Raw genomic sequence first — 48,964 nt, forward strand, 5'->3', positions numbered from 1 at the left:
GGCGTCGAGGTTCGAGAGCGGCTCGTCGAGCAGAAGCACCTTCGGCTCCATGACCATCGAACGCGCAAGCGCCACGCGCTGCTGCTGGCCGCCGGAAAGCTCCGCCGGCTTGCGGTTGGCGAAGCTCGACAGGCCGACGGACTTCAGGCCGGCTTGGACCTTGGCGTCGAGTTCGGCACCGCGCATGCCCTTGAGCTTCAGCCCGAAGGCGACGTTCTCGTAGACGGAAAGATGAGGGAACAGCGCGTAGGACTGGAAGACGAGGCCTACGGCGCGCTTGTTGGCCGGAACCCGTGTCATGTCGGCGCCGTCGAGACGGACACGCCCGCTTTTCACCGGCAGCAGCCCGGCGATCGCGCGCATGGTCGTCGTCTTGCCGCACCCCGATGGACCGAGAAGCGCGATCAGTTCGCCCTTCCTGATGTCGAGATCGAGATCGGCGACGGCGACCGTATCGCCATAGGCGAGCGTCAGCTTTTCGAGCGAGAGATAGGACGCATCAGACATAGCGGGAAAATCCGAGGAAACGTTCGGCAGCAAAGACGATGCCGATGGAAAGGAAGGCGAGCAGTGAGGAAAGTGCGGCAACCGACGGATCGAAGACGATCTCCATATAGGCGATCATGTCGACCGGCAGCGTGCGCACGCCAGGCCCGGAGAGGAAGAGCGACACCGGCACCTGGTTGAAGCTGGTGACGAAGCCGAGGATGAAGGCCGACATGATGCCGCCGCGGATGTTCGGCATCACCACCCGGAAGAAGGCGCCGAGCCGCGACGAGCCGAGCAGCACCGCCGCTTCCTCGATATCGGAGCGCAGGTTGTCGAGGCTGGCAGAGACGACCCGCACCGCATAGGGCAGCACCAAAGCGGTGTGGGCGACGAACAGTGCCAGCGTTATGCCGACCTGGAACGGCACGACGATATAGCGCAGGAGCGCCAGGCCCACGATGATCCCCGGCACGATGATCGGCGCGGAAACGACGGTACGGACGATTTCCGCCCCCGGCAGCTTGTAGCGCGACAAGGCATAGGAGGCCGGAATGCCGAGCACCAGCGCCGCCGCGGTGCCGCCGATCGCCAGGAACAGGGACATGGCGAAACTTGCCTGGAAACTTTCCACCGTGAAGACCTTGGCGATCCAGCGAAGCGAAAAGCCCTGCGGCGGGAAAGCGAGCGTCTCGCCCGCCGAAAACGATGCGGCAACGATGATCAGGAACGGGCCGATCAGGAACGCGATCACCAGAAACAGCGTCGCGGGGATGAAGAGGCTGCGGGCATTCATGGCTGGCTCCTCATCTTGTTCCTCGCGGTCGCGACGCGCTTCAGGAGAATGTTGGCGGCAAAGCTCATGACGATCAGGATGAAGGCGATGACGCTCGCCGAGACGAAATTGTTGGAGACCGAAACCTGCTGGTAGAGCAGCGTTTCCAGCATCAGCACCTTGGAGCCGCCGAGGATGGCGGGGGTAATGTAGGCGGTCAGGCAGCCGGTGAAGACGAGCGTGCCACCGATGACAAGACCTTCCTTGGTCAGCGGCAGCACCACTTTCCAGAACACCTGGAACCAGTTGGCGCCGAGCACCCGGGCAGCCGGAATGGCGTCCCTCGGCATGTTTTCGAGCGCCGAGATCAGCGAGATGATCATCAGTGGCAGGAAGAGCTGCAGGAGGCCGATGAAGATCGCCGTCTCGGAAAACAGGATGCGCAGCGGCGCTTCGGTCAGTCCCAAGGCCTGGAACGCCTGATTGACGATGCCGGTGCGGCCGAGGATGACGATCCAGGCATAGGTGCGCGCGACCGGCGAGATCATCAGTGGCAGCACGACGAGCCCGGTCATCCGGCCCTTGGCGCCGGGTTCCAGGTTGACGATCGCGAATGCTGCCGCATAACCGATCACCGCCGAAACCACCGTCACCAGCGCCCCGAGCTTCAGCGTGCGCAGGAAGACGGTCTGGTTCAGCGTATTGGAAAAGAAATCCGTATAGGCGGAGATCGTCCAGCCGCCGACCGGAGACCGGAACCCGTCGGAAAGCAGGATCACCACCGGCACGAGGAAGACCGCCGCGGCGAAGAGCGCGGCGGGCAGCGCAAGTGCAAGCGCTTCGGCCCTGTTTTGAAACATCTGAAGTGACCCTGTTCCGCAGAAAGTAGGGATGCGGACAGGCATTCGCGCGCTGCCCGCATCCCTCAGCCTTGGGAGGCTATCTCGTAATTACTTTATGGATTGCTTATTGACCGACCGCCTCGTTCCAGGTCTTGACCCAGCCGGCCCGGTTGTCGAGCGCCACGGCGGACGGAATGAGCTTCAAGCTTTTTGCCGTTTCCTCGCCATAGGTAAGGTTGTTGGCAGCGGCTTCGGAGAGTTTGACCTCCTTGTTGGCCGGGCTGTCGATCACCTTTTCGCCGATCTTCGTCTGGATGTCGGCCGACAGCCAGAAATCCATGAACTGCAGCGCCAGATCGCGGTTCTTGGAGCCCTTGGTGACGACCATGACGTTCATGCCGCCGGTCTGGCCTTCCTTCGGGGTGGCCCAGGCGATCGGCATGCCGAGCTTGGTGAAGGGAGCCCAGGTAAAGCGGCCGATCGGCGCGGCCCAGATTTCTTCCTGCTGCATCAGCTGCACAAGCTGCGAGGACTTTTCGTAGAAGGTGACGATCTCGTCCTTCTTTTCGCCGACCGCTGCGATGGCGGCCTTCAGGTCCGGCGTGTCCTTGCCGAGCGCCTGGCCGAGCATGTAAAGCGCCGGCGGCCCCTGGTTGGTGGTGACGTTCGGCCAGGCGATATGGCTTGCATATTCCGGCTTCAGGAGATCGGCCCAGGACTCGATCTTCATCTTGTCGGAACGGTAGGCGATCGAGGTGGCGTAGAAGGTGTAGCCAACGCTCATGCCGTCCTTGTTCGGATCCTTGGCGATGTCGTAGAGCTTTTCGAAATTGGAGAGCTTGAACGTATCCACCTTGTCGATCAGTCCGGCGCGGGAAGCGGCCAGCGCATCAGCCATGGAGACGACGGCCATGTCGACGACGGGATTGGCCTTGTTGGCTTCCATCTTGGCAATGCGCTCGACGCTGTTGCCGGTCTCCACGACCAGCTTGCAGCCGCAGATCTTCTCGAAGGGATCGTAGATGATCTGCTTGTACTCGTCCTGCGCCAGCGCATAGACGGAGATCGTCAGCGTCTTTTCCTGGGCCTGAGCCGCCCCTGTGGCGAGCATCAGGACAGCGCCCGATGCAAAAATGACCTTCTTCATCGCGTAAGTTCTCCTGCTGTCGGTTTTATCGTTGAGGTTTGGGCATGCGAATTCGGAACGCCGCTGGATTGGCGGACGACAAGCTGCATGGGCACGCGGTCGCGGCCTGACGCGACCTTTCCCGCCATCCCCGGTTCAATGCCGCCGGCAGCTTCGATGGCACCGGTAAGTGCTGCGACCGCAAGATCGGCAATTTTTGCCATATCCATGCGCATGGTGGTGAGAGCCGGAGTAACCACAGGCGACCAGACGAGATCATCGAAGCCTGTGACGCTGACCTTTTCCGGCACGCGGATGCCCGCGCGCTGCAACTCGGTAAGAGCCCGGAGCGCCGAAAGGTCGGAAACCGCAGCAAACGCCGTAAATCCCGCCTTCGCCTTGGCCGCCAGACCGAGGGGACAGCCCTTGCCTGAAAGAGCCTCCACCTTTTCGATCCACAGGGTTTCGCATTCGACATCGGCGCCGAGACCCGCCTTCAACCCGCCGATGCGGTCGTTCTGCACATTGGACGAACTGCCCGTTCCGATCAGCAGGACCTTGCGGTGTCCGAGGGCGGCAAGATGCCGGCCCATCTGCGCGCCGCCGTCCCAATGGTCGGCCGAAACGGTGTTGCCCGGCGTCGACGGCGTATCGATGACTGCGACGGGACAACCGACATCGGCGATCCGCGTGCCGCGCCGGGGCACGATGACCATGCCGTCGACGCCGCGTTCGAGGAGCCGGTTGATCGCCTCCGTCTGCTGTCCGATATCGCCGCGGGAGTCGGCGATCAGCACGCCGAAGCCGGCATTCGCGGCGGCATTCTCGATCGCCTGGGCGATCTGCGGAAAAAGCGGATTGGCGATGTCAGGCAGCACGAGGCCGAGCACGCCGGTGCGGCCGGTCCGGAGCGCCCGCGCCGTCAGACTCGGCACATATCCGAGCTCGGCCGCCTTGGCGCGAACCTTCTCGACGAGCTCCGGAGATACCCTGCCCTTGCCGGAAAGCGCATTCGACACGGTCGCCGCCGACACACCCAGTGCGGCCGCAATCGCGCTCATGTTCGACCCGGTTCGGACAGTCTTCATCAGGGACCCTGCTTAAACGTTTAATCAGGATAGAGGGGTCGGATTGCTTTGTCGAGTCGTTTACATGCCCTCCCACAACTTGTCCCGGGCTCCTTGACTTTTGCAGCTTCCCGGAAGGAAATCCACGCTGCCATGGGAGACGGACATGCAGGACGAGGAAATTACCGGACTTTCCGCCACCGAACTTTCGGACGCGATCCATGATGGCCGGGCATCCTGCACCGATGTGATGAAAGCCTATCTCGCGCGGATCGGGAGGTTGAACCCGTCAATCAATGCCATCATCAGCCTTCGCGATACCGACGCCCTGCTCGCCGAAGCGGCTGCCCGCGACGCGGACCTGGCCGGGGGAACCTCACGCGGCTGGATGCACGGGATGCCGATCGCCATCAAGGACCTCTGCGAGGTAAAGGGCATCCGCTGCACCTATGGCTCACCGCTGTTTGCCGATTTCGCGCCTGATAAGGACGAGGTGATGGTGGAGCGTATCCGTGCGGCGGGCGCGATCATCATCGGCAAGACCAATACGCCCGAGCAGGGGTTCGGCTCGCAGAGCTACAACCCGGTGCACGGCACGACGAAAAATCCCTACGACCTCACAAAGACCGCCGGCGGATCGAGCGGCGGCGCCGCAGCCGCCCTTGCAGCGCATCTGCTGCCCATCGCCGACGGCAGCGATATGATGGGATCGCTCCGAAACCCCGCCGCCTTCAACAACGTCGTCGGCTTTCGCCCGAGCTACGGCCGCATCCCCTCCTCGCTGAAACTCGAACTCTTCATGGGCCAGCTCTCCGTGATGGGGCCGATGGGCCGCACCGTGCGCGATGCCGCAGCACTGCTCTCCACCCAGGCAGGCTACGATCAGCGCGATCCGCATTCGCTGGCGACCGAAGACCTGACGCCGGACGAAAACCGCGACTTTGCCGGCGCCCGCATCGCCTGGCTGGGCGACCTCGGCGGCTACCTGCCTTTCGAGCCCGGCGTTCTGGAACTCTGCCGCGCCACCCTGCCCGTTTTCGAGCGGATAGGCTGCAAGGTCGATGATGTCGTGCCGGATTTCGACATGGCGGATGTCTGGCAGTCCTGGACGACGCTCCGGAGCTGGCTTGCCGCCGCCAAGATGCGGGATACCTATGACGATCCGGCAAAGCGGGCGAAGGTAAAGCCCGAGATCATCTGGGAGATCGAGCACGGCCTCGACATGACCGGACGCGAGGTGCATTTCGCCTCGAAACGCCGGAGCGCCTGGTATCAGTATCTTCTGATGCACTTCGAGCGCTACGACTACCTGATCCTGCCCTCCGCGCAGGTCTTCCCTTTCGACGCGACGACGCATTGGCCGAAGGAGGTCGGCGGACGGACGATGGATACCTATCACCGCTGGATGGAAGTGGTGATCGGCCCCTCCATGGCCGGCCTGCCGGTCGCAGCCATGCCGGCCGGCTTCGGTGCGAATGGCCTTCCGACCGGCATCCAGATCATCGGCCGCCCGCGAGCGGATAAGGCGGTGTTCGAACTGGCGCTGGCATATGAGGCCGCGACCGACTGGCTGGACCGGAGGCCGAGGCTTTAGCCATTCAGCACAAGTCCAACGCAGTTATGAGGCGGCACGGCAGTCCTAACCCTCCCCCTTGTGGGGAGGGTGGCAGGCAGGCGGGAGGGGCTTTTCATGCGGAGCGAAGTCCCCTCCCCACCCCTAGCCACAAGGGGGGGGCGCAAAGCCAGCCGCCGCCCTTACCACCCCACCACCTCTTCCTTTTCGCGATACCGCCCAACCTCCTCCAGCAGCCAGGCCCGGAAGGCCGCGACCGGCCGGAAATCCGCCTTACTCATCGGCGCTACCGCATAGTAGGCACTCGGGCTCCTGACCTGATGGGGAAACGCTTCGACGAGCTGCCCGCTCGCCAGTTCCGAGTCGATCAGAAAAAGCGGCATCAGCGCCACACCTAGCCCGGCAATACAGGCCTGCGCCACGTTGCCGAACTGTTCGAAGCGCATGCCCTGCGACGGCGTGCCGGCGATGCCGAGGCTCTCGAACCAGTGGCTCCACGCACCCGGTCGCGAGGCCATGTGCAGCAACGGCAGGCGCAGAAGGTCTTCACCCTTGTTGACGGGATGGGATTTGAGAAAGGCAGGCGATGAAACCGGCGCCACCATTTCTTCCATCAGGAAGGTGCATTCGGCACCAGGCCAGTCCGGTTGACCTATGTGGATCGCCATGTCGATGCCGTCGCGGTCAAAGTCGAAGACGCCGATGCGGGTGGCGAAATTCAGCGTGATCTCCGGATGACGGGCGACGAACTGCGGAATACGCGGCATCAGCCAGCGGGTGCCGAAGGTCGGCAGGATCGCGAGGTTCAACTGGTCGCTATGCCGTTTGGTCATGGCGGCTAGCGAGGCTGAACGGATCTGCGCAAGCGCGCTCGCCACCGCTTTGGCGTAATCCGCGCCGGCGGCGGTCAGCACCACACCGCGGCTGGTACGATCGAAAAGCAGTATCCCCAGCTGCTCCTCAAGGCCGGAAACCTGGCGGCTGATCGCTCCTTGGGTCAGTGACAGTTCCTCCGCCGCGCCGGAGAAGCTGCCCAGTCGCGCAACGGAATCGAAGGCCGCGAGCGCCGATGTGGAAGGAAGGAGTTTTCTCGAAAGGTTCACCATGGCGGTATTACTATAGATCATGGCGGGATGAGTAAACGGTGCTTGCTCTCAGGGGCGGCGCGACGATAATTCCTTCAACCTTGAAATTGGAGGCAGGCACCCATGGCATTTTCCTGGAACGATCCCTTTCTCATCGAAGATCAGCTGACCGACGAGGAGCGGATGATCCGCGATGCGGCCGCCGCCTTCGCCAAATCCGAACTCCTGCCGCGCGTTCAGGAGGCCTATATGGGCGAGACGACCGAGCCCGAGCTTTTCAAGCTGATGGGCCAGACCGGTCTGCTCGGGGTCACGCTGCCGGAAGAATATGGCGCTGCCAACGCATCCTACGTGGCCTACGGCCTCGTCGCCCGCGAGATCGAGCGTATCGATAGCGGCTATCGCTCGATGATGAGCGTCCAGTCCTCGCTGGTCATCTACCCGATCTATGCCTACGGCTCCGACGAGCAGAAAAAGAAATACCTGCCGGGCCTCGTCTCCGGCGACCTGATCGGCTGTTTCGGCCTGACCGAACCGGATGCCGGCTCCGATCCGGGCGGCATGAAGACCCGCGCCGAGAAGATCGAAGGCGGCTACCGCCTGCGCGGTTCGAAGATGTGGATTTCCAACGCGCCGATCGCCGACGTCTTCGTCGTCTGGGCGAAGTCGGAAGCCCATAACAACGAGATCCGCGGCTTCGTGCTCGAAAAGGGTATGAAGGGCCTTTCGGCACCCAAGATCGGCGGCAAGCTGTCGCTGCGCGCCTCGATCACCGGCGAAATCGTGCTCGACAGCGTGGAAGTCGGCGAAGATGCGCTGTTGCCGAACGTTTCGGGCCTCAAGGGTCCGTTCGGCTGCCTCAACCGGGCCCGCTACGGCATTTCCTGGGGCGTCATGGGTGCGGCGGAAGACTGCTGGTTCCGCGCCCGCCAGTACGGTCTCGACAGAAAGCAGTTCGGCAAGCCGCTCGCCGGCATGCAGCTCTACCAGAAGAAGCTCGCCGACATGCAGACGGAGATTGCGCTTGGCCTGCAGGCATCCTTACGCGTCGGCCGGCTGATGGACGAGCATCGGATGGCGCCGGAAATGATCTCCATCGTCAAGCGCAACAACTGCGGCAAGGCGCTGGATATCGCCCGCCAGGCCCGCGACATGCACGGCGGCAACGGCATCCAGATCGAGTTCCACGTCATGCGCCATTCGCAGAACCTGGAAACGGTCAACACCTACGAGGGCACGCATGACGTTCACGCGCTGATCCTCGGCCGCGCCCAGACGGGTATTCAGGCGTTTTTCTGATCCCGAGCGATCTTGACTCTTCGACATATCCGCCCGGCCGCTTCAGCGTGCCGGGCTTTTCTATCAGCAACGCCCTCGGTAACGGCACACTCGTCGTCCGAAAATCGCACCCGGCCATCTCGCGCGAGGATTGAAAATCCCGTCCATCACCAATTATAAAACGCAGAGCCGTTTTGGACTTCGACGCAAAGAGGGGGAACACAATGATCTTGTGGAGCGGTCAGGGCTATCTCGTGGCGGTCATCATCTTCTGCGCGTCGCTGCTGATGAACCTCATTGTCGACGGCATCTATGGGTCGGGCTCTTATGGCGCCGACACTGGGGCTTCGCCACAGCACTGTTGATCGCGGCGGTGTGCATCTGGTTCCTCGGAAGCGCGCTTCAGAAGAGCGAGGATCGCGTCGTCATCGACAAGGACACCGGGGAAGAGCTTGTCATCAATCGATCGAACCACAGCCTCTTCTTCATCCCCATGAGACTATGGGCCTTTCCCCTGCTTGCAGGGGCTGTTCTGGTTCTTGGCAAGACCGCCCTCGGCATCTGACCCGATAACCGCTTCCTGCACCATCCCACGCCGCTTTCCGGTCGATCAGATATTCTGCCGCACCGACATAGTTCCCGCGCCTGTGCTTTTTATTAGTAATACTTTTTCGCCAGCCCATTGATTACAAGCGGCATTTATCTTACGTCAGCACCGAAATCCCCATCTGCCGGCGACCGCGAACCCGCCGATCCCCCCTTTGGTAATGAAAGTGGCCCTCATGCAGACCTATCCTGACGTAAAACTTTTCATCAACGGCGAATGGCGTGATGCCATCGGCGGCGAGACCCTGTCCGTCGTCGATCCCGCAACCGAAGAGGTGATCGGCAAGATCGCCCATGCCCGCAAGGCCGATCTCGATCGGGCGCTGGAGGCAGCAGACAAGGGCTTCAAGATCTGGCGCGACACTTCGGCCTTCGAGCGCTCGAAACTGATGCGAAAGGCCGCCGACATCATGCGCTCGCGCGTTGATGCCATCGCCTACATGATGACGCGCGAACAGGGCAAGCCGCTCGCCCAGTCGAAGATGGAAGTCCTGGGCGCCGCCGATACGATCGACTGGTTCGCCGAGGAAGCCCGCCGCACCTATGGCCAGATCATTCCGGCCCGCTTCAGCGGCGTTTCCAACATGGCGATCAAGCTGCCGGTCGGTCCGGTCGCGGCTTTCACCCCCTGGAATTTCCCGATCAACCAGATCGTCCGCAAGCTTTCCGCAGCACTTGCCACCGGCTGTTCGATCATCGCCAAGGCACCGGAAGAAACGCCGGCCTCCCCGGCGGAACTGATCCGCGCATTTGCCGATGCCGGCATTCCGGCGGGTGTCGTTAACCTGGTCTACGGCATTCCGGCCGAGATCTCGGAATACCTGATCCCGCACCCGGTCATCCGCAAGATCTCCTTCACCGGCTCCACGCCGGTCGGGAAACATCTGGCGGCACTGGCCGGCAAGCACATGAAGCGCGCCACGATGGAACTCGGCGGCCATGCGCCGGCGATCATCTTCGACGACGCCGATCTTGAAAAGGCGATCGAGGTCACGTCGCTCGCGAAGTTCCGCAACGCCGGCCAGGTCTGCGTCGCGCCGACCCGTTTCCTCGTGCAGGACGGTATCGCCGACAGGTTCATGGAAGGTTTTGTCAAAGCTGCTCGGGCGATCAAGGTCGGCAACGGCCTGGAAAACGGCGTCACCATGGGCCCGCTCGCCAACGACCGGCGCATCCCGGCCATGGAAGACATGATCCATGACGCGGTGTCGAACGGTGCCGAACTGAAGACCGGCGGCAAGCGCATCGGCAACAAGGGCTATTTCTTCGAGCCGACCGTGCTCGCCGACGTGCCGACCTCCGCCAAGGTGATGAACGACGAGCCATTCGGTCCGCTTGCGATCGTCAACCGTTTCTCGCATTTCGAGGACGCGATCGCGGAAGCCAATCGCCTGCCCTTCGGCCTTGCCTCCTATGCCTTCACGGGTTCGGTGAAGACCGCCCATGCTCTCGGCCGCGAGATGGAAGCCGGCATGCTGACGATCAACCACAACGGTCTTGCCATTCCCGAAGTGCCCTTCGGCGGCATCAAGGATTCCGGTTACGGCACGGAAGGCGGTTCGGAAGCCGTCGACGCCTACCTCGAGACCCGCTTCGTCAGCCAGATGAGCTGAGCGCTCACCCGCTAGCCAAATCCGGAACCGGCCGCTGCTTTCCGCATCGGCCGGTTTTCTTTTGCCCCTTGCCTCCACCAGACGAGTCGACTAGCAAAACAAAAAGGGAACATCACGAAGGTGAAGCGATGGCTGAGACTGGAGCCGAAGCAGCTCCGCTGCTGAAGGAAATCTTCAATCGCGAACGTCTCCAGCATTTCGCGGCGGAAACCGCTGCGGTCTATCCTGCATTCGACGGCGAAAGGTTTCTCGCCCTCGCCTCGCAAGATCTTGATGGTCTCAGCATCATGCAGCGGCTGCGACAGATCGCTGTCGCCTATCACGATGTCCTGCCGGGCAGCTTCGAGAAGAACGTCGAGATTTTCCAGGCGCTCGCGCCGCGCATCAACCACGGCTTCGCCTCCATGGTCCTGCCGGAGTATTTGGCGCTCTACGGTCAGGATCATTTCGACCTCTCCATGGAAGCGCTCGCCTTTTTCACCCGCTTCGGCTCGTCGGAATTCGCCATAAGACATTTCCTCCTGAAAGACCTCGAGCGGACGCTCAAGGTGATGGAGGGCTGGTCGCTCGACGAAAACGAGCATGTGCGACGCCTTTCGAGCGAAGGCTGCCGGCCGCGCCTCCCCTGGTCGTTCCAGTTGAAGGCGCTGATCGCCGATCCCTCACCGGTCGCGACGATTCTCGAAAACCTGAAGAGCGATCCGAGCCTCTATGTCCGCAAATCCGTCGCCAACCACCTGAACGACATCACCAAGGATCATCCCGCCTGGGTGTTCGACAAGATCGCCGCGTGGGATCAGAACGATCCCCGCACCGGCTGGATCATGAAACAGGCGCTCCGTACGCTCATCAAAAAGGGAGACAACCGCGCCCTTCACCTTTTCGGCGCCGGGCACAAGGCGCAGGTGACGGTCGATGCCTTTACGGTGACGCCCTCCGCGTTGAAGCTCGGCGGTTCGGTAAAGATCGCCGCAAGGCTCACCTCGACCGCCACCGAGCCGCAGAAGCTCGTCATCGATTATGTCGTCCACTATGTGAAGAAGGCCGGCGGCACGTCGAAAAAGGTCTTCAAGTGGAAAGAGATCACGCTCGCGCCCGGTGCCGTGTCAGAACTTGGGATCACCCGCGCCATCCGCGATTTCACCACCCGCGTCCATTATCCCGGACGGCACCCGGTCGAACTGATCGTCAATGGCGAGGTGTTGGCGCAGGGTGGTTTTGAACTGGTGGATAGATTTGGCGGCTAGTGCGGATACGGTTATTGCACATTAGAACGGTTCTGCGTTTTAAGCATATCGACTCAGGCAGGCGGCGGGTCGCCCTTGATAGATTCCAAATAGGCATCATGCGTAACAATCCAGCTTTCCAGCTTGACTATTAAGTCTGTCCATATATGGACGTATTCGTACTCGAACGTGTCCATGCAAAGCTCCACCAACTTGGGGTGGCTCTCCCCGTGTAAATCCATCCACTGGTTCGCGAAGCACGTTTCGTATTCATCGTGGTTAATCTTGGAGTAGCCGGAAACCATACCTTCATAATTCGGGTGGGCGCTTTCCGAGAGGACACTTTATATCTTTTCAATGCCAGGATACTGTTTGTTACACTTGCCGAAGATGGTGACAATATTAAGTGAATTCAGCTCTGTAGAACCATCGCGCGACCCAAGCAGCAGAGTGCTAGTCTTCTGGGAAAAGACGTGGAAATTGAGTTCACCTTCCAGCACCTGCTCAATGAGCTTATTCAAGTAAACGAGTATGGCCAGCGTTTCAAAGCCGCTACGAAGCAGGATACGAGAGCCAAGCCCATATCCTTGAATATGCAATGCATTCGATTGAGTAAGCAGGTCTGTCAGGCGACAAAATGTCGCCTCGCGTAACATCCAGCATCGGAAAGGAGCTTTCCATTTGTACGCAACGGCGTTGCGCGCGAACAAGCCGCTAATCGGAATGCTCGGCATAAGCGATGCCTGCCAATTGGCGAGTTTCTGTTCAATTATGCCCATCCACCACGCTTAGCAGACTTTTGGTTGGTCAGAAGTACATAATCGCCAGAACGCCGCCACCAAAACATCGCTGCTTGCCCCTCAAACCGCAAACACCTTCGCCCGCCGCAGCGTCACGAAACCACCATCCCCCGCCTTCACGAGGCGTTCCGGCTCGACGTCGAATTCCAGATGCTCGCCGGTCTCGGCCGTCGCCAAGACGCGGCGGCCGTCGGCGCGGTCGAGGACGCGGGTGATGCTGGCGGGAATGCCGGGACCCTGCAGCGACCAGTCGAGATCGGCCGGACGCGCATAAAGCTCGGCCTTGCCGTCGGCCATGCCGGAGACTTCGATCGCGGCGCCGCTGGCATAGGCCTTGCCGTCCCGCACTTCGGCGGCCAGCACATTCGCATCGCCCAGGAACTTCATCACGAAGGACGTTTTCGGATCGCGGCAGACCTCTTCCGGCGTGCCCTGCTGAACGATCTGGCCGTCCTTCAAAATCACCACCCGGTCGGCGAGATCGAGCGCCTCTTCCTGATCGTGGGTCACAAACAGCGTGGTGATGCCGAGTTCGGAATGGATTTCGCGCAGCCAGCGGCGCAGGTCACGGCGCACATTGGCGTCGAGCGCCCCGAACGGCTCGTCGAGCAGCAACACCTTGGGATCGACGGCAAGGGCACGCGCGAGCGCCACCCGCTGCCGCTGGCCGCCGGAAATCTGCGCCGGGAACCGGTCCCCGAGGCCTTCGAGCCGAACGAGCCGCAAGAGATCCAAGACGCGGACATCGATCGCCGCCTTCTCGCGCTTCACCTTCGAGACCTTCATGCCGAAGGCGATGTTTTCCGCCACCGTCATGTGCGGAAAGAGCGCGTAATGCTGGAAGACGAAACCGACGCCGCGATCGCGCACCGGAATGTCGGTCGCATCCTGATCGCCGAAATAGATGTGGCCTTGATCGGCATATTCGAGCCCGGCCACCATGCGCAGGATCGTCGTCTTGCCCGAACCGGAGGGCCCGAGGAGCGCGACGAGTTCGCCGCTTTCGATCTCCAGCGAGACGTCTTTCACCGCGCGGAAGGTTTCGAAGGTTTTAACGACGTGATCGAGGCGGATTTTCATGAGGTTTTCTCCGCAGGATTGGCGGCCAGTGCCGGACGGCGGACGCGGCCCGCGCCCTGGCGCTCCAGCGCCACCTTGGCGATGATGGTGAAGACGGCGATCAGAGCCAGGATGGAGGCCGAGGCGAAGGCGCCCGCCGCCTGGTAGTCGTGATAGAGCAGCTCGATATGCAGCGGCAGCGTGTTGGTCTGGCCGCGGATATTGCCGGAGACGACCGAGACCGCACCGAATTCACCCATGACGCGGGCATTGCAGAGCACGACGCCGTAGAGCAGCGCCCATTTGATGTTCGGCAGCGTCACCGAGAAGAAGGTGCGCCAGCCGGAAGCGCCGAGCGAGGTCGCCGCCTCCTCCAGATCGCGCCCCTGCGCCTGCATGAGCGGGATCAGTTCCCGGGCGACGAAAGGCGCGGTGACGAACATCGAGGCGAGGATGATGCCGGGGATCGCGAACAGGATCTTGATCCCGTATTCGTCCAGCACCGGGCCGAAAATGCCCTGCAGGCCATAGACGAAGAGATAGGCGACGCCCGCGACGATCGGCGACACCGAGAACGGGATTTCGATGACCACCAGCAGGAAACGCTTGCCCCGGAAGTCGAACTTGGTGATCGCCCAGGCCGCCGCAACACCGAAGGCCGTATTGATCGGCACGGCGACGAGCGCCGCAAGCACGGTGAGCATGATCGCGTGCCGCGTATCCGGATGTGTGATCGTATCGCGATAGACCTGCCAGCCTTTGGCGAAGGCTTCGACGCCGATGATGATCAGCGGCGCGAGGATCAGGAAAGCGCCGAGGACGAGGACGATGCCGATCAGCGCGCGGCGAAAGAGCGGCTGGTCGCCGACGCGCGGCGGTTTGCGGCGGGTAACGGGAGTGCTCATGATCAGCTCCTCACCGTGTAGCGCAGCGCCCGCGACTGCATCCAGTTGGTGAGCGCGAGCATGAAGAACGCCGTCAGGAGCAGAACCGACGCGATCGCGGCCGCAGCCTGATAATCGTATTCCTCGAGCCGGATGAAGATCAGCAGTGCCGTAATTTCCGTCGACATCGGCTGGTTGCCGGCGATGAAGATGATCGCGCCGAACTCGCCGAGCGCCCTGGCGAAGGAGAGCGAGACACCAGCGAGCAGCGCGGGCGTCAGGAGCGGCAGGATGACCTTGCGGAAGATCGCCCAGTCAGAGCCGCCGAGCGATTGCGCCGCCTCTTCCAGCGCCGGGTCGAGATCCTCCAGCACCGGCTGCACCGTGCGCACGATGAAGGGCAGCGATGTGAAGCACATGGCGATCATGATGCCGAGCGGCGTATAGGCCACCTTGATGCCGAGATCGCCGAGGATCGAGCCGAACCAGCCGTTGGTGGTGAACAGCGCCGTCAGCGCAATGCCGGCCACCGCCGTCGGCAGCGCGAAGGGAAGATCGACCATGGCATCGACGATGCGCCAGCCGGGAAAGCGGTAGCGCGTCAGCACCCAGGCAAGTGCCAGGCCGAAGAACAGGTTGAAGACGGTGGCGCCGAGTGCCGAAAGAACCGTGACGCGGTAGCTCGCAAGCGCCCGGCTGGACGAAACGATCCGCCAGTAGTCCTCCGGCCCGAGGCTCGCCGCCTTGAAGACGAGTGCCGCCAGCGGCAACACGACGATCAGCCCGACATAGAACAGGGTCACGCCCAGCGACAAAGGCAATCCGGGCAGGACATTGCGTCTCACGCAGCTATTTCCTCTCTACACGGCCGAAAGACATGGCAAAGCCCGGCGGACTTTCGTCCGCCGGGCAGGATCAAACGAATTCAGATGTGCGGATTAGCGGCTACCGTAGAGCTTGTCGAGAGTGCCGCCGGATGCGAAGTGCTCGGACTGGATCTTCTGCCAGCCGCCGAACACGTCGTCGACCTTGACGAGCCGGATTTCCGGGAACTGCCCCTTGAATTCGGCGGCGATCTTCTCGTTGTTGACGCGGTGACCGAACTGGGCGGCGATCCTCTGGCCTTCCTCGGAATAGAGGAAGTCGAGGTAGGACTTGGCGAGCGCTTCCGTGCCGTGTTTCTTGGCGACCTTGTCGACGACGGCGACCGGGAATTCGGCGAGCAGGCTGACGGACGGGGTGACGGCCTGAACCTTGTCGGCGCCGTATTGCTTGGCGATCCCGCGGGTCTCGGCCTCGAAGGTGATCAGTACGTCGCCCGTTTCGCGCTCGACGAAGGTGGTCGTGGCGGCACGGCCGCCGGTGTCGAAGACCGGGACGTTGTCGAAGATCTTGGTGATATAGGCCTCGATCTTCTCCTCATCGCCCTTGTAGGCCTCCTTGGCCCAGGCATAGGCCGCCAGATAGGTGTAGCGGGCGTTACCCGAGGTCTTCGGGTTCGGGAAGACGGCATGCACGTCGTCACGGGCGAGATCGGCCCAGTCCTTGATGTTCTTCGGATTGCCGGCGCGCACCAGGAAGGACGGGAAGGAATAGAAGGGCGAAGCGTTGTTCGGGAATGCCTTCGTCCAGTCCTTGGACACGAAACCGTTCTTGGCGAGGAAATCCACGTCGGTCGACTGGTTGAAGGTCACGACATCAGCTTCCAGCCCTTCGACGATGGAGCGAGCCTGCTTGGAAGTACCGGCATGCGACTGGTCGATGGTGACGCCCGGATTGAGCTTCGTGAAAGCCTCGTTCTCGGCGACGAAAAGCTCGCGCGCGACGTCGTAGGATGCGTTGAGGAGTTTGTTCGGCTGCTGGGCCAGCGCGGGAGTGACGAAAAGCGCCGCCAAGGGGGCGACAAGTGCGGTGCCGAGGACGAGGAAACGGTTCATGGATTTCTCCGGTGTTCGATGCTGGTGGAGAAACTACCGGGAGACGCAACCAACCGCGAGGAAGCCGGAACCCAGCTTGACCTCCTCCTTAGAAATTCCGTTCATTTTCCAGCCGCTTCAGCGATGGTTTTGTCCATCGGGGAGCAGGAACATCGCGTCCTCGATCAAGCGACGGACCTCAGCCGCGCCGGGCCGCCTCGATCGCCGCCACGTCGATCTTCTTCATGGTCATCATCGCATCGAAAGCTCGCTTTGCCTGACCGCCGCCGGCCGCGAGCGCTTCCAGCATTACCCGCGGCGTGATCTGCCAGGATACGCCCCACTTGTCCTTGCACCAGCCGCACTCGCTTTCCTGACCGCCATTGCCGACGATCGCGTTCCAGTAACGATCGGTTTCTTCCTGATCTTCGGTTGAGATCTGAAACGAGAAGGCTTCAGTCTGCTTGAACGTGGTCCCGCCGTTCAGGCCGACGCAGGGAATACCCGCAACGGTGAATTCGACGACCAGCACATCTCCCTCCTGACCGGATGGGTAATCTCCAGGCGCACGAATGACCGCGCCCACCGCACTGTCGGGAAAGGTCTCGGCGTAGAAGCGTGCGGCGGCCTCGGCCTCTTTGTCGTACCATACGCAGATCGTGTTCTTTGCCATAGCTTGGTCCCTTCTCTCTTTGTTTCCCATCTCTCGCTGAGATAAGGCGCAAGCCATCTTTCTCCAGCCCTGGAAGCCGGTTCACGCCTTTAATGAGAGCCAGCGAACCGGCGTCTGCGGGGATATTCGAGCAGGTTCGCAAAAATAATCTCGCTGACCTTCAACAACTTCCATAGAAGGGCCGCTTCCTTTCATCCCCGCCCCTCGCCGCTGCGCGACAATCATCCCGTCATCGGATGGGAACCGGGTTCGCGAACCGGCCTCCTCCTCGGGTTTTCGGCTCGGTTCCGGTGATGGTCGAGAAAAATGATCCGAAGAGGGCTGGGAAATCCTCGAAAGATCACCGAAGCGGCCGGGGCAGGCAGACAAAATCTACCGACTACCCACATCACCCACTGCCTGCCCCACTCCCAACCATGCCGGTGTAGCCGGCGTGGCTAAACGTGTTGGTGAGGACCTGCCAGATCCAAAGGACCGATCTCCATCATCCGCCCGTCTTCTCCCGCAGCATCTGGATGATCGCGGAAAAATCGTCGCCGCCGTGGCCGGCCTTTTCGAACTCCGCATAAAGCTCCGCCGCGTGTCGTCCGAGCGGCGTGGCGGCACCCGTCTGCTTGGCTGCCTCCTGCGAAAGCGACAGGTCCTTCAGCATCAGCGCGGCGGCAAAGCCCGGCTTGTAGTCGTTATTGGCGGGCGAGGTCGGCACCGGGCCCGGCACCGGACAATAGGTGGTGAGCGACCAGCATTGGCCGGACGAGGTCGACGCGACGTCGAACAGTGCCTGATGCGAAAGACCGAGCTTTTCTGCAAGTCCGAAGGCCTCGCAGACGCCGATCATCGAGATGCCGAGGATCATGTTGTTGCAGATCTTCGCCGCCTGCCCCGCACCTGGAGCGCCGCAGTGAACGATCTTCTTGCCCATGGCTTCGAGGATCGGCCTTCCCATCGCAAACGCCTTTTCCGAACCGCCGACCATGAAGGTCAGCGTCCCGGCCGCCGCCCCGCCCGTGCCGCCCGAGACTGGCGCATCGAGCGCGCTGCAGTTCATCACCTCCGCCAGCTTGTGCGCCTTGCGGGCACTTTCCACATCGATGGTGGAGCAATCGATGACGAGCGTCCCCTCGGGCAGCAGCGTCGTCAGGTCGCTCCAGACCGCGGTGACATGCTGCCCCTTGGGCAGCATGGTGATGACGCATTCGGCATCGCTGACGGCTTCCGAAAGCGCGCCGGCGCCCTTGACGCCAGCAGCCACCGCGGCCTTCACGGAGGCCTCAGAAAGGTCGAAGCCGCGCACCTCATGACCGGCCTTCACCAGATTGGCGGCCATCGGTCCGCCCATGTTGCCGAGGCCCACGAATGCGATCTTGGTCATCTTTTCCTCCCGTCTGTTCTTTCTTCCTGCCCCATGTCGTCATCCCGAGGGCGGCATGCGCCTATAGCCGGTGGTCCGGAAACAGAACCGGATGCCGCACGGCGAGGTATTTTTCCAGATCCGCCTCGCGCACCTCCTCGAGCGTTGCCGGCGACCATTTCGGATTGCGGTCCTTGTCGATGATCGCCGCCCGAACCCCCTCGTAGAAGTCGTGGTTGTTCAGGAGTTCCGAGGCGACGGTGAACTCGCGCTCCAGGCATTCGACCAGGCTCGAACTTCCGCGCCCCAGACGCAGCAGCCGCAACGCCAGCTTGAGGCTGGTCGGAGAGCGCTTGGCGATGACCTCGCGGGCCGCTACCGCAAATTCATTATCCTCCTTGGCGAGGGCTTCGACAATCTCCTCCACCGTGTCGAAAGCAAAGCAGCGGTCGATCGGATCGCGATTGACCTCGAGCCGGCTCTCGCCCGGCACGACGGCGAAACGGTCGATCACGGCACGCACCTGCTCGTCCGAGGCGCCGCCCTTCAGTTCGCCGAGTGTCTCGACCAGCACGTCGAGCCGCTCGGAGGGCACGCAGACATCCGCAAGACCGGCATAGATGGCGTCGGCCGCACCGATCACCTCGCCTGTCAGACCCATCCATGTACCCGCTTCGCCGGGCGCGCGCGGCAGGAGCCAGGTGGCACCGACATCCGGCACATATCCGATGCCGGTCTCCGGCATGGCGAGCCGCGTCCGCTCGGTCACGACGCGATGTTTGCCATGCGAGGCGACACCGACGCCGCCGCCCATAACGATGCCGTCCATCAGGGCGACATAGGGTTTGCCGTAGTGGGAAATGGCATAGTTGAGCGGAAACTCCTCCTGCCAGAACCGCGTCCTGTCCGCATCCTTCGCCTTGCCCATTTCATGAATGACGCGGATGTCGCCGCCGGCACACAGGCCCCGCTCGCCCTCTCCTTTCAGGATAAGGCAGGAAATGTCCGGGTCCGGCGCAAAACGCTCCATCGCCGTCTTCATGGCCCGCACCATCGCGAGGTTGAGGCTGTTCAGCGCCTTCGGACGGTTGAGCCGGACGACGGCGGCCGAGCCGATGCGGCCGGACAGGACTTCATCGATCTGCTGCGTGGTATCGGGCATGCTGCTTCCTTCTTATTTAGGCCTTCGGCGTGGGAGAATTCCCTTCTCCTCAGCGGGGAGAAGTGCCGAGCGGATGCGAGGCGATGAGGGGGCCACGCGGCAAAACCCTAGTTTATAGCGCTTGTGCCCTTGCCCCCTCATCCGACCCTTCGGGCCACCTTCTCCCCGCTGGGGAGAAGGGGAAATCGCGCCGTCGTCGCCCACCTATCAGCCAATCTTTGACATCCCATCCTATCGATTATCCGCCAAAATCATCTCCGCCGCCTTCTCCGCGATCATGATCGTCGGCGAATTGGTGTTGCCGGAGGTTATATTGGGCATGATCGAGGCATCGGCGATACGCAATTTTCCGAGCGCCCGCATTTTCAATCGCGGATCAACGACGCTGTCCGGATCGGCGCCCATGCGGGCCGTGCCGACCGGATGGAAGATGGTCGTGCCGATATCGCCGGCGGCCCTTTCGAGGTCTGCCTCCGTCTCATAGCTCGGGCCGGGCTTGTATTCTTCCGGATGATAGCGCGCAAAAGCCGGTTTGCGGACGATCTCGCGGGTAATCCGTATCGATCGGACGGCGACATCCCGGTCGGCGGGTGCGGAGAGGTAGTTCGGATGGATCCCCGGAGCCGCGGCGAAATCCGGGCTTTTCAGATGCACCGAGCCGCGGCTTTCAGGTCTGAGGTTGCAGACGCTCGCGGTCATCGCCGGGAACATGTGAACCGGATCGCCGAACTTGTCGAGCGAGACGGGCTGCACGTGATATTCGAGGTCCGCGGTTTCCTTGTCCGGCCCAGACTTGGTGAAGATGCCGAGCTGGCTCGGTGCCATGGACATCGGTCCGGAACGCTTGAGCGCATATTCCAGCCCGATCGCCGCCTTGCCGATCAGGCTCGATGCCTTTTCGTTGAGTGTCGGAACGCCGGTCACCTTGTAGACCATGCGGAGCTGCAGGTGGTCCTGCAGGTTCTCGCCGACACCCTTGACCTCCTTGACCACCTCGACACCCGCATTTTGCAGAACGTCGCCGCGACCGACGCCAGAGAGCTCGAGGATATGCGGTGTGCCGATCGCACCGGCGCTCAGCACCGTTTCCCGTCGCGCACAGGCCTTCTTCGTGACCCCGTCGTGCTGGAATTCGACGCCCCTGACCTCGCCGTTCTCGATGATCAGCCGCCGTACATGCGCCTTGGTGAGCACCGTGAGGTTCGGCCGCTTCATCGCCGGGCGCAGAAAGGCCTTGGACGAATTCCAGCGGATGCCGGAGCGCTGGTTGACGTCGAAATAGCTCGATCCTTCGTTGTCGCCGCGGTTGAAATCGCCGATGATGGGTATACCGGCCTCTTCCGCCGCCTTCTGGAAGGCGTCGAGCACCGCCCAGCGAACACGCGATTTCTCGATCCGCCATTCGCCGCCGACGCCGTGCATGTCATCGGCGCCCCGGTAGAAGTCCTGGCTCTTCTTGAAGACCGGCAGCACGTCGTCCCAGCCCCAGCCGGTGCAGCCCATCTGCCGCCAGAGGTCGTAGTCGCGCGCCTGGCCGCGCATGTAGATCATGCCGTTGATCGAGGAGCAGCCGCCGAGGATCTTGCCGCGCGGATAGGAAAGCGAACGGCCGTTCAGCCCTTCCTCTTTCTCGGTCGTGAAACACCAGTCGGTGCGCGGGTTGTTGATGCAGTAGAGGTAACCGACGGGGATATGCACCCAGTGATAGTTGTCGTTGCCGCCCGCTTCCAGGATCAGGACGCGGTTGCCGGGGTCCTTCGACAACCGGTTGGCCAGAACGCATCCGGCGCTGCCGGCGCCAATGATGATGTAGTCGTAATGTTCCATCGCGTGTGACCGTTCAGCGCCGATGCTCGAAGCCGAGCTTCCGGCCGAGCCGGGAGGCATAGAATTCTCCGATAATGCCCCGCCGGAACAGGAGGACACAGACCATGAAGACGACGCCGGTGATGATCGTCACCGGGAAATCCGACGTCGCCAGATAGTTCTGCAGCGTCACCACCAGACCGGCGCCGAAGATCGGGCCGATCAGCGTGCCGATGCCGCCGAGAAGCGTCATCAGGATCACTTCGCCCGACATCTGCCAGGCGACGTCGGTGAGCGTGGCGAACTGGAAAACCAGCGCCTTGACGCCACCGGCAAGACCCGCGAGCGCCGCCGACATTACGAATGCGCCGAGCTTGTAGCGAGCGACGGAATAACCGAGCGAGGTGGCCCGCGCTTCGTTCTCGCGAATTGATTTCAGGATCATCCCGAACGGCGAATTGATGAAGCGCCAGATGATCACCATGCCGATCAGGAACACCGCCAGCACGAAATAATACATATTGGTCGACTGGCTGAGGTCGATGAAGCCGAAGAGATGGCCGCGAGGCACCGACTGGATGCCGTCCTCGCCCTCTGTGAATTCCGCCTGCAGGCAGAAGAAGAAGAACATCTGAGACAGCGCAAGCGTGATCATTGCGAAATAGATGCCCTGCCGGCGGATCGCCACATAGCCCATGACGAGGCCGAGCAACGCGGCACCGACGACGCCGGTCAAGACGCCGAGTTCAGGCGGGAAACCCCACTCCTTCACCACATGGGCCGTGAAATAGGCCGCGCCTCCGAAGAAGGTCGCATGGCCAAAGGACAAGAGCCCGGTATAGCCGAGCAGCAGGTTGAAGGCGCAGGCGAAGAGCGCGAAGCACAGGAGCTTCATCAGGAAGATCGGGTAGAAGAACAGCGGCGCCAGAACCAGCAGGATCAACCCCGCGGTGAGGAAGATCGCATAGGTCATCGACGCGGTGGCCGACCGTTCGGCACGCGGCTTGGCTGCGGTATGGGTCATGTCGCTCATCTTACGCATCCCGTCCGAAGAGGCCGGCGGGCCTCAGGAGAAGCACGATCGCCATGATCACGAAGATCACGATATTCGAGGCTTCCGGGTAAAATACCTTGGTGAGGCCCTCGGCTATGCCGAGCATGTAGCCGGTGACGATCGCGCCCATGATCGATCCCATACCGCCGACCACGACCACCGCGAAGACGACGATGATGATGTTCGAGCCCATCAGCGGCGAGACCTGGTAGATGGGTGCCGCAAGCACGCCGGCGAAAGCCGCAAGGCCTGCCCCGATCCCGTAGGTCAGCGTCAGGAGCACCGGCACGTTGACGCCGAAGGCCTGCACGAGAACAGGATTTTCCGTGGCGGCCCGCAGGTAGGAACCGAGCTTGGTCTTCTCGATCAGCAACCATGTGCCGATACAGGCGACAAGCGAGACGACCACCACCCAGCCGCGATAGATCGGCAGGAACATGAAACCTAAGTTGGTGCCGCCCGCAAGCTGCGTCGGCACCGCATAGGGTTGGCCGGACGAACCGTAGAGATACCGGAACGTGCCCTCGATCGTCAGCGCCAGGCCGAAGGTGAAAAGCAGGCCATAGAGCGGATCGAGATTGTAGAGGCGGGACAGCATGGTGCGTTCGATGAACGCGCCGAACAGCCCGACGACGATCGGCCCGAGGATCAGTGCAAACCAGTAGCTGATACCGAAATACTGCAGCATCAGCATCGCCGCGAAGGCGCCGAGCATATATTGCGCGCCGTGGGCGAAGTTGATGACGCGCAACAGCCCGAAGATGACCGCGAGGCCGAGGCTGAGCAGCGCATAAAAGGAGCCGTTGATCAGGCCGATCAAGAGCTGCCCGAGAAATGCCTGGAGCGGGATTCCGAAAATCATGGTCATGACGCGATCACACCCCCAGAACCTTGTGCAGCATGTCCATGCGGCCGGGCAGCTCGCCGACCGGGAAATTCGCGACCATCTTGCCATGTTCCATGAGGTAGAAGCGGTCGGCGATGCGGCTGGCAAAACGGAAATTCTGCTCCACCAGGAGCACCGTCATGCCGCGCTCCTTGAGTTTCTTCAAAACCTCGCCGATCCGCTGCACGATAACCGGGGCAAGGCCCTCGGTCGGCTCGTCGAGAATGAGGAGCTTGACGCCGGTGCGCAGGATGCGGGCGATCGCCAGCATCTGCTGCTCGCCGCCGGACAGTTTCGTGCCGGGGCTGGCGCGGCGTTCTTTCAGGTTCGGGAAGAGTTCGTAGATCTCGTCGAGAGACATGCCGCCTTCAGCCACCACCGGCGGCAGCATCAGGTTTTCCTCGACGGTAAGCGTCGAGAAGATCCCGCGCTCCTCCGGCACGAAACCGATGCCGACATGCGCGGTGCGATGCAGCGGCACGGATGCCATGTCTTTGCCGGCGAAGCGGATTTCGCCCTTCCGCTCGCGGATGATGCCGACGATGGTGCGAAGCGTCGTCGTCTTGCCGACGCCGTTGCGGCCGAGGATGGTGATCGTCTCGCCCTCGCCGACCGTCATGTCGACGCCGTGCAGCACATGGCTTTCGCCATACCAGGCATTGAGGTTGGAAACTTGCAGCAGAGGGGTCATGCGTCCTCCGAACCCATATAGGCGAGCCGCACGCGTTCGTCCTGGCTGACCGTGGCATAGTCGCCCTCGGCGAGGATTTCGCCGCGCTGGAGCACGGTGACGTGGTGGCAGATGTCGGCGACGACGGAGAGATTGTGCTCAACCATCAACACGGCGCGGGTCTTTGCGACCTCGCGGATGATGTTGGAAACGGTGCCGATATCCTCCTGCCCCATGCCGGCCATCGGCTCGTCGAGCAGCAGGACCTTCGGATCGAGCGCCAGCGTGGTGGCGATCTCCAGCACCCGCTTGCGGCCATAGGAAAGGTCGGCGGCAAGCGCATCCCGCTCGCGCTTCAGTCCGACCGCCTCGATCAATTCGTCGGCCCGTGCGTTCAGCCGGTCAAGCGACGACATCGGCAACCAGAACTGCGTGGCGAGACCGTTCGGCCGCTGCAGCGCGACACGGACATTGTCGAGCACGGTCAGATGCGGAAAGACTGCCGAGATCTGGAAGGAGCGTACGAGGCCCATGCGGGCCACCTTGTCGGGCGCGGTTTTCGTAATGTCGGTGCCGAGCAGCGTGATCGAGCCTGCCGTCGGCTGCAGGAACTTGGTGAGCAGGTTGAAGACGGTCGTCTTGCCCGCCCCGTTCGGACCGATCAGCGCATGGACGCGCGCGTGCTCCACGTCGAGGTCGACATTCTTCACCGCTGCAAAAGCGCCGAAGTGTTTCGTGAGGCCGCGGGCGGAAAGCACCACCCGCGGCTCCTCATGCGTTGCTGTCGCGGAAACCGCCATTACTTCACCAGCTCGCAGCCGCTCTTTGCAGGATCCATGTAGGCTTCCTTGCCGGGAATGGTAGCGAGAACGTTGAAGTAATCCCACGGCTCCTTGCTGTCGGCCGGCTTCTTGACCTGCAGCAGGTACATGTCGTGGATCATGCGGCCGTTCTTGGCGACCGTCCCGTTGCGGGCGAAGAAATCGTCGATCGGCAGTTCATGAAGCGTCTTGGCAACGGCGTCCGTATCGTCGGTGCCCGCCTTCTGGATTGCCTTCAGATACTGTGACACCGCCGAGTAGGTGCCGCTGTGGACCATGTTCGGCATCCTTTTGGTGCGGGCGAAGAACTTCTTGGCGAATTCGCGGCTCTTGTCGTCAAGGTTCCAGTAATAGCCTTCCGTCAGCGTCAGTCCCTGTGCGGCTTCGAGCCCGAGGCCATGCACTTCGGCGAGCGTGAAGAGGAGCGCCGCAAGACTCTGCCCACCCTGCACGATACCGAATTCGGCCGCCTGCTTGATGGCGTTCGCCGTGTCGAGACCGGCATTGGCAAGCCCGATGACCTTGGCGCCGGAAGACTGCGCCTGCAGAAGGAACGAGGAGAAGTCGGTGCTCGCCAGCGGATGGCGGACCGCGCCGACGACCTTGCCGCCGCTCGACTTGACGAAATCGCTGGTCTGCTGTTCCAGCGAATAACCGAAGGCGTAGTCGGCGGTCAGGAAGAACCAGCTGTCGCCGCCCTGCTTGACGAGCGCGCCGCCGGTGCCGACTGCAAGAGCGTGGGTGTCATAGGCCCAATGGAAGCCATAGGGGCTGCAGGCCTTGCCGGTAAGGTCGGTGGTCGCAGCGCCGGTGACGATGTTGACCTTTTTCTTTTCCTTGCCGATCGCCTGCACGGCGAGCGCGACCGACGAGGTGGTCAGTTCCATGATCGCATCGACCTGCTGGGTATCGTACCACTGGCGGGCGATGTTGGAGGCGATGTCAGGCTTGTTCTGATGGTCAGCGTCGACGATTTCGACCGGCACCCCAAGCACCTTTCCGCCGAAATCCTCGACCGCCATCTTCGCGGCTTCGACGGACGACTTGCCGCCGAAATCCGCGTAGACGCCCGATTGGTCGTTCAGGATGCCGATCTTGACCTTGCCGTCGGATGCGCTTTGGGCAAAGGCCGCGCTGCTTGCCAGAAAAACCGCCAGGGACGTCAGGATTGTCTTTCGCATGATTTCTCCTCCCAGAGATGCCAGAGTGCGAGTCTGTTCAAAATTGGTGAGCCACTCTCCTCAAAGCAGCCGATCCCAAGTTCATGCTTTAGTAAAACTGCCATTGACGCAAGCAGGAACATAAAATTAATTGCAAACAGCATCTGTGCATTTTTGAACAGATGGATTGAGGGGGATCATGACCGGCAATCCGAACTTCACCTGGGACGACCTGCAATATTTCCTGGCGGTGGCCCGCACCGGCCAGCTCTCGACGGCCGCCCGGCAATTGCGAACCAGCCATGCGACCGTCTCCCGCCGCATCGACCGGCTGGAGTTTTCGCTCAAGGTGAAGCTCTTTGAACGCAATCCGCGCGGCTATGTTCTGACCGCGCTTGGCCAGCGCTTCATCGAGGCGGCGGAGCGGATCGAGGCGGAGGCCGATCGGCTGGCTGCGGATATAACCTCAGGCACGACTGCCCAGCGGGGCGTGGTGCGCCTCAGCGCACCGGAAGGTTTTGCGAACTTCTTCTTTGCCGACAAGATTCGCAGCTTCTGCGACAGCCACCCGAACATTTCGCTCGAACTGGTGACGATCCAGCAGATCATGTCGCTATCGCGCAAGGAGGCGGATATCGCCGTCTCGCTCGACCCGCCCAAGGAAGGCCCCTATCTCACCGAGAAGCTGACCGACTATAATTTGAACGTCTACGGATCGAAATCCTACCTCGCCAAGGCGGGCCCGATCCGCAGCCGCGAGGACCTGCTCGAGCATCCCTTCATCGGTTACATCGAGGATATGATCTTCGTTCCCGGCCTGGATTATCTCGGCGACGTTCACCCGGGTATCAAGGCGCGGTTCCAGAGCTCGAGCATCTTCGCCCAGATGACGGCCACCTTAAACGGGCTCGGGCTTTGCGTGCTGCCGCATTTCATCACCCGCACGCAGCCGGATCTGCAGATCGTCCTGCCGGACGAGGTGGAACTGCGGCGCAACTATTGGCTCGTCTGCCACCGGGACCTGAGCCACATACCGCGGGTGCGCATGGTGACGGACTACATCTTCGACGCGGTCAAACACAATCAAAACGCCTTCCTCCGGGGATTCCGGGCCCCGGAGGAAGGCGGGCGACATTATTCGGCTGCCATGGGCAGGGGTGTTTCACGGTTGCCGAACAGGTCGCCTTGATTGACCGACTGGCGGTCATCTCTATCGTCTTCCTTCTTCTTGCGCTCGCGACCGAAGAAGAGCGCATAGCCGGCGGGCAGCACGAGGATCGTCAGCACCGTCGCAACGAGAATGCCGCCCATCATGGCGTAGGCCAGCGGTCCCCAGAACAGGCCGCGCGAGATCGGGATCAATGCCAGCACTGCGGTCAGTGCCGTCAGCATGATCGGGCGGAACCGGCGGACGGCCGAGCCGACGATCGCTTCCGCCCGGTCCATGCCGGCGGCGATATCCTGATCGATCTGGTCGATGAGAATGATCGAGTTGCGGATGATGATGCCGAGCAGCGCGATCACCCCGAGAATGGCGACGAAGCCGAAGGGCGCACCCGTTATCAACAGCGCCATGGCGGCGCCGATGATGCCGAGCGGGCCTGTCGCCAGCACCAGCATGGCCTTGCCGAAATGCTGCAGCTGGACCATCAGGAGAAGCAGGATGACGAGCAGCATGATCGGCGCCTTGGCGGCGATCGACGCCTGGCTTTCGGCAGAATCTTCCGCCCCGCCCTGGATCTCGATCTTGTAGCCCGCCGGCAGGTTGGCGCGCAGATCGGCCATGCTGTTGTAGAGGTTGAGGGAGACCTGGGTGGGCTCGATGCCATCCGGCAGCGTCGCCTTGACCGTGATCGTCGGCAGGCGGTCGCGGCGCCATTCGATACCCTGTTCGAGGACGGGCACGACCTTGGCCACCTGCGAGACCGGCACGAAGCCGCCGAAATCGGTCGGCACATAGACCGACTGCACGGCCGAAAGCAGATTGCGGGTCGCTTCCGGTTCACGCACGACGATCGAAACCGTTTCCTCGCCGTCGCGGAAGTCGCTGATCGGTGCGCCTGATGCGGATGCCTGCAGCATCTGGCGGACACGCTGGGAGGTAACGCCGAGTGCGCGGGCGCGGTCCTGGTCGATGACCAGTTTCATCGCCGGAACCGGCTCCAGCCAGTCGTCGTGGATCGCGCCGAACAGCGGCTGCTGCTGGTAGCGTTCCTTGACGAGATCGGCAATGCGGCGAACCTCGGCTCTGTCGGGGCCGACGACGCGCATCTGCACGGGCCAGCCGGTCGGCGGGCCGAGGAAGAGACGGTCGACCTTGCCGCGCACGGTCGGGAAATCCTTCGCGAGAATATCCCTGAGCTTGACGATCAGCCGTTCGCGCTCGTCGACACCCTTCGACATGATCAGGAGCTGCGCGTAGTTCGGGTTGCGGAGCTGCTGGTCGAGCGGCAGGAAGAAGCGCGGCGCGCCCTCGCCGATGAAAGTTGCGACGAAGGTCTTGTCCTGGTCGGGGAGGATCTTGCTTTCCAGCGCCTTGGCCTGGCGCTCCACCTCCTCGATAGCGGTGCCTTCCGGCAGCCACATGTCGACCAGGATTTCCGGCCGCGACGACTGCGGGAAGAAGCTCTGCGGTATGAACTGGAAGGACCAGAGACTTCCGAAGAAAGCGCCGATCGTCAGGAGGAGGACAATGATCCGGTGCCGAACGGCCCAGCCCACCGTGGCACGAAGCCGCCGGTAGAAACGCGTGTCGTAAGGATCGTGATGGGTGCCGGCATGCGCCCTCTGCTTCAGGATCATGTATCCTAGCCACGGCGTGAAATAGACGGCCACGAACCACGACACGACGAGCGCGATACCGACGACGAAGAACAGCGAGCGGACATATTCACCGGCGGTCGACTCCGCGAAACCGACCGGTATGAAGCCGGCGGTGGTGATCAGCGTGCCGGTCAGCATCGGGAAGGCAGTCGAGGAATAGGCGAAGCTTGCGGCATCGATGCGATGCAGCCCCTCCTCCAGCTTGCGCTCCATCATCTCGACGACGATCATCGCATCGTCGACGAGCAGGCCGAGCGCGATGATCAAGGCGCCGAGCGAAATGCGCTGCAGCTCGATACCCATGTAATACATGATCGCAAGCGTGGCCGCGAGCACCAGCGGGATGGCGATCGCAATCACGATGCCCGAGCGCCAGCCGATCGAGATCAGCGAAACGACGAGCACGATGACAAGAGCTTCCAGGAGCGCCGTGGTAAACTCGCTGACCGCTTCGGTGACCACTTCCGGCTGGTTCGCCACCTGGTGGACCGAGACGCCGACCGGCAGCGTCTGCTCGAAGCGCTGATAAGCCGCTTCCAGTTCGTGGCCGACATCCGTCACCTTGAAACCCTTGGCCATGACGACGCCGACCTGGACGCTGTCCTGACCGTCGAAGCGGAACTTGCGCTGGAAGGGATCTTCGAGGCCTTGCCTGACGGTGGCGATATCGCCAAGCCGGATCACCTGATCGCCGGCGCGCAGCCGCAGTTCGCGAATGTCTTCCGGCGTCGTGACGTCGCCTTCGACCGAAATCCGCACGGAATGGTCATCAGTCTCGATGCTGCCGGCGGGATCGACATCGTTCTGACCGGAAAGCGCGTCGCGAATGTTGAGAACGGTCAGACCGCGCTCCGCAAGAGCCTTGGACGAGACGTCGATGAAGATCTTCTGCGGCTGATCGCCGAGGATGACGGCCTTTTCCACGCCTGGCGTCGCCAGCAGGATGTCGCGCGCCTGGATCGCGAACTGCTTGAGTTCGGGAAAGCTGTAGCCTTCGCCGGTAATGGCGTGCAGCGTGATGAACGTGTCACCGAACTCGTCGTTGAAATAGGGGCCGAGCAAGCCGGATGGCAGCTCCTGCCTGATGTCGCCGATCTTCTTGCGCACCTGATAGAAGGCGTCGGCGACTTCTTCGCCATCGGTATCGCCCTTGATCTGGATGGTGGTGATGGCAAAGCCGGCGCGGGTGTAGGAGCGCACGAAATCGAGATGCGGCGTCTCCTGCAGCTTGCGCTCGATCTTGTTGACCACCTGGTTCTGCATCTCGTCGATCGAGGCGCCGGGCCAGACGGTCTGCACGACCATGACACGGAAGGTGAAATCCGGGTCTTCCTTCTGACCCATGTTCATGATGCCGAGCGCGCCCATGACGATGATGAGGCCGAACAGGAAACGCGCAATGCTGGGATGGGCGATCGCCCAGCGGGACAGGTTGAAGGAGGCTTTTTCCGACGGATCGGCCTGATGCGGGGAACTCATGGTCGTGGTCCTTGAAACGGAAATCAGGGCGCGATCGAAGCGGTGCTCATGCTGCTGACGGAGCCGAAGCGGGACGCGACCGTTTCCGGCAGCTTCACCTTCATGTCTTCCTGCATGAACTGCGTGCCGGCCGAAACGACGAGATCGCCTTTTTCCAATCCTTGCGAGATGCGCACGCCGTCATCGGAAAAATCGGCGACCGTGACGGTGCGGGAGCTTACGGTCCCCTTCTGGCGATCGACGATCCAGACGACCGGCTGGCCCTCTTTCTTGCCGAGTGCGGCGAGCGGAATGGACCAGGTCTGTACGGCATTGTCTTCCGTGGCTTCGATCGTGGCGGTCATGCCGAGAAGCACGCGCTGGTCTTCCGGCAGGCTCACGCGGACGGCAAAGGTGCGCGACTGCGTATCCGCGCTGCCGGCAACTTCGCGGACCTTGCCGTCGAGAACGAGATCGGTGGCGGACCAGAAGCGGACCTTGATCGTCTTGCCGGGCTTGAACTGGCCGACTTCCACTTCCGGGACGGCCACCTGCACCTCCTTGCCGCCATCAACGGCAACGGCCATGACAGGCGTGCCGATGCTGACGACCTGGCCGATATCGGCGCTGACGGTGGTGACGATGCCGTTCTGGTCGGACTTCAGCTCCGTGTAGGCCACCTGGTTGCGCGCCTGATCAAGGGCGGACTGAGCGGATTGGCGGGCGGACACGGCCTGGTCCCGGGCAAGCGCTGCCTGCTCCAGTTCCGATTGCGAGGTGATATTCTTGGAGTGAAGCGAATCGGCGCGGCGATAGGCAAGTTCGGTGATCTCGACCTGCTTCTGCGCGGAGGCGAGATCGGCCTCGGACCGGCGCACCGCCAGTTCGTAGTCGACGTCATCCAGCCGCGCCAGGACTTCGCCATGGCTGACGCGATCGCCGACATCGACCAGCCGCTCGGTGACCTTTCCGGCGACGCGGAAGCCGAGGTTCATTTCCGTGCGCGCCTTGACGGAGCCGGAATATTCAAGCCTGCGGCCCTGATCGGGGGCGGCTACTTCGGCGACCTTTACGGGGCGGACCACCTCCGGCGCCTCGACTTTCTTTTCTTCCGAGCAGGCGGTCAGCACGGCGAGGACTGCGGCAAGCGCCAAAGCCTTGGAGAAAAAGGAGACGTCATTTCTGGGCGTCACGACAAACATGGTCCGCACTCCTGATAGCGGGTAACGAAAAAGGCGCGTTCGGCGCCGGTCATTTCAAAGCATGCAAAACAAATTCAACGAGATCGGCGGGCGTACTGTGCCGGTTCTCGATCAGACACTCGGCAACGATCTGCGGATGGCAGAGCACAACCATGCTGGAGCAGCAGCATTCCGCCGCCACGTCCGGATTCTGCTCGCGGAATTCGCCAGACTCGATTCCTTCGCGGATAAGACGGGCAACGATGACACGCATCTTCTCGATGTGGTCCTGCACGACTTCCCACTGCTCTTCGATCGCAACCACCACCATCTCGTGCACCTTGTTCTCATGGAGAAAGGTCTCGATGGTGATGCCGTGCTGCTGCAGAAAATGGTCGCGGAGCCGTTCTGTCGCGCTCACCGGCCGCTTGGCGTTTTCAAGCGCGATGGCCTGGCTCGCGCCCAGCATGCGCCGTGCAAGCGCCTGGTGGATGTCCGCCTTCGAGGAGAAGAAGCGGTAGATATTGGCCGGCGACATGCCGAGCTCTTTGGCGATATCGGCGACGTTGGTCTTCGTGTAGCCGTAGTGCTTGAAGAGACGCTCCGCCGCATCGAGGATGCGGGTGACGTTCTCCTGCTTCGTTGTCTCCAGGGTCTGCTCCATGGAATCCATCTTGCTGGCGGCCTTCCGTTTTACGACTGACGATTTTCGTATTTCGTCAGTCGTAAACCGTATATATCTGTATGTCAATGGCAGCGCCCCGTAGAGATTGCCGAATCGTGTTAACGTTCAGCCGTTGCGGAACCTTCGGCGGCGTTGCACGTTACGCTACGTCGCGCCGCGTGATCCGTCGGCGCTGGGGACGATTGATGAGTATGACGCAAAGTTATGACGTCTCACTGCTTGATGAGGAGCGTTACAGGCTTCTTGTGGACGCCATCACCGACTATGCAATCTTTATGCTGGATGCCGACGGCAGGATCGTTAGCTGGAACCCGGGCGCGCAGCGTTTCAAGGGTTACGAAGCCTGGGAAATCCTTGGAAAGCATTTTTCACAATTTTACACCGCCGATGACCGCTTGGCACGGCTCCCCGAAAGAGCGCTCCGGACGGCGGCGAGCGAAGGCCGCTTCGAAAGCGAAGGCTGGCGCGTGCGGAAGGACGGAAACCCCTTCTGGGCGCATGTCATCATCGATCCGATATGGGGCAGATCTGGCGAACTCCTGGGTTATGCCAAGGTAACCCGCGATCTGACCGAGCGGAAGCAGGCGGAGTCCGAGCTCAAGCGCAGCGAGCAGCAATTCCAGATTCTCGTCCAGGGCATCTCCGACTACGCTCTCTACATGCTCGATCCTGACGGTTATGTCAGCAGCTGGAACATCGGCGCCGAACGCATCAAGGGCTATCAGGCCGAGGACATCATCGGAAAACACTTCTCGCAGTTTTATACGGAGGAAGACCGCGAACGCGGCGAGCCGCAGCGGAGCCTCGACACGGTAAGGCGCGAAGGACGCATCGAGAGAGAAGGTCTGCGCCAACGCAAGGACGGCACCCGTTTCTGGGCTCATGTGATCATCGATGCGATCCGAAATGAACAGGGCGAACTCCTGGGTTTCGCCAAGATCACCCGCGACATCACCGAAAAAGTCGAGGCGCAGAAGGAACTCGCGAAAGCCCGCGAAGAACTCTTTCAGGCCCAGAAGATGGAGGCGATCGGCCAGCTCACCGGCGGCGTCGCACACGATTTCAACAATCTCCTGATGGCGGTCCTCGGCAGCCTTGAAATCCTGAAGAAGCGGTTGCCGCAGGACCCTTCGATCACGCCGCTGCTCGACAACGCGATCCAGGGTGCGGAGCGAGGTGCCGCGCTGACACAGCGCATGCTGGCCTTCTCCCGCCGCCAGCAGCTCAACATGCAGACAGTCAGCGCCCCGGCGCTGATCGGCAACATGATGGATTTCGTCCAGCGGTCGCTCGGCGCCGAGGTGCGCATCGAAACGCGGTTTTCAGGCCACGTACCTCCGGTGGTCACGGACCCCGTGCAGCTCGAAACCGCCCTCCTCAATCTGGTCGTCAATGCGCGCGACGCGATGCCCGGCGGCGGCCTGATCACGATCGCGGCTGAAGAATATGTCGCAGACGAAAACCACAAGCAGCTGAGGCCCGGCCGCTATGTCCAGCTGTCCGTCGCCGATACCGGGGAAGGCATGGATAGCGAGACGATCTCGCAGGCCGCCATACCGTTCTTCACCACCAAGGGCGTCGGCAAAGGAACCGGTCTCGGACTCTCCATGGTCCAGGGCCTGACGGAGCAATCCGGCGGCAAGCTGTTGATCGAGAGCAAAAAGGGTCACGGGACGACCGTTTCGCTGTTCCTTCCGGTCGCTTCCGTCAGCGACTGTCCTTCACCTTCGGAACCTGCGATGCCCGCGCTTGTCGACCCTCCCAAAGAGAATTTGACCATTCTGGCGGTCGATGACGACGCCCTCGTGCTGATGAACACCACGCTGATGCTGGAAGACCTGGGTCACACCGTGATCGAAGCCTATAGCGGCGCCGACGCGCTTCGGGAACTGAAAGGCGGCGTTCACAAAGTCGACCTCGTCATCACGGATCATTCCATGCCGCGCATGACCGGTTCGGAACTCGCCGCCGCCATTCGCGAGGAATGGCCCGAGCTTCCCGTTGTCCTCGCGACCGGTTATGCCGAACTGCCTTCCGGCGGCGACAACCGTCTGCCAAGGCTACCGAAGCCGTTTTCGCAGAACCAGCTCCAGGAAACCATCGCTTCGGTATTGGCGGGCGTCGCCTGAACCAATTCCCTTCAACAAACGTTGTTTGGCCGGACCTTATCGGAACGGAGAACGACACATGGTTTTCAAACATCAGCATTTTCATGAGACGCCGCCGGAAGTCGAAGCAGAATTTCCGCCGAGCGCTACCCTGGAAGGCGCCGTCTCCGACGCCCTGGCATCCGCCGGCGGCATCGATGCGTCCGACGTGACGGTAACGGCCAGCGGTTCGACCATCACATTGGCGGGCACCGTTCTGCAGGAAAGCGAAGTGGTTCGGGCAGAAGAAGTGGCGCGCAGTATCGCGGGCGTCACCGACGTCCGCAACGAGATGAGCACCAAGGGCATGGCCGGCTTCTAAACCGATCGCGACGAAAGGCCCGGAGGCGAACTTCCGAGCCTATCATTTTTTTTGGAGAACTCCCAGCCCCCGTCAGCGCGGCAGCGTGTAGGCGATCACGTAGTCGCCCGGTTTGGTGCCGACCGAGCCGTGCCCGCCGGCCACCATCACGACGAACTGGCGGCCGTCATCGACGGCATAGGTCATCGGGGTCGCCTGCCCGCCGGCCGGCAGCCGCGCCTTCCAGAGCTCTTCGCCGGTGGTCAGGTTATAGGCCCGCAGGTAGTTGTCGACCGCCGCCCCGAGGAATGCGAGGCCGCCCTTGGTGATGATCGGCCCGCCGATGCCCGGCACACCGACCTTGAAGGGCAGAGGCAGCGGCGTCATGTCGTAGACCGTGCCGTTGCGACGCTTGTAGGCGATCTCGCCTGTCCGCAGGTCGGCACCGGCGACATAACCCCAAGGCGGCGCCTGGCAGGGGATCTGCAAGGGGCCGAGGAAGGGGCCCATATAGACGCCGTAGGGCGCTCCGTCATTGCGGTTGAGCCCCTGTTCGCTGCCCTTCTCGTCCTGCCCTTTCGGGGGGATTTCGGAGCGCGGCACCAGGCGCGAGGTGAAGGCGAGATAGGTCGGCATGCCGAACATGACCTGCCGTTCCGGATCGACTGCGACGCTGCCCCAGTTGAAGGTACCGAAATTGCCGGGATAGACGATCGTGCCCCTGAGCGAGGGCGGCGTGTAGCGGCCCTGGTAGTTGTACTGGTGATACCAGATGCGGCACACCATCTGGTCGAACATGGTGACGCCCCACATGTCCTTTTCCTCAAGCGGCTCCGGCTTGAAGGTCAGGGCGGATGTCGGCTGCGTCGGGGCGGTGAAATCCTCGGGGATCGCCCCGCCCGGCGCCGGTTCTTCCGTCACGGGAATGATCGGCTCGCCGGTGCGCCGGTCGAGCACGTAGATATCGCCCTGCTTGGTCGGGCCGACCAGCGCCGGCACGACGCTGTTGTCAGGCTTGGTGATGTTGAGAAGCACCGGCTGGGCGGGAACGTCCATATCCCAGAGATCGTGATGCACGGTCTGGCGCACCCAGCGGTCCGCGCCGGTATTGAGGTCGAGCGCGACGATGGACGACGAGTATTTCTCGACGTGTTCGCTGCGGCCCATGCCGAGCTGGTCGGGAACCTGGTTGCCGAGCGGGATATAGACGAGCCCCAGATCCTCATCGACGCTGAAGACGGACCAGCTATTCGGCGAATTGGTCGTGTAGGTCTGGCCGGGTTGCAGCGGCTGGGTCTGGCTTGGATTGCCCGAATCCCAGTTCCAGATCAGCTGCCCGGTATTGACGTCGAAGGCGCGGATGACACCGGACTGTTCCTGGGTCGAATAGTTGTCGTTCACCGCCCCGCCGACGATGATCTTGTTGCCGGCGATCGCGGGCGGCGACGTGGAATAGTAATAGCCGGCAGGATTATATTTCATGCCGGCTTCGAGATGCAGCGTCCCGTTGTCGGCGAAGGATGGGCAGACCTGCCCGTTTGCCGCGTCGAGCGCTATCAGCCGGGCATCCGAAGTCGCCAGATAAACACGCTCCGCACAGGGTGTTCCCGGCGCCGCGGCCTGATCCCGGAAATAGCTCACGCCACGGCAGGTCTGATGCTGCCTGTCCGGATTGAGGCCGACATTCGGATCATATTTCCACCTCTGCTCGCCGGTTGTGGCGTCCAGCGCAATCGCCCAGTTGTGCGGGGTGCAGAGATAGAGCGAGTTGGCGACCTTCAGCGGCGTCACCTGATAGGTCGTCTCGCCCACGTCCTCCGGAAGCTTGACGTCGCCGGTCTGGTAGCGCCAGACCTCCGTCAGGTTGGCGACGTTGTCGAGATTGATCTGGTCGAGCGGCGAATAGCGCTGGCCGAAAGGCGTGCGGCCATACTGATGCCATTCACCAGGGGGGACGTTTCCACCCATGGCAGGTGCGGCCGCCACCGACTGCGTCGGCAATTCGCCTCTTTTGCTGAGCGGATCGATGAACATCGAGAAGATCGCGACCACGATTGCAATCACCAGCGAGATCGCGAGCGGCGTGGCGCTTGCGCCATAACGTGCGCCCGTCGGGCTGAGGAAGCCGAGGGGCCGCCGGATCGACGGCGTGAGCAGCCAGAGGCCCAGGAGAATGATGACACCGCCGCGCGGCCCGAGCTGCCACCAGTCGAAGCCGACCTCCCAGATCGCCCAGACCAGCGACGCCAGCACGAGGACCGCATAGACCCTGAGGGCAATAGACTTTCTGAGGAAAAGGAGAATCGCAGTCAGCACGAAGCCCAAACCGCAAATAAGATAATAGGCGCTTCCGCCGAGCAGCACCAATTGACCGCCGCCGACAGCCAGCGCGATCCCGATCAGCGTAAAGAGGATCGCGGTGATCTTGATGGCCATTGTGAAAATCCTGTCCGGGAAAAGAAACATGCAGGCGCACGGGAACAATCCGCGCGCTGCGCCTTTAACCCGAGCTTGGCGGAAAAGTTCCAGTGTCGACCGGCATTCCCCCGTGGGAATTTCCGGAACCCGCGGCTGCTGAATTGGTTTTGCGTCATCAAGGAGTTCCGGCATGCTGACCTCCCGCAAAGGGCCTGCCTTCGAAACCACCGGCGCAGATGGAGAGCAAATTTCCGATGTCAGGAACGATGCGGAGACCTGCTCCCGATGTGACCTCTACAAGGACGCAACTCATCTCGTCTTCGGTGAAGGACCCGAACGAGCAAGGATCCTGTTCGTCGGCGAACAGCCGGGCGACAAGGAGGACCTTGCGGGCAAACCCTTTGTCGGGCCGGCCGGCAAACTGCTCGACCGCTGCCTCGATGAGGCGGGGATCGACCGCGATCTCTGCTACGTCACCAACGCCGTCAAGCATTTCAAGTTTGCGGCCCGCGGCAAGCGGCGCATTCACGCCAAGCCGAATGCCGGCGAGGTGCAGGCCTGCGCCTGGTGGCTGGCGGCCGAGCTGCGGCTCGTGAAGCCGAAGCTTGCCGTGGCGCTGGGCGCGACAGCGCTCTATTCCTTGCTGGGTCGGCAGGCCAAGGTTACCCGTGACCGTGGAACCGTGTTGCATTCGCCGGACGGACTGCCGGTCCTGGTGACCATCCATCCTTCGGCGCTGCTGCGGACCATGGATCAGCCGGATGCGGAGATGAACAGGGCCCGGTTTGTCGAGGACCTGAGGAAGATCGCGGATTTTGTGGAGTAGGCATGGCATACGAACTTTATTACTGGGACGGCATTCCCGGCCGCGGCGAATTCATCCGGCTAGCGCTGGAGGAAGCCGGCGCCAAATATCTGGACGTGGTGCGGACCAGCCAGGGAATGTCCACAATGATGGAGTATCTGCGGGGCAAGCATGGCTATCTCGGCACGCCCTTTGCGCCGCCCTTCCTCAAGGACGGCCAGATCATCGTCTCGCATGTCGCCAACATCCTCCAGTATCTCGGCCCGAAACTGAACCTGGTTCCTCCTGACGAGAAGTGCCGGATCTTTGCGCATGGCGTGCAGCTCACGATCACCGACTTCGTGATGGAAGCGCACGATACGCACCACCCGATCAGCACCGACGACTATTACGAGGATCAGAAGGACGAGGCCAAGGCGCGTTCGAGATCGTTTCTGAAAAACCGTGTGCCGAAGTTCATGGGTTATTTCGATCGGATCATCGAGAGCAATCCGGCAAACAGCGGCCATGTGATCGGCGATGCGCCGAGTTATGTCGACCTGTCGCTGTTTCAGATTTCCGAAGGGCTCGCCTATGCCTTTCCCCGCGCGATGACGAACTTCGACGGGTCGTTTCCGCATGTCGCCAGATTGCGCGACATGGTCCGCGAACGGCCGAACATCGACGCCTATCTCAAGTCCGACCGCCGGCTTGCCTTCAACAAGTCGGGGATATTCCGGCATTATCCGGAACTGGACCAGGATCCCGTCTGACGCGGGATCAGATGAAAAGAAAGACCGGCGCGATCGTGGCGACGATCACCGCTACGGCAATCAACGTGAATTTCATGGATGATCCCCCAAAGGCGACTGGCCTGAAACCTCGGCTCAGTTCGCGTCCTCTCCCAATTCCTGCAGTATCTGGTGCCTCGCACGATTGAGCCGGCTCTTCACCGTACCGACGGCACAATCGCAAATTTCAGCGGCGGACTCGTAGCTTTCGCCGAGGATCGCCACCAGGGTCAGGACTTCGCGGTAGTGCGGCGGAAGCTTCTGCAGAGCCCGCTGCACCTCCTTTGCCCGTGCCGCAGTCTCCTGCGTCGCGGCCATGGCGGTATCGCCTGAAACATTCTCCTCGATGCCGGGCGCCTCGCGGCCAAGCACCTTGGCTCGGGTGTAGAATGTATTGCGCATGATGGTGAACAGCCAGCTCTTCAGCTTTGTGCCGGGCTCGAACTTGTCGAGGTTGGCGAGTGCCTTGGCAAGCGTCTCCTGCACCAGATCATCCGCATCGCTGGGATTACGGCAGAAAGTGCGGGCAAATGCGCGGAGAGCAGGAATAAGCCTGACTATGTCCGTACGTGCAGGATCACTATTCAACTGTGATTCAGACACCGTTGCCTACCTCTCCGAACTCGATGGGCTGGAATTTCGGTGGCAAACGCACGCCTTGCGTGTTTGGTTCCAGCAAGATGAATAGCTTGTTCATCTTATCGCGGAACAAACCGGCCTATACCCCTGTTGATAGGACTCTCACGGAGTTCTGATCGTGGCACCGCGTGCAAATTGGAAGGGTTATCTGAAGGTTGGCGAAGTGAGTTGTCAGGTGGCGCTTTATACGGCCGCCTCCACATCCGATCGCGTCAGCTTCCACATCATCAACCGGGAAACCGGCCACCGGGTCCACCGCCAGATGATCGATGCCGATACGGGCAAGGAGGTGGAAACCGAAGACATCATCAAAGGCTACGAGGTATCGAGCGGCGAATATGTCTTCCTCGAGCCGGACGAAGTGAAGGCGGCCGTGCCCGAAGCCGACAAGACGCTGGAACTGGAGGCCTTCATCCCCTGCGACGGTGTCGACACCGCCTATCTCGACAGGCCCTACTACCTTGCGCCGGCCGACAAACCGTCGGCGGATATCTTTGCCCTGATCCGCAAGGGGCTTGAGGACAAGAACGTCGCGGCCCTCGCCCGGACCGTGTTGTTCCGGAGGCTCCGGACGCTGCTTATCAGGCCGAACGAGCACGGCCTGATCGCCAGTACGCTGAACTACGATTACGAGGTGCGGCCGGCCAAGGAAATCTTCTCGGACATCAAGAGCTTCAAGATCGACGGCGAAATGCTCGATCTCGCCAGACACATCATCGACACGAAACGCGGCGAATTCGATCCAACCGAATTCGACGACCGCTACGAGACGGCCCTTGCCGAATTGATCCGCGCCAAGATCGAAGGCCGCAAGCTGAAGAAGAAGGCGAAACCCGAACCGAAGAAGGTGTCGAACCTGCTCGATGCACTGCGCCAGAGCGCCGGCACTCCCTCGGAGAAGAAGAAGGCCGCGCCCAAGAAGACCGCTCGTAAAACCGCACCTCGCAAGACTGCCGCCCCGCAGAAAAAGGCAAGCTGACCATGGCGTTGGAAACCTACAATCAGAAGCGCAATTTCAAGATCTCGCCTGAACCTCAGGGCAAATCCTCCACCACTCGAAAGGGTAAGACGACCGGCGACAGCTTCGCGATCCAGAAGCATGACGCCACTCGGCTCCACTACGATTTCCGGCTGGAAATGGACGGCGTCCTGAAAAGCTGGGCCGTCACCCGGGGTCCGAGTCTCGTCCCCGGCGAAAAGCGTCTTGCAGTGCATGTGGAAGATCACCCGCTCGACTACGGCGGCTTCGAAGGCACCATTCCCGAAGGCAATTATGGCGCCGGGGCCGTGCTTCTCTGGGATCGCGGTTCCTGGGAAGCGATCGGCGATCCGCACAAGGCCTACAAGAAAGGCCATCTGGAATTCGAGCTGAAGGGCGAGAAACTGGAGGGGCGTTGGCATCTGGTCCGCATGGGACACAGGGAGGGAGAAAAGCGGGAGAACTGGCTGCTGATCAAGGGCGAGGACGAATTTGCCCGCAGCGAGGGCGATGTCGATATTCTGGAGGAGATGCCGCTCTCCGTGAAGAGCGGCAAGACGCTCGAGGAAGTCTGGGGACGCCAGCAGTCCAAGAAGAAGCGCGCCGTCAAGAAAAGCAGCCGCACGGCGCCCGCACCCGAGACCTCCGATGTTGCCGCCGCCGGGATAAAGGGCGCAAAGAAGGCCGAACTGCCGGATTTCATCGAGCCGCAGCTTGCGACATTGGTGAAGGCCGCGCCTTCGGGAAAACGGTGGGTGCACGAGGTCAAGCTCGACGGTTATCGCCTGCAGGCGCGTGTGGAGAGCGGAAAGATCAGGCTGCTGACGCGCACCGGGCTCGACTGGACCCACAAGTTCGGCGAGGAGATCGTTACAGCATTCGCGAAGCTTGATCTGTCGAATGCCGTCATCGATGGCGAGGTTGCCGTAGAGGCCGGTTCCGGCGCGACGGACTTTTCGCTGCTGCAGCAGGACCTGAGCGAGGGGCGCTCGGATCGCTTCACATTCTACGCCTTCGATCTGTTGTATCTCGACGGCTACGACCTCACCAGTGCCACCCTGCTGAAACGCAAGGAGGCGCTGGAGAAGCTTCTCGCCGGTAGCGGCCCGGCACTGCGCTACAGCGAGCATTTCGGCGAGGAGGGTGGGCTGGTGCTCAAACATGCCTGCCGCCTCAGCCTCGAAGGCATCATCTCGAAGATCGCCGATGCAGCCTATCGCCCCGGGCGCGGGCGCGATTGGGTAAAATCGAAATGCTCTGCCCGCCAGGAATTCGTCGTCGCGGGCTACGTCCCCTCCTCCGTCAACAATAAGGCGATCGGCTCCCTCGTGATGGGCTACTACGAGAAAGGAAAACTCCGCCATGCCGGGCGCGTCGGCACCGGTTACTCCGGCACGGTGGCGCAATCCCTCTTCAAGCGACTAAATGAGCTCCGCATCGATAAAAGCCCGTTTGACGAAAAGCTCGCCGGGGTGGAAAAGAAGGATGTCGTTTTCGTAAAACCGGAGCTGGTCGCCGAGGTGGAATTCCGCGGCTGGACCGCTGACGCCCATATCCGGCATGCGGCATTCCGAGGGTTGCGGGAAGACAAGGATCCCAAGGAAATCGTCCGGGAGGGCGTACCTGTGACAGCCATCGAGGAGGAAACGCCGCCGAAACGGACGGTCAATCTCACCCATCCGGACCGCCTCTACTGGCCGGATGCGGGCGTGACCAAAGCCGGCCTGGCGGATTATTACACCGAGGTCTGGCGTCTGATGGCCCCCTACGTCGTCAACCGGCCTCTGGCGCTCATCCGCGGCCCCGACGGCATCACCAGTCAGCTCTTCTTCCAGAAGCACGGCTGGAAGGGCATGACGAAGAACGCGGTCCTGATGAAGGATCCTGCCGATCCGAGCGAAGAGGATATCACCATCCGCGATCTCGACGGACTTCTGGGCCTCGTCCAGGGGGCGACGCTCGAGGTCCACCCCTGGGGCTCCAATCTCGACGATTGGGAGAAGCCGGATATGGTCAATATCGACCTCGACCCCGGCGACGGCGTCTCGTGGACGGAGATTATCGCAGCGGCTCACGAGGTGAAACGGCGGTTTGAGGACATGGGACTGGTCGCGTTCGTCAAGACCTCGGGCGGCAAGGGCCTGCATGTCGTGGCGCCGGTGAAGCCGAAAGCGGAATGGCCGGAGGTTAAGGCGGCGATGAAGGCGCTTGCCGACGGCATGGCTGGCGACGACCCGGACAAATACGTCTCGACCATCACCAAATCGAAGCGCAAGGGGAAGATCCTGATCGACTACCTGAGGAACGGCCGCGGCGCGACCGCCGTCGCCCCCTATTCCACCCGCGCCCGCCCCGGCGCCCCGGTCTCCATGCCGGTCGCCTGGGAAGAGCTCGGCGGAGCGATCGGGCCGAATTACTTCACCGTCAACAACGCGCCCGCCCGGATCGCACAGCAGACCAGCGACCCCTGGGGCGATTTCCGCCAGGCGGAAGCGCCGATCGAATTCAAGGAGAAGAAGAAAAGATAGCGTCTATTTCGGCGTCGATTTGCGTTCCGCCTCGAGGCTCTTCTTCAGGGCGGCGGTGATATCGATGACGTTGCTCGAACGCTCCGGGGCTTTCTCTTCGGTCGGCTTCTTCGCCTTGCGGCCTTTCTTGCGCTCGGCGATGATATCGAGCAGCCGGTCCTGGACCGGATCGTCGACCATGCCGGGCTGCCAGGCCTCGGTCCGCTCCTCGATGACCTTCTTCAGCATCGCCAGATGCCGGGCTTCGGGTTTTTCTCGCGGAGCTTCCGCCGCATATTCGTCGGCATCGCGCACTTCGTCGCCGTAGCGCAGCGTCCAGACGACGATCCCCTTGTCCTTCGGCAGCAGCAACACCGCCCGCTCGCGGCGATACATGACGAGCCGGGCGATGCCGCCGGTCTTCGTCTTGGCCATCGCTTCCCGGATGACCGCGAAGGCTTCCGCGCTCACCTCGTCATCCGGCGCGAGATAGTGCGGCCGGTCGTACCAGATCCAGCCGATGGAACCTGCCGGGACAAATGTCTCGATATCGATGGTGCGGGTGCTTTCCAGACCCACGTCCTCAAGCTCCTCGTCTTCGAAGAGCACGTATTCGTCCTCGTTTTTGGGATAGCCCTTCACCTGGTCTTCGTCTTCCACGGCCTCGCCGGTCTCGGCATCGACGTACTGGCTGAGAACCCTGTTCTGGGTCTTGCGGTTGATGTTGTGGAACCGCACCTTTGCGCCTTCCGAAATGGCCGGCGTCATGGTCACGCGACAGGTGACGAGCGAGAGCTTCAGATAACCTTTCCAGAAGACGCGCGGTGCCACGGCAGAACTCCTTCTTTTGCCGCGATAACCCCTGCCGTACCGGCTTGGTTCCGGAACAAACGGCAAGAGAAGCCGTTTCCTTCGAGACGCAGCACAGGAGGGTATCCATGAGCACGAACAGCAGCCCGAACGCTCCCCGCAAGGAGCGGGACGAGAAGACGACCGAACGCTCCGCCCGCGCAAAACACGAGAGCCAGGAACTGGAAGAACAGCTGAACGAAGGGCTGGAAGATACCTTCCCCGCGAGCGATCCGGTTTCGACCACGGTGACGTCCATCCCGGCCGGCACACCGAAACCGCCCAAGCATTAGACGATTCTCGGCAAGGTCCTGGAACAAATCAGGCGGCTTCCTGGATAGGAAGTCGCCTGATTTGATTTATGGCCTGTGACTTTTTCGGGATATCCGAAACCAAGCATATTGCGGTAAGGAGAAATACTGCAAATTTTGGCGGGGCGGGCAACTTCGGCTTGGATTTGGCCGGATATCTATTACGAGGTCGGGATGGCGAAGCAGAATAGTCCGGTTGAGGAACAGGAAGTCAGGATGGGACGGCGCGTCAACCGCCGGGTTTCGGTCCTGCTCACCGAAATCGAGAAGGAAGAAGTTCCCGACCGCTTGCTTGAACTGGCCCGCGAACTGCAAAAGGCGCTCAACGGAAAGATCGGCGAAGCCGACTGATGACGACTTGAACGGATCCGTATCCGCTAGAGCTGGGTCGATATCAGATTGTCGATCCTGACCTGCCCCTCCACCACGCCCCGCGGCCCGTCCGCATCGAACCGTCCGCTCTCGTCTTCGATCACCGTATAGAGTTTTTCGCTGCGGAAGGCGCTGGCCATCTGCGTGGAATTGCCCTCCGAAGGCAGGGCGTCGATCTCGGTGAAGTCGAGTTCCGCTTCGCTTGCAACAAGACGCGCATCGCCGGCCGTCCTCGCCCGGACCACCACTTCGCCTTGCGACGGCGAATTCTGCCAATTCGGATCATCAGACGCCGCGATCGGCACCAGACGGTAGATCTTCAGGCTCTCCTGCATTCTCTCTTCCCTTCGGCAATCGTCATTCCAGCGGGCAACGCGGTCCGAGCACCGCAAGTTCCTTCCACCTGTCGGAACTTTTGATGGCGTAGCGCTGTTCGTGAGCGCTGATGGAGTAAACGCGTCATGGAAGATCCGAACCATTGCCGACATCTCTGCGTCGACATGCAACGCATGTTCGCTGAGGACACCCCCTGGCATATTCCCTGGATGCACCGGGTGCGGGAACCGGTTGTCGAACTTGCAAGAACTCACCCCGCTCAGACGATCTTCACTCGTTTCGTGCCCCCGAAAACACCTGCCGAGGCCGGAGGAAGCTGGCGCGACTACTATGAGAAATGGTCGATGATGACGCGCGAGCAGCTCGGCGACGAGATGGTCGACATCCTGCCGGAGCTGAGAGCCGTGGTTCCGCCGGCAATCGTTTTCGACAAGCCGGTCTATTCGCCATGGCTCGACGGCCGGCTTCACAATTTCCTGCAAAGCCAGGGTGTGACCACGCTCGTCATATCGGGCGGAGAAACGGATGTCTGCGTTCTGGCAGCCATCCTGGGGGCGGTCGATCTCGGCTATTCGATCATCCTCGTCAGAGATGCGATCTGCAGCACCTCCGACGAAACCCACGATGCCTCCCTCGCCCTTTTCGGCAGACGCTTTTCGAACCAGCTGCGGATCGCCGGAGCCGAAGAGGTCCTGCGCTGGTGGCACGGATAGGCCGCTTTTCCGGAACCTTTTGCGGCAAACGGCGGTTTTCCAGATACGTGCCCCTGTGATCGGGGACAACAATAACCGGCGGCCCCTGGGGCCGCTCCGGCACGGCCCGCCAGGGCCTTGCCCGAAAGGAGAAAGCGATGGCCGACAATTTCTGGTTCGTAGTCGTGGCGCTCGGCCCCATCCTTCTTGGTGGAGCGATCGCCTACGCGTTGCTGCAGCGTCGCCGCCTGACCGGCAGCGAGGAGATCAAGCAGGAGGAGGCGATCGAGCGCCTCTACGACAAACCGCCGGGCGGGCGCGAACCCCATCCGGGTAATCATTGAGATAAGGAACTTTCGGTCCGCCTCATAGTTCTATGTCTCGCAACGGCCCTTCGAACATTTCATAAAAATCCAAGGAGAGAGCAATGGCCACCAAGACCCTCGACGACCTTTTTCATGAAACCCTCAAGGACATCTACTACGCCGAACGCCAGATCGTGAAAGCCCTGCCGAAGATGGCGCGCGGTGCCAAGGACCAGAAGCTGAAAGCTGCATTCGAGAAGCACCGCGAAGAGACAGAAGGTCAGATCGAGCGCCTGAAACAGGTCTTCGAAATCATCGGCAAGCGCGCCCAGGGCAAGACCTGCCCGGCGATCGACGGGATCATTGAAGAAGGCGAGGAAATTCTTGATGAATTCAAGGGCAATCCTGCGCTCGACGCCGGCCTGCTCGCTGCCGCACAGGCTGTCGAACACTATGAGATCAGCCGCTACGGCACTCTCCGCAGCTGGGCTCAGCAGCTTGGACTGAAGGAAGCCGTAACGCTTCTCGAGCAGACCCTGGCGGAAGAAAGCAAGACGGACGAAGCCCTGACCGCCCTTGCCGAGTCCGCCGTCAACGCAGCGGCTCAGAAGGCCGCTTGACGTGGATCTGGGCGCGACATGAGGTTGCGCCCAGCCCTCCACGGAAAAGCCCGGCTTGGCCGGGCTTTTCATTTCCTCCGGGTATTCGGGTCGGTTCAGTGACGGGCCGAGCCAGTGGAGCTTGAACCCGTCATGCCTTGTGCAAGAATCTGCACCGGCAGCATTTCGCCGTTCAGCGCCTGTCGCCGGAAAACCTTGTCCCGGGTGGAACCGGACCTCGCGAGGTGGGCTTTTGCAGCGTCCATGGCCAGATCATATGTATGATAATGGCACGCGGACTGTACCCCATCTATGAGATAGACCCAGCCGGTTGCGTGCGGGATGATATCGCAGTACTTTTCCATTTCGATGTGTCTCCTTCCCGGCGGAATAAACATATTTGGGCTGCCTAAAGTTCCGTCGGGCAGATTTTTTGAATCGGCCGCGTGCCTGTTGGCCGGACAGCGAGTTTTCGTTTTTGACCATGGAACTTTGCTCCCGCGAATCCGTTGGGGCAATCGGGCGAATGGAGACTAAATAATGGCGGAATCCGAACAAGACTGGATCAAAAAGCGAGCCTACGCTTTGTGGGAAGCAGAAGGTTATCCTACTGGCAAGGACAGAGAGCATTGGGAACAGGCGAAGCTGGAATATGCGACGTTGAAGCCCGCGGCACTGAACGGAGCGTCGGCAAAGGCTCCGGGTCGCAAGGCAGTAACAAAGGCAGTCAAGCCTCCCAAGGCAGCACCCAAGGCTGCAGCCCCCGAAGCGGCACCCAAGGCCGCCTCTCCTAAGGCCGCCCCTCCTGATAAGGCAGCCTCTCCTAAAGCAGCACCCAAGCCAGTCGCGTCGAAGGCTGCGTCTACGAAATCCGTCTCGAAACCTCCGGCGGCGATCTCCGCGGCGGTCGAACCTGCCAAGAAGCGTTCCAAGAAGGTACCGCCGGGCAAATAGCTCCGCGGTCGGTAAAGCACCAGGACTAGCGTCATCGGTCGCGACGGTTGCCATCGTCGCGACAGCGAGGTTTTTTGCTCTGGAAAAATGACATGACATTTGCATCTGAATTCCGCCCGAAGCCAAGCCCGAGAGGGAACGTTGGCCGGGGCTTGATTGTTTTGGAAGGTCTGAACGGGCTATGGCGGAGAGACGCATGATGAACGCCCACCTTCCGGTCGGTGAGACCCATCACAATCAGCGCGGCATGATCGGCCATGAAGCTGAGATCGTTCCCGGAAAGCGGGCTTTGCCGCATATGAAAGTTCTTTCGGTCACCTCGGAAATCTACCCGCTCGTCAAGACCGGGGGCCTAGCAGACGTGACCGGTTCGCTGCCGAAGGCCCTTGCTGTCCTCGGTATCGAGACCACGACACTGATCCCCGGATATCCGCGGGTAATGCAGCAGCTGAAAAGCGCCATGCCGCTCGTTACCTTTGAAAACCTTCTGGGCGAGCGTGCCTCGCTGCTCCACACCCGGATCGAGGGTTTGAGCCTTTTCGTGCTCGATGCTCCAGGTCTCTACGATCGGCCGGGCGGCCCCTATGTCGATGCGGTAGGCGCGGATCATGTCGACAACTGGAAGCGGTTCGCGGCCCTCTCGCTCGCCGCGGCTGAAATTGCGGATGGCGCCCTGCCCGGATGGATCCCGGATCTCGTCCACACCCATGACTGGCAGACGGCCCTGACCTCCGTCTACATGCGCGAACGCGGCTGCATGACACCCGTCGTCCTGACCATCCACAATCTGGCCTTCCAGGGGCAGTATCCGGCAAGTTTGCTCGACGGACTCGGCTTGCCGCCGGAGACCTATTCCATGAATGGGCTGGAATATTTCGGCGACATCAGCTTTCTGAAAGGGGGGCTGCAGACGGCCGATGCAATCACGACGGTCAGCCCGACCTATGCGCGCGAAATCCTCACGCCCCGTTTCGGCATGGGCATGGATGGCGTGCTGAACGCGCGCATCGCCATTCTGCGCGGGATCGTCAACGGTATCGATCTGGACGTCTGGGATCCGTCGACGGACCCGCATCTGCGGCGCAACTACGACGCCGGCAGCCTGCGCCGCAAGCGCGAAAACCGCCTGGTGCTGCTGGAGAAATTCGGTCTGGACACGGCCGGCAGCGGCCCGGTGTTTTCAGCCGTCAGCAGGCTGACCTGGCAGAAGGGCTTCGACATGTTCGCCGAGACGGCGAACGAGGTCGTCGATCGCGGCGGATACGTCATCGTCTTCGGTCAGGGCGATCGCGGGATCGAGCAGGCGCTCCTCGATACGGCGTCACGCTTTCCCGGCCGCATGGCCGTCCACATCGGTTACGACGAGCCGACGGCGCACCTGATCCATGGAGGCTCGGACGCAATCGTGCAGCCCTCCCGCTTCGAGCCCTGCGGCCTGACCCAACTCTATGCGCTGCGCTATGGTTGCGTGCCTGTCGTGTCGCGCACCGGGGGGCTCTCCGAGACCATCATCGATGCCAATGACGCGGCGATGTCGGCCCGTGTGGCAACCGGCTTCCAGTTTCATCCGGTCACCACGGACGGGTTGCGCCTGGCGCTTCGGCGCGCGCTGCATGCCTACGAAGACCAGAAAATGTGGGCACGGTTGCAGAACCAGGGCATGAAGGCGAAATTTTCCTGGGAACGCAGCGCCCTGCAATATGCCGCGGTCTATGCCAATCTGGTGAAAAAGTCCGGCCAGGGCTCTGCATCGGACCGATACCGCGCCATACTTTGATCACCGACCTTAGAGCGGTTCATGTTTTGACGGAAGCGTATCCGGCGTTTACGAAGTAGTTACTGCATTCGCCGGGTTGGATTGTTGTGACGAGAGAGCCGATGTGTCGCCACGTGTCCTCGATCGTTCGCTTTTGG

Annotated in this window: 48 protein-coding genes and 1 pseudogene (1 of these 49 only partly in view); 20 read left to right on the plus strand and 29 right to left on the minus strand. The window is 61.7% G+C overall.

The genetic code is table 11. From position 1 onward, the window contains the following. The 5 genes from C5L13_RS24840 to C5L13_RS24860 all read right to left on the minus strand — a co-directional run. Positions 1-507, minus strand: partial view of an ABC transporter ATP-binding protein gene (locus C5L13_RS24840; protein ID WP_105385947.1) — the 5' end (the start) only. Its footprint begins 519 nt before the window's first position; the window shows 507 of its 1,026 coding nt (coding positions 1-507); it begins with the start codon at positions 505-507; its stop codon lies beyond the left edge, outside the window. After that, the gene (locus tag C5L13_RS24845) at positions 500-1,282 is read right to left on the minus strand and encodes an ABC transporter permease (protein ID WP_105385948.1); all 783 of its coding nucleotides are present in this window, start codon (positions 1,280-1,282) and stop codon (positions 500-502) included. The genes C5L13_RS24840 and C5L13_RS24845 overlap by 8 nt, the downstream gene beginning before the upstream one ends. After that, positions 1,279-2,121 (minus strand): ABC transporter permease, encoded by an 843-nt coding sequence (locus tag C5L13_RS24850; RefSeq protein WP_105385949.1) that lies wholly within the window; start codon positions 2,119-2,121, stop codon positions 1,279-1,281. Before C5L13_RS24850 ends, C5L13_RS24845 begins: the two co-directional genes overlap by 4 nt. Positions 2,122-2,227: 106 nt before the next feature. Further along, complete coding sequence (locus tag C5L13_RS24855; RefSeq protein ID WP_105385950.1) at positions 2,228-3,250, minus strand: ABC transporter substrate-binding protein; 1,023 nt, start codon at positions 3,248-3,250, stop codon at positions 2,228-2,230. After that, positions 3,247-4,317: a LacI family DNA-binding transcriptional regulator gene (locus tag C5L13_RS24860; RefSeq protein ID WP_170117322.1), complete on the minus strand. Its 1,071-nt coding sequence runs from the start codon at positions 4,315-4,317 to the stop codon at positions 3,247-3,249. The genes C5L13_RS24855 and C5L13_RS24860 overlap by 4 nt, the downstream gene beginning before the upstream one ends. A 145-nt stretch (positions 4,318-4,462) precedes the next feature. On the opposite strand from C5L13_RS24860, the gene C5L13_RS24865 reads away from it, so the two are divergent. Continuing rightward, positions 4,463-5,890, plus strand: coding sequence for an amidase (locus tag C5L13_RS24865; RefSeq protein WP_105385952.1), 1,428 nt, complete (start codon positions 4,463-4,465; stop codon positions 5,888-5,890). Positions 5,891-6,051: 161 nt separating this feature from the next. Here the strand turns inward: C5L13_RS24865 and C5L13_RS24870 are convergent, their stop codons facing one another. Next, positions 6,052-6,975 carry a LysR family transcriptional regulator gene (locus C5L13_RS24870; protein ID WP_105386007.1) on the minus strand — a complete coding sequence of 308 codons (924 nt, stop codon included), beginning with the start codon at positions 6,973-6,975 and terminating at the stop codon, positions 6,052-6,054. A 102-nt stretch (positions 6,976-7,077) separates the two neighbouring features. Between C5L13_RS24870 and C5L13_RS24875 the strand changes: the two genes are divergently transcribed. From C5L13_RS24875 to C5L13_RS24890, 5 genes are all read left to right on the plus strand, one after another. Then, a complete protein-coding gene (locus C5L13_RS24875; protein ID WP_105385953.1) occupies positions 7,078-8,253 on the plus strand; it encodes an acyl-CoA dehydrogenase in 1,176 nt (391 codons plus the stop codon). 203 nt (positions 8,254-8,456) lie between these two features. Further along, a complete protein-coding gene (locus C5L13_RS28850; RefSeq protein ID WP_158693520.1) occupies positions 8,457-8,597 on the plus strand; it encodes a hypothetical protein in 141 nt (46 codons plus the stop codon). Positions 8,598-8,605: 8 nt separating this feature from the next. Continuing rightward, positions 8,606-8,797, plus strand: a complete 192-nt coding sequence (locus C5L13_RS24880) for a hypothetical protein (protein ID WP_158693521.1) — start codon at positions 8,606-8,608, stop codon at positions 8,795-8,797. A 217-nt stretch (positions 8,798-9,014) separates the two neighbouring features. Further along, positions 9,015-10,451 carry an NAD-dependent succinate-semialdehyde dehydrogenase gene (locus C5L13_RS24885; protein WP_105385955.1) on the plus strand — a complete coding sequence of 479 codons (1,437 nt, stop codon included), beginning with the start codon at positions 9,015-9,017 and terminating at the stop codon, positions 10,449-10,451. Positions 10,452-10,579: 128 nt separating this feature from the next. Continuing rightward, the gene (locus tag C5L13_RS24890) at positions 10,580-11,698 is read left to right on the plus strand and encodes a DNA alkylation repair protein (protein ID WP_105385956.1); all 1,119 of its coding nucleotides are present in this window, start codon (positions 10,580-10,582) and stop codon (positions 11,696-11,698) included. Positions 11,699-12,021: 323 nt separating this feature from the next. On the opposite strand, the gene C5L13_RS29170 is transcribed toward C5L13_RS24890, so the two are convergent. The 14 genes from C5L13_RS29170 to C5L13_RS24960 all read right to left on the minus strand — a co-directional run bounded on the left by C5L13_RS29170 (position 12,022) and on the right by C5L13_RS24960 (position 25,940). Beyond that, positions 12,022-12,456 (minus strand): hypothetical protein, encoded by a 435-nt coding sequence (locus C5L13_RS29170; RefSeq protein WP_205836883.1) that lies wholly within the window; start codon positions 12,454-12,456, stop codon positions 12,022-12,024. Positions 12,457-12,537: 81 nt separating this feature from the next. Further along, positions 12,538-13,557: a sulfate/molybdate ABC transporter ATP-binding protein gene (locus tag C5L13_RS24900; RefSeq protein ID WP_105385957.1), complete on the minus strand. Its 1,020-nt coding sequence runs from the start codon at positions 13,555-13,557 to the stop codon at positions 12,538-12,540. Beyond that, positions 13,554-14,441 carry a sulfate ABC transporter permease subunit CysW gene (gene cysW, locus C5L13_RS24905; protein WP_105385958.1) on the minus strand — a complete coding sequence of 296 codons (888 nt, stop codon included), beginning with the start codon at positions 14,439-14,441 and terminating at the stop codon, positions 13,554-13,556. Before cysW ends, C5L13_RS24900 begins: the two co-directional genes overlap by 4 nt. A gap of 2 nt (positions 14,442-14,443) precedes the next feature. Then, positions 14,444-15,265: a sulfate ABC transporter permease subunit CysT gene (gene cysT, locus C5L13_RS24910; protein WP_105385959.1), complete on the minus strand. Its 822-nt coding sequence runs from the start codon at positions 15,263-15,265 to the stop codon at positions 14,444-14,446. 93 nt (positions 15,266-15,358) lie between these two features. Beyond that, positions 15,359-16,357: a thiosulfate ABC transporter substrate-binding protein CysP gene (cysP, locus tag C5L13_RS24915; RefSeq protein WP_105385960.1), complete on the minus strand. Its 999-nt coding sequence runs from the start codon at positions 16,355-16,357 to the stop codon at positions 15,359-15,361. Between the two features lie 178 nt (positions 16,358-16,535). Further along, positions 16,536-17,009, minus strand: a complete 474-nt coding sequence (locus C5L13_RS24920; protein ID WP_105385961.1) for a VOC family protein — start codon at positions 17,007-17,009, stop codon at positions 16,536-16,538. Positions 17,010-17,493: 484 nt separating this feature from the next. Next, entirely contained in the window at positions 17,494-18,381 is an 888-nt protein-coding gene (gene mmsB / locus C5L13_RS24925) for a 3-hydroxyisobutyrate dehydrogenase (protein WP_105385962.1), read from the minus strand. A gap of 61 nt (positions 18,382-18,442) precedes the next feature. Beyond that, complete coding sequence (locus C5L13_RS24930; RefSeq protein WP_105385963.1) at positions 18,443-19,522, minus strand: enoyl-CoA hydratase/isomerase family protein; 1,080 nt, start codon at positions 19,520-19,522, stop codon at positions 18,443-18,445. A 231-nt stretch (positions 19,523-19,753) separates the two neighbouring features. Continuing rightward, the gene (locus C5L13_RS24935; protein ID WP_105386008.1) at positions 19,754-21,349 is read right to left on the minus strand and encodes a GMC family oxidoreductase; all 1,596 of its coding nucleotides are present in this window, start codon (positions 21,347-21,349) and stop codon (positions 19,754-19,756) included. Between the two features lie 13 nt (positions 21,350-21,362). Next, positions 21,363-22,361, minus strand: coding sequence for a branched-chain amino acid ABC transporter permease (locus tag C5L13_RS24940; RefSeq protein ID WP_105385964.1), 999 nt, complete (start codon positions 22,359-22,361; stop codon positions 21,363-21,365). Between the two features lies 1 nt (position 22,362). Next, positions 22,363-23,250 carry a branched-chain amino acid ABC transporter permease gene (locus C5L13_RS24945; RefSeq protein ID WP_105385965.1) on the minus strand — a complete coding sequence of 296 codons (888 nt, stop codon included), beginning with the start codon at positions 23,248-23,250 and terminating at the stop codon, positions 22,363-22,365. Positions 23,251-23,257: 7 nt separating this feature from the next. Next, positions 23,258-23,959: an ABC transporter ATP-binding protein gene (locus tag C5L13_RS24950; RefSeq protein ID WP_105385966.1), complete on the minus strand. Its 702-nt coding sequence runs from the start codon at positions 23,957-23,959 to the stop codon at positions 23,258-23,260. Next, positions 23,956-24,738: an ABC transporter ATP-binding protein gene (locus C5L13_RS24955; protein ID WP_105385967.1), complete on the minus strand. Its 783-nt coding sequence runs from the start codon at positions 24,736-24,738 to the stop codon at positions 23,956-23,958. The genes C5L13_RS24950 and C5L13_RS24955 overlap by 4 nt, the downstream gene beginning before the upstream one ends. Beyond that, positions 24,738-25,940 (minus strand): ABC transporter substrate-binding protein, encoded by a 1,203-nt coding sequence (locus C5L13_RS24960; RefSeq protein WP_105385968.1) that lies wholly within the window; start codon positions 25,938-25,940, stop codon positions 24,738-24,740. The genes C5L13_RS24955 and C5L13_RS24960 overlap by 1 nt, the downstream gene beginning before the upstream one ends. Positions 25,941-26,118: 178 nt before the next feature. Between C5L13_RS24960 and C5L13_RS24965 the strand changes: the two genes are divergently transcribed. Next, positions 26,119-27,108, plus strand: a complete 990-nt coding sequence (locus tag C5L13_RS24965) for a LysR family transcriptional regulator (RefSeq protein ID WP_105385969.1) — start codon at positions 26,119-26,121, stop codon at positions 27,106-27,108. Here C5L13_RS24965 and C5L13_RS24970 read toward each other — a convergent pair. Genes C5L13_RS24970 through C5L13_RS24980 form a run of 3 tightly spaced genes read right to left on the minus strand, consistent with a single transcriptional unit; the run spans position 27,054 to position 32,054 of the window. Then, the gene (locus C5L13_RS24970) at positions 27,054-30,221 is read right to left on the minus strand and encodes an efflux RND transporter permease subunit (protein ID WP_105385970.1); all 3,168 of its coding nucleotides are present in this window, start codon (positions 30,219-30,221) and stop codon (positions 27,054-27,056) included. The genes C5L13_RS24965 and C5L13_RS24970 overlap by 55 nt on opposite strands. Positions 30,222-30,244: 23 nt before the next feature. Continuing rightward, positions 30,245-31,402 carry an efflux RND transporter periplasmic adaptor subunit gene (locus C5L13_RS24975; RefSeq protein ID WP_105385971.1) on the minus strand — a complete coding sequence of 386 codons (1,158 nt, stop codon included), beginning with the start codon at positions 31,400-31,402 and terminating at the stop codon, positions 30,245-30,247. 49 nt (positions 31,403-31,451) lie between these two features. Beyond that, complete coding sequence (locus C5L13_RS24980; RefSeq protein WP_105385972.1) at positions 31,452-32,054, minus strand: TetR family transcriptional regulator; 603 nt, start codon at positions 32,052-32,054, stop codon at positions 31,452-31,454. Positions 32,055-32,251: 197 nt separating this feature from the next. Between C5L13_RS24980 and C5L13_RS24985 the strand changes: the two genes are divergently transcribed. Together C5L13_RS24985 and C5L13_RS24990 are read left to right on the plus strand one after the other, a co-directional pair. Continuing rightward, entirely contained in the window at positions 32,252-34,195 is a 1,944-nt protein-coding gene (locus C5L13_RS24985) for a hybrid sensor histidine kinase/response regulator (protein ID WP_105385973.1), read from the plus strand. A 58-nt stretch (positions 34,196-34,253) separates the two neighbouring features. Beyond that, the gene (locus C5L13_RS24990) at positions 34,254-34,535 is read left to right on the plus strand and encodes a BON domain-containing protein (RefSeq protein WP_105385974.1); all 282 of its coding nucleotides are present in this window, start codon (positions 34,254-34,256) and stop codon (positions 34,533-34,535) included. A gap of 72 nt (positions 34,536-34,607) precedes the next feature. Here the strand turns inward: C5L13_RS24990 and C5L13_RS24995 are convergent, their stop codons facing one another. After that, entirely contained in the window at positions 34,608-36,950 is a 2,343-nt protein-coding gene (locus C5L13_RS24995; protein ID WP_105386009.1) for a glucose/quinate/shikimate family membrane-bound PQQ-dependent dehydrogenase, read from the minus strand. Between the two features lie 172 nt (positions 36,951-37,122). On the opposite strand from C5L13_RS24995, the gene C5L13_RS25000 reads away from it, so the two are divergent. Further along, positions 37,123-37,758: a UdgX family uracil-DNA binding protein gene (locus C5L13_RS25000; RefSeq protein ID WP_105385975.1), complete on the plus strand. Its 636-nt coding sequence runs from the start codon at positions 37,123-37,125 to the stop codon at positions 37,756-37,758. Positions 37,759-37,760: 2 nt separating this feature from the next. Next, positions 37,761-38,489, plus strand: coding sequence for a glutathione S-transferase (locus tag C5L13_RS25005; protein WP_105385976.1), 729 nt, complete (start codon positions 37,761-37,763; stop codon positions 38,487-38,489). 114 nt (positions 38,490-38,603) lie between these two features. Here C5L13_RS25005 and C5L13_RS25010 read toward each other — a convergent pair whose 3' ends face one another. Further along, the gene (locus C5L13_RS25010; protein ID WP_105385977.1) at positions 38,604-39,095 is read right to left on the minus strand and encodes a sigma-70 family RNA polymerase sigma factor; all 492 of its coding nucleotides are present in this window, start codon (positions 39,093-39,095) and stop codon (positions 38,604-38,606) included. Between the two features lie 163 nt (positions 39,096-39,258). Here C5L13_RS25010 and ku (C5L13_RS25015) point away from each other — a divergent pair, with 163 nt between their 5' ends. After that, entirely contained in the window at positions 39,259-40,125 is an 867-nt protein-coding gene (ku, locus tag C5L13_RS25015) for a non-homologous end joining protein Ku (RefSeq protein WP_205836885.1), read from the plus strand. A 2-nt stretch (positions 40,126-40,127) separates the two neighbouring features. Further along, positions 40,128-42,653 (plus strand): DNA ligase D, encoded by a 2,526-nt coding sequence (ligD, locus tag C5L13_RS25020; RefSeq protein ID WP_105385979.1) that lies wholly within the window; start codon positions 40,128-40,130, stop codon positions 42,651-42,653. A 3-nt stretch (positions 42,654-42,656) separates the two neighbouring features. Here ligD and ku (C5L13_RS25025) read toward each other — a convergent pair whose 3' ends face one another. Further along, a complete protein-coding gene (ku, locus tag C5L13_RS25025) occupies positions 42,657-43,463 on the minus strand; it encodes a non-homologous end joining protein Ku (RefSeq protein WP_105385980.1) in 807 nt (268 codons plus the stop codon). 107 nt (positions 43,464-43,570) lie between these two features. Between ku (C5L13_RS25025) and C5L13_RS25030 the strand changes: the two genes are divergently transcribed. Together C5L13_RS25030 and C5L13_RS25035 are read left to right on the plus strand one after the other, a co-directional pair. Then, positions 43,571-43,774, plus strand: coding sequence for a hypothetical protein (locus C5L13_RS25030; RefSeq protein ID WP_105385981.1), 204 nt, complete (start codon positions 43,571-43,573; stop codon positions 43,772-43,774). A gap of 192 nt (positions 43,775-43,966) precedes the next feature. Then, positions 43,967-44,143: a hypothetical protein gene (locus tag C5L13_RS25035; RefSeq protein WP_158693522.1), complete on the plus strand. Its 177-nt coding sequence runs from the start codon at positions 43,967-43,969 to the stop codon at positions 44,141-44,143. A gap of 26 nt (positions 44,144-44,169) precedes the next feature. Here C5L13_RS25035 and C5L13_RS25040 read toward each other — a convergent pair whose 3' ends face one another. Next, positions 44,170-44,499 (minus strand): hypothetical protein, encoded by a 330-nt coding sequence (locus C5L13_RS25040; RefSeq protein WP_105385983.1) that lies wholly within the window; start codon positions 44,497-44,499, stop codon positions 44,170-44,172. A 126-nt stretch (positions 44,500-44,625) separates the two neighbouring features. Between C5L13_RS25040 and C5L13_RS25045 the strand changes: the two genes are divergently transcribed. The 3 genes from C5L13_RS25045 to C5L13_RS25055 all read left to right on the plus strand — a co-directional run bounded on the left by C5L13_RS25045 (position 44,626) and on the right by C5L13_RS25055 (position 46,117). Then, positions 44,626-45,213, plus strand: coding sequence for a cysteine hydrolase family protein (locus C5L13_RS25045; protein WP_105385984.1), 588 nt, complete (start codon positions 44,626-44,628; stop codon positions 45,211-45,213). Positions 45,214-45,350: 137 nt separating this feature from the next. After that, entirely contained in the window at positions 45,351-45,536 is a 186-nt protein-coding gene (locus C5L13_RS25050) for a hypothetical protein (protein ID WP_105385985.1), read from the plus strand. A gap of 83 nt (positions 45,537-45,619) precedes the next feature. Further along, on the plus strand, positions 45,620-46,117 hold the full coding sequence (locus C5L13_RS25055; RefSeq protein WP_105385986.1) for a YciE/YciF ferroxidase family protein: 498 nt from the start codon (positions 45,620-45,622) through the stop codon (positions 46,115-46,117). Between the two features lie 95 nt (positions 46,118-46,212). Here the strand turns inward: C5L13_RS25055 and C5L13_RS25060 are convergent, their stop codons facing one another. Further along, complete coding sequence (locus tag C5L13_RS25060; RefSeq protein WP_105385987.1) at positions 46,213-46,461, minus strand: hypothetical protein; 249 nt, start codon at positions 46,459-46,461, stop codon at positions 46,213-46,215. A gap of 175 nt (positions 46,462-46,636) precedes the next feature. On the opposite strand from C5L13_RS25060, the gene C5L13_RS25065 reads away from it, so the two are divergent. Both C5L13_RS25065 and glgA read left to right on the plus strand, forming a co-directional pair. Further along, complete coding sequence (locus C5L13_RS25065) at positions 46,637-47,050, plus strand: DUF2934 domain-containing protein (RefSeq protein ID WP_105385988.1); 414 nt, start codon at positions 46,637-46,639, stop codon at positions 47,048-47,050. A gap of 298 nt (positions 47,051-47,348) precedes the next feature. Continuing rightward, positions 47,349-48,827 (plus strand): glycogen synthase GlgA, encoded by a 1,479-nt coding sequence (glgA, locus tag C5L13_RS25070; RefSeq protein WP_170117325.1) that lies wholly within the window; start codon positions 47,349-47,351, stop codon positions 48,825-48,827. Positions 48,828-48,846: 19 nt separating this feature from the next. On the opposite strand, the pseudogene C5L13_RS29080 reads toward glgA, so the two are convergent. Beyond that, positions 48,847-48,964: pseudogene (locus C5L13_RS29080) on the minus strand (IS630 family transposase); the annotation flags it as partial.

Source organism: Neorhizobium alkalisoli, assembly GCF_002968635.1.
Classification (GTDB): Bacteria; Pseudomonadota; Alphaproteobacteria; order Rhizobiales; family Rhizobiaceae; genus Neorhizobium; species Neorhizobium alkalisoli.

Coding starts and splice junctions, on each gene's coding strand:
- C5L13_RS24845 (WP_105385948.1), bottom strand. CDS start 1,282: ATGAATGCCCGCAGCCTCTTCATCCCCGCGACGCTGTTTCTGGTGATC.
- C5L13_RS24850 (WP_105385949.1), bottom strand. CDS start 2,121: ATGTTTCAAAACAGGGCCGAAGCGCTTGCACTTGCGCTGCCCGCCGCG.
- C5L13_RS24855 (WP_105385950.1), bottom strand. CDS start 3,250: ATGAAGAAGGTCATTTTTGCATCGGGCGCTGTCCTGATGCTCGCCACA.
- C5L13_RS24860 (WP_170117322.1), bottom strand. CDS start 4,317: ATGAAGACTGTCCGAACCGGGTCGAACATGAGCGCGATTGCGGCCGCA.
- C5L13_RS24865 (WP_105385952.1), top strand. CDS start 4,463: ATGCAGGACGAGGAAATTACCGGACTTTCCGCCACCGAACTTTCGGAC.
- C5L13_RS24870 (WP_105386007.1), bottom strand. CDS start 6,975: ATGGTGAACCTTTCGAGAAAACTCCTTCCTTCCACATCGGCGCTCGCG.
- C5L13_RS24875 (WP_105385953.1), top strand. CDS start 7,078: ATGGCATTTTCCTGGAACGATCCCTTTCTCATCGAAGATCAGCTGACC.
- C5L13_RS28850 (WP_158693520.1), top strand. CDS start 8,457: ATGATCTTGTGGAGCGGTCAGGGCTATCTCGTGGCGGTCATCATCTTC.
- C5L13_RS24885 (WP_105385955.1), top strand. CDS start 9,015: ATGCAGACCTATCCTGACGTAAAACTTTTCATCAACGGCGAATGGCGT.
- C5L13_RS24890 (WP_105385956.1), top strand. CDS start 10,580: ATGGCTGAGACTGGAGCCGAAGCAGCTCCGCTGCTGAAGGAAATCTTC.
- C5L13_RS29170 (WP_205836883.1), bottom strand. CDS start 12,456: ATGGGCATAATTGAACAGAAACTCGCCAATTGGCAGGCATCGCTTATG.
- C5L13_RS24900 (WP_105385957.1), bottom strand. CDS start 13,557: ATGAAAATCCGCCTCGATCACGTCGTTAAAACCTTCGAAACCTTCCGC.
- cysW (WP_105385958.1), bottom strand. CDS start 14,441: ATGAGCACTCCCGTTACCCGCCGCAAACCGCCGCGCGTCGGCGACCAG.
- cysP (WP_105385960.1), bottom strand. CDS start 16,357: ATGAACCGTTTCCTCGTCCTCGGCACCGCACTTGTCGCCCCCTTGGCG.
- C5L13_RS24920 (WP_105385961.1), bottom strand. CDS start 17,009: ATGGCAAAGAACACGATCTGCGTATGGTACGACAAAGAGGCCGAGGCC.
- mmsB (WP_105385962.1), bottom strand. CDS start 18,381: ATGACCAAGATCGCATTCGTGGGCCTCGGCAACATGGGCGGACCGATG.
- C5L13_RS24930 (WP_105385963.1), bottom strand. CDS start 19,522: ATGCCCGATACCACGCAGCAGATCGATGAAGTCCTGTCCGGCCGCATC.
- C5L13_RS24935 (WP_105386008.1), bottom strand. CDS start 21,349: ATGGAACATTACGACTACATCATCATTGGCGCCGGCAGCGCCGGATGC.
- C5L13_RS24940 (WP_105385964.1), bottom strand. CDS start 22,361: ATGAGCGACATGACCCATACCGCAGCCAAGCCGCGTGCCGAACGGTCG.
- C5L13_RS24945 (WP_105385965.1), bottom strand. CDS start 23,250: ATGACCATGATTTTCGGAATCCCGCTCCAGGCATTTCTCGGGCAGCTC.
- C5L13_RS24950 (WP_105385966.1), bottom strand. CDS start 23,959: ATGACCCCTCTGCTGCAAGTTTCCAACCTCAATGCCTGGTATGGCGAA.
- C5L13_RS24955 (WP_105385967.1), bottom strand. CDS start 24,738: ATGGCGGTTTCCGCGACAGCAACGCATGAGGAGCCGCGGGTGGTGCTT.
- C5L13_RS24960 (WP_105385968.1), bottom strand. CDS start 25,940: ATGCGAAAGACAATCCTGACGTCCCTGGCGGTTTTTCTGGCAAGCAGC.
- C5L13_RS24965 (WP_105385969.1), top strand. CDS start 26,119: ATGACCGGCAATCCGAACTTCACCTGGGACGACCTGCAATATTTCCTG.
- C5L13_RS24970 (WP_105385970.1), bottom strand. CDS start 30,221: ATGAGTTCCCCGCATCAGGCCGATCCGTCGGAAAAAGCCTCCTTCAAC.
- C5L13_RS24975 (WP_105385971.1), bottom strand. CDS start 31,402: ATGTTTGTCGTGACGCCCAGAAATGACGTCTCCTTTTTCTCCAAGGCT.
- C5L13_RS24980 (WP_105385972.1), bottom strand. CDS start 32,054: ATGGATTCCATGGAGCAGACCCTGGAGACAACGAAGCAGGAGAACGTC.
- C5L13_RS24985 (WP_105385973.1), top strand. CDS start 32,252: ATGAGTATGACGCAAAGTTATGACGTCTCACTGCTTGATGAGGAGCGT.
- C5L13_RS24990 (WP_105385974.1), top strand. CDS start 34,254: ATGGTTTTCAAACATCAGCATTTTCATGAGACGCCGCCGGAAGTCGAA.
- C5L13_RS24995 (WP_105386009.1), bottom strand. CDS start 36,950: ATGGCCATCAAGATCACCGCGATCCTCTTTACGCTGATCGGGATCGCG.
- C5L13_RS25000 (WP_105385975.1), top strand. CDS start 37,123: ATGCTGACCTCCCGCAAAGGGCCTGCCTTCGAAACCACCGGCGCAGAT.
- C5L13_RS25005 (WP_105385976.1), top strand. CDS start 37,761: ATGGCATACGAACTTTATTACTGGGACGGCATTCCCGGCCGCGGCGAA.
- ligD (WP_105385979.1), top strand. CDS start 40,128: ATGGCGTTGGAAACCTACAATCAGAAGCGCAATTTCAAGATCTCGCCT.
- C5L13_RS25030 (WP_105385981.1), top strand. CDS start 43,571: ATGAGCACGAACAGCAGCCCGAACGCTCCCCGCAAGGAGCGGGACGAG.
- C5L13_RS25035 (WP_158693522.1), top strand. CDS start 43,967: ATGGCGAAGCAGAATAGTCCGGTTGAGGAACAGGAAGTCAGGATGGGA.
- C5L13_RS25040 (WP_105385983.1), bottom strand. CDS start 44,499: ATGCAGGAGAGCCTGAAGATCTACCGTCTGGTGCCGATCGCGGCGTCT.
- C5L13_RS25045 (WP_105385984.1), top strand. CDS start 44,626: ATGGAAGATCCGAACCATTGCCGACATCTCTGCGTCGACATGCAACGC.
- C5L13_RS25050 (WP_105385985.1), top strand. CDS start 45,351: ATGGCCGACAATTTCTGGTTCGTAGTCGTGGCGCTCGGCCCCATCCTT.
- C5L13_RS25055 (WP_105385986.1), top strand. CDS start 45,620: ATGGCCACCAAGACCCTCGACGACCTTTTTCATGAAACCCTCAAGGAC.
- C5L13_RS25060 (WP_105385987.1), bottom strand. CDS start 46,461: ATGGAAAAGTACTGCGATATCATCCCGCACGCAACCGGCTGGGTCTAT.
- C5L13_RS25065 (WP_105385988.1), top strand. CDS start 46,637: ATGGCGGAATCCGAACAAGACTGGATCAAAAAGCGAGCCTACGCTTTG.
- glgA (WP_170117325.1), top strand. CDS start 47,349: ATGAAAGTTCTTTCGGTCACCTCGGAAATCTACCCGCTCGTCAAGACC.